The sequence below is a fragment of the Pedobacter alpinus genome (genome assembly GCF_042684645.1).
GTDB classification, from domain to species: domain Bacteria; phylum Bacteroidota; class Bacteroidia; order Sphingobacteriales; family Sphingobacteriaceae; genus Pseudopedobacter; species Pseudopedobacter alpinus.
Genome location: NZ_JBHULV010000052.1, coordinates 66,712 through 124,382, shown reverse-complemented (window position 1 = coordinate 124,382; position 57,671 = coordinate 66,712). Strand labels below are relative to the sequence as shown.

Annotated in this window: 56 protein-coding genes; 26 read left to right on the top strand and 30 right to left on the bottom strand. The window is 32.5% G+C overall.

The window, feature by feature from the left end; all coding sequences use genetic code 11:
* Positions 1 to 343: 343 nt before the first annotated feature.
* From ACFSSE_RS16045 to ACFSSE_RS16000, 10 genes are all read right to left on the bottom strand, one after another.
* Entirely contained in the window at positions 344 to 1,273 is a 930-nt protein-coding gene (locus tag ACFSSE_RS16045) for a helix-turn-helix domain-containing protein (protein WP_379046009.1), read from the bottom strand.
* A complete protein-coding gene (locus ACFSSE_RS16040; RefSeq protein WP_379046007.1) occupies positions 1,242 to 1,601 on the bottom strand; it encodes a DUF4345 family protein in 360 nt (119 codons plus the stop codon). Before ACFSSE_RS16040 ends, ACFSSE_RS16045 begins: the two co-directional genes overlap by 32 nt.
* Positions 1,601 to 2,515 carry an alpha/beta hydrolase gene (locus tag ACFSSE_RS16035; RefSeq protein WP_379046004.1) on the bottom strand — a complete coding sequence of 305 codons (915 nt, stop codon included), beginning with the start codon at positions 2,513 to 2,515 and terminating at the stop codon, positions 1,601 to 1,603. The genes ACFSSE_RS16040 and ACFSSE_RS16035 overlap by 1 nt, the downstream gene beginning before the upstream one ends.
* A 283-nt stretch (positions 2,516 to 2,798) precedes the next feature.
* Positions 2,799 to 3,263, bottom strand: coding sequence for a hypothetical protein (locus ACFSSE_RS16030; protein ID WP_379046001.1), 465 nt, complete (start codon positions 3,261 to 3,263; stop codon positions 2,799 to 2,801).
* A 334-nt stretch (positions 3,264 to 3,597) separates the two neighbouring features.
* Positions 3,598 to 3,768, bottom strand: coding sequence for a hypothetical protein (locus ACFSSE_RS16025; protein WP_379045998.1), 171 nt, complete (start codon positions 3,766 to 3,768; stop codon positions 3,598 to 3,600).
* A 188-nt stretch (positions 3,769 to 3,956) separates the two neighbouring features.
* Positions 3,957 to 5,735 (bottom strand): acyl-CoA dehydrogenase family protein, encoded by a 1,779-nt coding sequence (locus ACFSSE_RS16020; RefSeq protein ID WP_379045995.1) that lies wholly within the window; start codon positions 5,733 to 5,735, stop codon positions 3,957 to 3,959.
* 137 nt (positions 5,736 to 5,872) lie between these two features.
* Positions 5,873 to 7,048: an acetyl-CoA C-acyltransferase gene (locus ACFSSE_RS16015; RefSeq protein ID WP_379045992.1), complete on the bottom strand. Its 1,176-nt coding sequence runs from the start codon at positions 7,046 to 7,048 to the stop codon at positions 5,873 to 5,875.
* A gap of 154 nt (positions 7,049 to 7,202) precedes the next feature.
* Positions 7,203 to 7,556 (bottom strand): four helix bundle protein, encoded by a 354-nt coding sequence (locus ACFSSE_RS16010; protein ID WP_379045989.1) that lies wholly within the window; start codon positions 7,554 to 7,556, stop codon positions 7,203 to 7,205.
* Positions 7,557 to 7,618: 62 nt separating this feature from the next.
* Complete coding sequence (locus ACFSSE_RS16005) at positions 7,619 to 10,024, bottom strand: 3-hydroxyacyl-CoA dehydrogenase/enoyl-CoA hydratase family protein (RefSeq protein WP_379045986.1); 2,406 nt, start codon at positions 10,022 to 10,024, stop codon at positions 7,619 to 7,621.
* A 15-nt stretch (positions 10,025 to 10,039) separates the two neighbouring features.
* On the bottom strand, positions 10,040 to 10,471 hold the full coding sequence (locus ACFSSE_RS16000) for a MarR family winged helix-turn-helix transcriptional regulator (protein ID WP_379045983.1): 432 nt from the start codon (positions 10,469 to 10,471) through the stop codon (positions 10,040 to 10,042).
* A gap of 233 nt (positions 10,472 to 10,704) precedes the next feature.
* Here ACFSSE_RS16000 and ACFSSE_RS15995 point away from each other — a divergent pair, with 233 nt between their 5' ends.
* The 6 genes from ACFSSE_RS15995 to ACFSSE_RS15970 are packed head-to-tail and all read left to right on the top strand — an operon-like array spanning position 10,705 to position 17,868.
* Complete coding sequence (locus ACFSSE_RS15995) at positions 10,705 to 12,168, top strand: hybrid sensor histidine kinase/response regulator (RefSeq protein WP_379045980.1); 1,464 nt, start codon at positions 10,705 to 10,707, stop codon at positions 12,166 to 12,168.
* Positions 12,169 to 12,185: 17 nt separating this feature from the next.
* Positions 12,186 to 15,749, top strand: coding sequence for a response regulator (locus ACFSSE_RS15990; RefSeq protein ID WP_379045978.1), 3,564 nt, complete (start codon positions 12,186 to 12,188; stop codon positions 15,747 to 15,749).
* 6 nt (positions 15,750 to 15,755) lie between these two features.
* The gene (locus ACFSSE_RS15985; RefSeq protein WP_379045975.1) at positions 15,756 to 16,118 is read left to right on the top strand and encodes a response regulator; all 363 of its coding nucleotides are present in this window, start codon (positions 15,756 to 15,758) and stop codon (positions 16,116 to 16,118) included.
* Between the two features lies 1 nt (position 16,119).
* Positions 16,120 to 16,944 carry a CheR family methyltransferase gene (locus ACFSSE_RS15980; RefSeq protein WP_379045972.1) on the top strand — a complete coding sequence of 275 codons (825 nt, stop codon included), beginning with the start codon at positions 16,120 to 16,122 and terminating at the stop codon, positions 16,942 to 16,944.
* Positions 16,926 to 17,531 carry a chemotaxis protein CheB gene (locus tag ACFSSE_RS15975; RefSeq protein ID WP_379045969.1) on the top strand — a complete coding sequence of 202 codons (606 nt, stop codon included), beginning with the start codon at positions 16,926 to 16,928 and terminating at the stop codon, positions 17,529 to 17,531. The genes ACFSSE_RS15980 and ACFSSE_RS15975 overlap by 19 nt, the downstream gene beginning before the upstream one ends.
* Positions 17,506 to 17,868 carry a response regulator gene (locus ACFSSE_RS15970; RefSeq protein WP_379045966.1) on the top strand — a complete coding sequence of 121 codons (363 nt, stop codon included), beginning with the start codon at positions 17,506 to 17,508 and terminating at the stop codon, positions 17,866 to 17,868. The genes ACFSSE_RS15975 and ACFSSE_RS15970 overlap by 26 nt, the downstream gene beginning before the upstream one ends.
* Before the next feature lie 91 nt (positions 17,869 to 17,959).
* On the opposite strand, the gene ACFSSE_RS15965 is transcribed toward ACFSSE_RS15970, so the two are convergent.
* The 3 genes from ACFSSE_RS15965 to ACFSSE_RS15955 form a co-directional block, all read right to left on the bottom strand.
* Positions 17,960 to 19,330, bottom strand: a complete 1,371-nt coding sequence (locus ACFSSE_RS15965; RefSeq protein WP_379045963.1) for a dipeptidase — start codon at positions 19,328 to 19,330, stop codon at positions 17,960 to 17,962.
* Between the two features lie 84 nt (positions 19,331 to 19,414).
* A complete protein-coding gene (locus tag ACFSSE_RS15960; RefSeq protein WP_379045960.1) occupies positions 19,415 to 19,567 on the bottom strand; it encodes a hypothetical protein in 153 nt (50 codons plus the stop codon).
* 18 nt (positions 19,568 to 19,585) lie between these two features.
* Complete coding sequence (locus tag ACFSSE_RS15955) at positions 19,586 to 19,747, bottom strand: hypothetical protein (protein ID WP_379101024.1); 162 nt, start codon at positions 19,745 to 19,747, stop codon at positions 19,586 to 19,588.
* Between the two features lie 213 nt (positions 19,748 to 19,960).
* On the opposite strand from ACFSSE_RS15955, the gene ACFSSE_RS15950 reads away from it, so the two are divergent.
* The 9 genes from ACFSSE_RS15950 (at position 19,961) to ACFSSE_RS15910 (ending at position 32,094) form a co-directional block, all read left to right on the top strand.
* Positions 19,961 to 21,400, top strand: coding sequence for a tetratricopeptide repeat protein (locus ACFSSE_RS15950; RefSeq protein WP_379041349.1), 1,440 nt, complete (start codon positions 19,961 to 19,963; stop codon positions 21,398 to 21,400).
* An 87-nt stretch (positions 21,401 to 21,487) separates the two neighbouring features.
* Positions 21,488 to 23,782 (top strand): ATP-dependent helicase, encoded by a 2,295-nt coding sequence (locus ACFSSE_RS15945; protein ID WP_379041348.1) that lies wholly within the window; start codon positions 21,488 to 21,490, stop codon positions 23,780 to 23,782.
* A 293-nt stretch (positions 23,783 to 24,075) separates the two neighbouring features.
* A complete protein-coding gene (locus ACFSSE_RS15940) occupies positions 24,076 to 24,939 on the top strand; it encodes an outer membrane protein assembly factor BamD (RefSeq protein ID WP_379041347.1) in 864 nt (287 codons plus the stop codon).
* Positions 24,929 to 25,267, top strand: coding sequence for a DNA-directed RNA polymerase subunit omega (locus tag ACFSSE_RS15935; RefSeq protein ID WP_379041346.1), 339 nt, complete (start codon positions 24,929 to 24,931; stop codon positions 25,265 to 25,267). The genes ACFSSE_RS15940 and ACFSSE_RS15935 overlap by 11 nt, the downstream gene beginning before the upstream one ends.
* Positions 25,268 to 25,294: 27 nt before the next feature.
* Entirely contained in the window at positions 25,295 to 26,485 is a 1,191-nt protein-coding gene (gene coaBC, locus ACFSSE_RS15930) for a bifunctional phosphopantothenoylcysteine decarboxylase/phosphopantothenate--cysteine ligase CoaBC (protein ID WP_379041345.1), read from the top strand.
* Positions 26,482 to 27,378 carry a type IX secretion system protein PorD gene (gene porD / locus ACFSSE_RS15925; protein ID WP_379041344.1) on the top strand — a complete coding sequence of 299 codons (897 nt, stop codon included), beginning with the start codon at positions 26,482 to 26,484 and terminating at the stop codon, positions 27,376 to 27,378. Before coaBC ends, porD begins: the two co-directional genes overlap by 4 nt.
* Positions 27,379 to 27,436: 58 nt before the next feature.
* Complete coding sequence (gene recN / locus ACFSSE_RS15920) at positions 27,437 to 29,098, top strand: DNA repair protein RecN (protein ID WP_379041343.1); 1,662 nt, start codon at positions 27,437 to 27,439, stop codon at positions 29,096 to 29,098.
* Between the two features lie 37 nt (positions 29,099 to 29,135).
* Positions 29,136 to 29,948, top strand: a complete 813-nt coding sequence (locus tag ACFSSE_RS15915) for an enoyl-ACP reductase FabI (protein WP_379041342.1) — start codon at positions 29,136 to 29,138, stop codon at positions 29,946 to 29,948.
* 211 nt (positions 29,949 to 30,159) lie between these two features.
* The gene (locus tag ACFSSE_RS15910) at positions 30,160 to 32,094 is read left to right on the top strand and encodes a DEAD/DEAH box helicase (protein WP_379041341.1); all 1,935 of its coding nucleotides are present in this window, start codon (positions 30,160 to 30,162) and stop codon (positions 32,092 to 32,094) included.
* Positions 32,095 to 32,356: 262 nt separating this feature from the next.
* On the opposite strand, the gene ACFSSE_RS15905 is transcribed toward ACFSSE_RS15910, so the two are convergent.
* From ACFSSE_RS15905 to mce, 8 genes are all read right to left on the bottom strand, one after another.
* Positions 32,357 to 32,698, bottom strand: a complete 342-nt coding sequence (locus ACFSSE_RS15905; RefSeq protein WP_379041340.1) for a helix-turn-helix domain-containing protein — start codon at positions 32,696 to 32,698, stop codon at positions 32,357 to 32,359.
* A gap of 70 nt (positions 32,699 to 32,768) precedes the next feature.
* Positions 32,769 to 34,133, bottom strand: a complete 1,365-nt coding sequence (locus ACFSSE_RS15900) for a UDP-N-acetylmuramate--L-alanine ligase (protein ID WP_379041339.1) — start codon at positions 34,131 to 34,133, stop codon at positions 32,769 to 32,771.
* A gap of 3 nt (positions 34,134 to 34,136) precedes the next feature.
* Complete coding sequence (prmA, locus tag ACFSSE_RS15895) at positions 34,137 to 34,976, bottom strand: 50S ribosomal protein L11 methyltransferase (RefSeq protein ID WP_379041338.1); 840 nt, start codon at positions 34,974 to 34,976, stop codon at positions 34,137 to 34,139.
* A 443-nt stretch (positions 34,977 to 35,419) separates the two neighbouring features.
* Positions 35,420 to 36,187, bottom strand: a complete 768-nt coding sequence (tpiA, locus tag ACFSSE_RS15890) for a triose-phosphate isomerase (protein ID WP_379041337.1) — start codon at positions 36,185 to 36,187, stop codon at positions 35,420 to 35,422.
* A gap of 4 nt (positions 36,188 to 36,191) precedes the next feature.
* Complete coding sequence (locus ACFSSE_RS15885; protein WP_379041336.1) at positions 36,192 to 37,367, bottom strand: putative sugar nucleotidyl transferase; 1,176 nt, start codon at positions 37,365 to 37,367, stop codon at positions 36,192 to 36,194.
* A gap of 69 nt (positions 37,368 to 37,436) precedes the next feature.
* Positions 37,437 to 37,685, bottom strand: coding sequence for a type B 50S ribosomal protein L31 (locus ACFSSE_RS15880; RefSeq protein ID WP_017259259.1), 249 nt, complete (start codon positions 37,683 to 37,685; stop codon positions 37,437 to 37,439).
* Between the two features lie 78 nt (positions 37,686 to 37,763).
* A complete protein-coding gene (locus ACFSSE_RS15875) occupies positions 37,764 to 38,450 on the bottom strand; it encodes a GAF domain-containing protein (protein WP_379041335.1) in 687 nt (228 codons plus the stop codon).
* Positions 38,447 to 38,854 (bottom strand): methylmalonyl-CoA epimerase, encoded by a 408-nt coding sequence (mce, locus tag ACFSSE_RS15870; RefSeq protein WP_379041334.1) that lies wholly within the window; start codon positions 38,852 to 38,854, stop codon positions 38,447 to 38,449. Before mce ends, ACFSSE_RS15875 begins: the two co-directional genes overlap by 4 nt.
* A gap of 119 nt (positions 38,855 to 38,973) precedes the next feature.
* Between mce and ACFSSE_RS15865 the strand changes: the two genes are divergently transcribed.
* From ACFSSE_RS15865 to ACFSSE_RS15825, 9 genes are all read left to right on the top strand, one after another.
* Entirely contained in the window at positions 38,974 to 40,188 is a 1,215-nt protein-coding gene (locus ACFSSE_RS15865; RefSeq protein WP_379041333.1) for an IscS subfamily cysteine desulfurase, read from the top strand.
* 152 nt (positions 40,189 to 40,340) lie between these two features.
* Positions 40,341 to 40,754: a Fe-S cluster assembly scaffold IscU gene (iscU, locus tag ACFSSE_RS15860; RefSeq protein WP_379041332.1), complete on the top strand. Its 414-nt coding sequence runs from the start codon at positions 40,341 to 40,343 to the stop codon at positions 40,752 to 40,754.
* 81 nt (positions 40,755 to 40,835) lie between these two features.
* A complete protein-coding gene (locus ACFSSE_RS15855) occupies positions 40,836 to 41,162 on the top strand; it encodes a HesB/IscA family protein (RefSeq protein WP_379041331.1) in 327 nt (108 codons plus the stop codon).
* A gap of 113 nt (positions 41,163 to 41,275) precedes the next feature.
* Positions 41,276 to 43,189: an AMP-dependent synthetase/ligase gene (locus ACFSSE_RS15850; protein WP_379041330.1), complete on the top strand. Its 1,914-nt coding sequence runs from the start codon at positions 41,276 to 41,278 to the stop codon at positions 43,187 to 43,189.
* Positions 43,190 to 43,244: 55 nt separating this feature from the next.
* Entirely contained in the window at positions 43,245 to 44,396 is a 1,152-nt protein-coding gene (locus ACFSSE_RS15845) for an MFS transporter (protein ID WP_379041329.1), read from the top strand.
* A gap of 34 nt (positions 44,397 to 44,430) precedes the next feature.
* On the top strand, positions 44,431 to 45,087 hold the full coding sequence (locus tag ACFSSE_RS15840; RefSeq protein ID WP_379041328.1) for a YceH family protein: 657 nt from the start codon (positions 44,431 to 44,433) through the stop codon (positions 45,085 to 45,087).
* 70 nt (positions 45,088 to 45,157) lie between these two features.
* Positions 45,158 to 45,907: a hypothetical protein gene (locus ACFSSE_RS15835; RefSeq protein ID WP_379041327.1), complete on the top strand. Its 750-nt coding sequence runs from the start codon at positions 45,158 to 45,160 to the stop codon at positions 45,905 to 45,907.
* Positions 45,908 to 46,427: 520 nt separating this feature from the next.
* Positions 46,428 to 48,146 carry a lysine--tRNA ligase gene (lysS, locus tag ACFSSE_RS15830; RefSeq protein ID WP_379041326.1) on the top strand — a complete coding sequence of 573 codons (1,719 nt, stop codon included), beginning with the start codon at positions 46,428 to 46,430 and terminating at the stop codon, positions 48,144 to 48,146.
* Between the two features lie 125 nt (positions 48,147 to 48,271).
* A complete protein-coding gene (locus tag ACFSSE_RS15825) occupies positions 48,272 to 48,478 on the top strand; it encodes a hypothetical protein (RefSeq protein ID WP_379041325.1) in 207 nt (68 codons plus the stop codon).
* Positions 48,479 to 48,535: 57 nt separating this feature from the next.
* Here the strand turns inward: ACFSSE_RS15825 and ACFSSE_RS15820 are convergent, their stop codons facing one another.
* On the bottom strand, positions 48,536 to 49,096 hold the full coding sequence (locus tag ACFSSE_RS15820) for a DUF2892 domain-containing protein (RefSeq protein WP_379041324.1): 561 nt from the start codon (positions 49,094 to 49,096) through the stop codon (positions 48,536 to 48,538).
* A 79-nt stretch (positions 49,097 to 49,175) separates the two neighbouring features.
* On the opposite strand from ACFSSE_RS15820, the gene ung reads away from it, so the two are divergent.
* Entirely contained in the window at positions 49,176 to 49,853 is a 678-nt protein-coding gene (gene ung / locus ACFSSE_RS15815; protein ID WP_379041323.1) for a uracil-DNA glycosylase, read from the top strand.
* A gap of 449 nt (positions 49,854 to 50,302) precedes the next feature.
* On the opposite strand, the gene ACFSSE_RS15810 is transcribed toward ung, so the two are convergent.
* From ACFSSE_RS15810 to ACFSSE_RS15780, 7 genes are all read right to left on the bottom strand, one after another.
* Positions 50,303 to 51,739: a Glu/Leu/Phe/Val family dehydrogenase gene (locus ACFSSE_RS15810; RefSeq protein WP_379041322.1), complete on the bottom strand. Its 1,437-nt coding sequence runs from the start codon at positions 51,737 to 51,739 to the stop codon at positions 50,303 to 50,305.
* Between the two features lie 154 nt (positions 51,740 to 51,893).
* Positions 51,894 to 52,100 carry a CcmD family protein gene (locus tag ACFSSE_RS15805; RefSeq protein ID WP_379041321.1) on the bottom strand — a complete coding sequence of 69 codons (207 nt, stop codon included), beginning with the start codon at positions 52,098 to 52,100 and terminating at the stop codon, positions 51,894 to 51,896.
* 35 nt (positions 52,101 to 52,135) lie between these two features.
* Entirely contained in the window at positions 52,136 to 52,798 is a 663-nt protein-coding gene (ccsA, locus tag ACFSSE_RS15800; protein ID WP_379041320.1) for a cytochrome c biogenesis protein CcsA, read from the bottom strand.
* Positions 52,799 to 52,810: 12 nt separating this feature from the next.
* Complete coding sequence (locus tag ACFSSE_RS15795; RefSeq protein ID WP_379041319.1) at positions 52,811 to 53,470, bottom strand: heme exporter protein CcmB; 660 nt, start codon at positions 53,468 to 53,470, stop codon at positions 52,811 to 52,813.
* 204 nt (positions 53,471 to 53,674) lie between these two features.
* Positions 53,675 to 54,007, bottom strand: a complete 333-nt coding sequence (gene gldC, locus ACFSSE_RS15790; protein WP_379041318.1) for a gliding motility protein GldC — start codon at positions 54,005 to 54,007, stop codon at positions 53,675 to 53,677.
* A 48-nt stretch (positions 54,008 to 54,055) separates the two neighbouring features.
* A complete protein-coding gene (locus tag ACFSSE_RS15785) occupies positions 54,056 to 54,325 on the bottom strand; it encodes a hypothetical protein (protein ID WP_379041317.1) in 270 nt (89 codons plus the stop codon).
* Entirely contained in the window at positions 54,325 to 55,605 is a 1,281-nt protein-coding gene (locus ACFSSE_RS15780; protein ID WP_379101029.1) for a DEAD/DEAH box helicase, read from the bottom strand. The genes ACFSSE_RS15785 and ACFSSE_RS15780 overlap by 1 nt, the downstream gene beginning before the upstream one ends.
* A 1,434-nt stretch (positions 55,606 to 57,039) precedes the next feature.
* On the opposite strand from ACFSSE_RS15780, the gene ACFSSE_RS15775 reads away from it, so the two are divergent.
* Positions 57,040 to 57,453 (top strand): hypothetical protein, encoded by a 414-nt coding sequence (locus tag ACFSSE_RS15775; protein ID WP_379041313.1) that lies wholly within the window; start codon positions 57,040 to 57,042, stop codon positions 57,451 to 57,453.
* Here ACFSSE_RS15775 and ACFSSE_RS15770 read toward each other — a convergent pair.
* Positions 57,444 to 57,671: DEAD/DEAH box helicase (locus ACFSSE_RS15770; RefSeq protein WP_379101022.1), on the bottom strand; the 228-nt coding region annotated here is incomplete at its 5' end. The genes ACFSSE_RS15775 and ACFSSE_RS15770 overlap by 10 nt on opposite strands.

Below are 57,671 nucleotides of genomic sequence, written 5' to 3'. Positions count from 1 at the left end.
GTGGAGACACAGACCAAGTAAAATAAATTTCAATCATTTCATCCCGTGGTCTGTGTCCTCACAGACCACTCATTTATTCTCCCTTCCTTTCCCATATAACATAAACTTCCTTTTATAAAATAATCAAATGTTCGTAATTTCGGTCTGTGAAGACACAAACCGAGGAAAAGAAATTTCAGTCATTGAGTGACACAGACCGATGGAAACAAACCAAACAGGCTATTCAGTCATTTCATCCCGTGGTCTGTGTTCTCACAGACCACTCATAGCGTGTGTTGGCGATATGTGGCTTTCAGTTTTCTGCTGTGTATGAAAAAAAATACAAAAGTCGGTAACGGAAAATTTAATTAAACGAATTTCTATACTTCAAGGGTGACATTTCAGTTTTCTTTTTGAAAAGTCGGTTGAATGATTGTGATTGCTCAAAACCTAATTCGTAGGCAATTTCACTTACGGATAAGTTTGTCGTTAAAAGTTTTTCCTTTGCTTTTTCTATGAGTTTTTCGTGAATGTGTTGTTGAGCATTTTGTCCTGTTAGCAAACGCAACATATCGCTTAAATAATTTGCAGAAAAATGAAGTTGATTGGCTAAATATTCAACTGTTGGCAATCCGTTTTTTACTGTTTTCGAAGTATTAAAATAATCATTCAAAAGATTTTCCATTTTAGAAAGTAAATCATTGTTTACAACTTTTCGGGTAATGAATTGCCGTTCGTAAAAACGATTACAATAGTTCAAAAGCAAATCAATTTGCGACAGAATAATGTCTTGTGTGTGCTTGTCAATATGCTGGTATTCTTTCTCTATTTTTTGAAATATCTCAATGACATTTTTTTCTTCTTGTTCAGAAAGATGTAAAGCTTCATTTATGGAATAGGAAAAGAAACCATAATTTTTTATTGTGCTTTGCAATGGGTGTTTTTTCAGAAAATCAGAATGAAAAAACAATACATATCCAGTACCAAACGTTTCGTTAAAAGAATTGGTTTTATCTAGTTTAACAGATTGGACTTGTTTAGGTGCAGTAAAAATCATTGTTCCCTTGTCAAAATCATAATATTGCTGTCCATATTTCACTTTGGAATGGATATTATTTTTTAGAGATATTGTATAAAAATCAGTAGAAAAATGTTTCCAAAAATCAGAATTTACAGCGTGTATTTCAGAAACTAAAACCACACTTACCAACGGATGTGAAGGTGGTGGAATGGATAGTAAGCGATGAAATTCAGATAAAGAATTAATGGTCTGCATATCTATATAAAATTCCAAAGATAATTAATACAACAACTTCTATGGTTAGCCAAAGTAATTGTTTTGAAAAAAAACCGTCTAAAACAAACCCGAATAATCGGGCTATGATAATTCCCAAAGTTAGGAAAAACAATAATGCACATACCGTTAATTTCCAATCACTCCATTGATTGAAAAAAATGAACAAAATCCCTAATCCAATTAGAAATCCCCATCTTACCCGCATTTCAATCATCTGATATGGGTTTTCGGGCAAAGGAATTTTGCTGATTAGGTTTGGTTTGTACGTTAGAACACAACCTCCAATAAGCAAAATCACTCCGACTATTTTTAGAAAAAAAGTCATTATTTCTGCAAAAGATTTTCCTGAAAGAATGTGACTAATTTATCTAATGCTTCTGTTATTGCTTCGGGTTTGTCGTATAAATCATAATGACCTGCACCATTTACGATATGGATTTTTTTGTTTTTAGAAGCGGCTTTTTTGTATAAGTCAAAGCCATCTCTGTAAGAACCGAAAGAACCAACTTTGTCGCCAACGATAATCAATAAAGGTTGTGTGAGCAAAAAATCAGCGAGATGAAAAGCGTCAAACATTGTTAAGTTCGGCATACTTTCAAAAAGTAATTTATTGTTTGAAGTCGGAAATTCGCCTCTTGGCGTTCTATAATAATTAATAGCCTCTAACATATCCAGGTCGCTTATGCCTGCCTGTTTTGCTTCTTCGGAAGAATTGGGTGTCCAATTGGTTATCATCGGCTCTGCTCCGTTGGCTTCCGCAGTTCGTTGCGTTGCAACTGCTTCTAATGTTTCCAAGAAATTTGCTTCTCTGAATGCTCTGCCTATGTTTACTCCTGAAATTGTTGCCACAGCTTTTATTCGCCTTTCTTTTAATGCTGCATTTGCAGCATAACCACCGCCTGCACAAATGCCCAATAAACCGATGTGGTTTTTATCTACAAAATTTAATGTAGTAAGATAATCTACGGCATAGCCTATGTCTTCTACACGACTGGTAGGGTCTTCAAAATATCTTGGCTCTCCACCGCTTTCGCCTTGAAAAGAAGCATCATAAGCCAAAGCAATAAACCCTTTTTTGGCAAGTTTCCCTGCATACAAACCAGCGGTTTGTTCTTTTACGCTACCTCCCGGATGAACGCAAACAATAGTGGGATAATTTTGTGTTTCATCAAAATTGTCGGGCAAATGAAGATTGGCTACTGTGTCCCAATTTCTGTTTTTGAATTTTACTTTTTGCATTGTTTTATTTTTTAAGTTTTGCAATGCAAAGTTCGTATTCCTTTAAAGAGTAAATGTTTCCTAATCAAGGTTGTTTGTAACAAAATCGGGGTTGTGATGTCGTGTCGTTTGGTTGTCTGAGTGTCGCTTTGCCATTACCGCTAACTATGTAGTATGTGCCCTCACAAGCCATTTTGTTCTTTAAATTTTTATGTAACGAAAAAAGAGTCATTAAGACTCTTTTTTATGAATTAATCCGTAACCACACTAAGCTTAAGACTACAGATAGAAATAATTTTGAAACTTATCTTTTAAAAAACATACGGGTAATAAAAATACCTCCAGAATCGTCTTTTCCAGCATGACTTTCTACACCACTTGTTACATAAACTAATTTAAAACCAAGCGCTTCTAATTCCATAATTCTGGCACCAATCATTGCATCGTTAGAAGCAATATTTTGAAAATTTATGCCCGCCACACTAAAAAAGTTCAATAATTTAGCTTCGTCAAAATTATCGACTTTTAATTCGCTTCTGCTTACGCTATTTTGATCAGATTTTTTGCCATCTGTTCGGCTTGTGCGAAATTGCTCGGTATTTACTTCAGTGGTATTCTCAATCATTCTTGATCTTCCTAAACCCATGGGAATAATTGATTCTACTACAGTTACTATTTTCCATTCGGGTAACTTTTCTGTAGTGGTTTGAGCCATTGCAACTACATTTAATACCATAGCTATGGCAATCATTAAAACTATTTTTTTCATCGTTTTCGAAGTTAATTTTCCTTAAAGGTAAAAATATTTGCGCATATATTTCTTTAAAAGAATATTAAATTCCTGATTATAGTATGTTAAATTTAAACGCTTTGTTAAGTTTACTTTACAAAGCAAAATTTAAGATAATGTCCATCATAAAACATTAAAAAATCAAGTTCCAATACAATGGTTTATCGTTCTTTCGAAATATTATGATATAAATTATATTTCAATTTAGAAGATTGTTAAGGCTATTGATTAACTTGATAGTTTCGACTTTAACAGGAGGATAATTTTAACTAGTTTCTTGAATTGCTTATCAAAATATTCGATGGTGTAAACATCATAAGCCATCTAATAATTCACTTACAGATTTAGTATTCAATTTACCTGAGTCAATCATTTCTGAATGTTTAAAAGCTTGTTTTATTTCCTTTATTTCAGTCAATAAATCAGCTTCTTTATCTGTAATCTTTTCTACCGTAACTTCTGTGAGGGTATTTAGAAAATCCATTATTGACTTATTTTGTCTGATTGAATATCTAATAATAATTTCATAAGCATAAATCGAACTCAAAAATAACGATTTTTTTATTCAATTGTAAATTGAGGTACTGTTCTATAAAAAAACCGTTCAAATTTCTTTGAACGGCTTACTTGTATGATGAGATTTCTCCTTCGTCTACATGACGCAAAAGAAATCTAATAACAATACTTATTCGCTTCAATCAACTGCTTTGCAACACGCTGACGAGCGTCTTTAATATTGAATGGTTTTACTTTTGTAAATCTGCGTAAGCCCATTAACATCATGTTTAAATCATCGCCTTCGGCAAAAGAGTTTAAGGCTTCTTTACCGGCTAAAGCAGTTTTATCTACACATTCTTGCAAATAAATGCGCATCATATCTAACTGCCCAGCACAAGCTTCTTCACCACGCATATCAACTAATTTTTGCACTCTTAGAATTGTGGATTCTGCAACGTAAACCGAGCCAATGATATCGGCAATGTTCATCAAAATCTCTTGTTCTTTAGAAAGCGTCATCATCAATTTTTGCACCGCTGCTCCTGCAATCATCAAACCTGCTTTTTTCAAATTTTTCAAGGTTTTTAATTCCGCTGCAAATAAAGAATCGTCTTCGTCTGCAAAATCTAGTATCGACATTAACTCCCCTGCTACAGCTGTAGCTGGTGTCATTAAATCTAACTCGCCTTTTAAAGCTCGCTTCAAAAGCATATCCACAATTAATAAACGGTTAATCTCATTTGTACCTTCAAAAATACGGTTGATACGGCTATCTCGGTAAGCCCTGTCCATTGGAGCATCAGCACTGTAGCCCATACCACCATAAATCTGCACCCCTTCATCAACTATATAATCCAATACTTCTGATCCCCAAACTTTTATAATCGCACATTCTACAGCAAATTGCTCAGTCGATTTTAGTTTAGCTTTCCCAACATCCATTCCGCCTGCAATTAAAGCATCGTAAGCATCATCAATATTTTGACCAGCCCGGTAAGCAGCACTTTCTACAGCAAAATTACGGGTTGCCATTTCTGCTAATTTATAACGAATTGCTCCAAATTTTGAGATGTTTAAACCAAACTGAACTCGCTCATTAGAGTAATTAATAGCTTGATCTAAAACTTTACGCGAAGAACCAATGGCTGCTGCTCCTAATTTAATTCTTCCAATATTTAAAATATTAACCGCTATTTTAAATCCGTTTTCACGTTCGGAAAGTAAGTTTCCTACTGGTACAGCACAATCATTAAAGAAAACCTGACGGGTAGATGAACCTTTGATACCCATTTTATGTTCTTCTGGATTCATGGTTACACCACCAAAATCTTTCTCTACTATAAACGCCGAAAGATTTTTATCGCTATCTATCTTAGCAAAAACTATAAAAATATCTGCGAAACCACCATTGGTAATCCACATTTTTTGTCCGTTGATGATGTAATGTGTTCCCTCGGCATTTAAAACTGCCTTGGTTTTGCCAGAGTTTGCATCAGAACCTGCATTAGGTTCTGTTAAGCAATAACTAGCTTTCCACTCACCCGAAGCTAGTTTAGGAATATATTTATCTTTTTGTTCTTTGTTTCCATAATATAAAATAGGAAGTGTACCAATACCTGTATGTGCAGAAAGTGCCACCGCAAAAGAGTGACCTGCGCCAATAGCATCAGTAACTAGCATAGAAGTATTGAAGTTTTTACCAAAACCTCCGTACTCTTCTGGAATAGAAACTGCTAATAAGCCTAACTCACCAGCTTTATCCATTAGCGAAGGCATAAGACCTTCTTCTAACTTATCAATTCTGTCGAGATTAGGAAAAACCTCTGCTTCTAAAAAGTCTTCACAGGTTTTTTTAATCATTAACTGTTCTTCGTCAAATTCTTCAGGAATAAATACATCCTTAAAGTCTGTTTCCGTGATGATGAACTCGCCACCTTTTGTTGATTTTTTCATATTGCCTCGTCCTAAATCCTTCTCCAAAGGAGAAGGACTTGCTTATATAGTTTAATATTATGTTTATTAGTTTCTAAATCTAAAAGTCGCCAAATTTCCACGCTAACTCCTCTCCCTTGGAGAGGTTGGGTGAAGCTCTATAGCATTTCAAAAATCCCCGCTGCACCTTGCCCTGTACCTACGCACATGGTTACCATTCCGTATTTCTGGTCTCTTCTTTTTAATTCGTTAAATATTTGTACTGATAGTTTTGCGCCTGTACAACCTAGTGGATGCCCTAAAGCGATAGCGCCACCGTTTACATTTAGCTTATCTGTATTTAATCCTAATTTTCTAGTGATAGCAATAGATTGCGATGCGAAAGCTTCGTTTAACTCGATTAAATCGATATCATCTAACTTCATATTGGCTTGCTTAAGCGCCATTGGAATAGCTTCAATTGGGCCAATTCCCATAATACGTGGAGGAACACCTGCAACCGAATAACTTACCAAACGAGCGATAGGTTGTATATTTAATTGCTTCAACATTTTTTCTGAAACTACCAATACAAATGCTGCCCCGTCTGATGTTTGAGATGAATTACCTGCTGTTACCGAACCGCCTGCTGCAAAAACTGGTTTCAATTTGGCTAAAGCCGAAATAGAAGTATCTCCTCTTGGACCTTCATCTGTATCAACCACGTATTCGCGGGTTTTCTTTTTCATGTTGGCATCCAGATAGTTTTCTTTAACCTTAATAGGTAATATTCCATCTTTTAAATGTCCATTTTCAATTGCTGCTAAAGCTTTTTTGTGAGAGTTGAACGCAAACTCATCTTGGTCTTCTCTGCTTACTTCAAACTCCTTCGCTACCGCTTCGGCAGTTAAGCCCATGCCCCAATACCAATCTGGATTTTTTAATGCTACCTCGGGGTTTGGAACAATTTTCCATCCGCCGAAAGGCATTCCACTCATTACTTCTACCCCACCGGCAATAATACAGTCTGCCATGCCAGCTTTAATTTTTGCAACTGCCGTTGCGATGGTTTCTAAACCTGATGCACAGTATCTATTTACCGTCACTCCCGGAACTTTATCGGTATCTAAACCCATTAGAGAAATCATACGTCCGATGTTTAAACCTTGTTCGGCCTCTGGCGTAGCATTACCTACAATTACATCATCAATTTGCTCTTTATCCAAATTAGGTACCGATTCTACCAGCGCTCTGATCACATCCGCTGCTAAATCATCCGCTCTAGTAAAACGAAAAACTCCTCTAGGTGCTTTACCTACTGCTGTTCTATATCCTGCTATAATGTATGCTTCCATGTTTTATTTAGTATTGAGTAGGGCGTATTGAGTATTGAGATGGCTTGCTTACGTCCTTGTTTAATTTTCTATTTAGTATTGAGTAGGGCGTATTGAGTATTGAGATAATTTGCTTATTTCCATTTTAAAAGTTCCCAATACTCAAATCGCATTACTATTTATTTAATGATAATTGAAGTTTATAATTCATTTTTTGAATCTCATAGATGGTTTCTAAAATCTCATTTGTAGATTTTTCATCAATAAAATTCAATTTATTTGCAATCATGAGTTGAGTTTGTAATTCATAAGCTGAACCATTAGCTATTCCTAAAAACTGCTTGAATTCACCTTTTGTATTTCTTCCAGCACCTTCCGAAATATTAGAAGGAATTGATACTGCACACCTTCTAACTTGAGAAGTTAATCCGAACCTTTCATCTGAAGGAAATTTAGATGACAAATCATAAACCTGAACTGCCAAGTCCATTGCCTTATTCCAGATTTTTAATTCTTTTATGTTGTGCATTTCTTATCTTAATTTTTCTTCCGTTTTATAGGTTCTCAATACTCAATACTCAAATCGCACTACTAATTTCTCAACGGTTTCCCCTTAGTAATTATCGATTGGATTCTTTCCAAAGTCTTTTTCTCTCCACAAAGACTCAAAAATGCTTCTCGTTCTAAATCCAGTAAATATTGCTCTGTTACTAAAGTTGGGGCTGATAAATCACCACCGCACATTACATAAGCCAGTTTTTGAGAGATTTTTTGATCGTGGTCTGAGATATAATTTCCAGAACGCATGGTATTTGCTCCGGCGTACATCATTCCTAATCCGTATTTACCTAGTACCTTAATATCTGTTCTTCTTACGGGTTGCGTGTAACCAGCATCAGCTAATTCTAATGCTTTTTGTTTAGCATCGGCGATAAGCCTACTCCTATTCATAGAGATAGAAAATTTCTCTTTTTGTAAGTAACCTAAATCATAAGCTTCTAAACCTGATGTAGAAACTTTAGCCATTGCAATGGTCAAAAATTTCTCTTTTAACACATTTTGCTCTATTTGGTCTGTACCAAATTCGTCTGATGCTCTTAAGGCAAACTCTTTGGTTCCACCACCTCCTGGGATTAATCCTACTCCAAACTCTACCAAACCCATATAAGTTTCGGCACTTAACTGAACGTGATCTGCATGTAAAGTAAATTCACAACCGCCACCTAGCGCTAAATTATGTGGGGCAACTACTACTGGAATAGATGAATATCTAATCCTCATTGAAGTATTTTGGAACATTTTAATCGCCATGTTAACCTCGTCCCACTCTTGTTCTACTGCCATCATAAAAATCATACCTACGTTTGCGCCAGCAGAGAAGTTTGCACCATCATTTCCAATCACTAAACCTCTGTAATCTTTCTCGGCAATATCTATGGCTTTATTTATTCCAGCTAAAACTTCGCCACCAATGGTATTCATTTTAGTGTGAAACTCTAAGTTTAAAATGCCATCGCCTAAATCTGTAAGGGTTGTTCCTGCATTTTTCCAGATGGTTTTATTTGCTCTGATGTTATCAAGAACGATAAAAGCATCCTGACCTGGAATGGCTTTGTAAGATCTTGAAGGAATATCGTAATAAGATTTATTTCCGTTTTCTATTTTATAGAAAGAGGTATGTCCGGCTGCTATCATTTCGATAACCCAAGCTGCTGGAGTTTTTCCATTAGCTTTCATCATTTCTACACCTTCTTTTACACCTACAGCGTCCCAAACTTCGTAAGGACCTAACTCCCATCCAAAACCTGCTCTCATGGCATCGTCTATACGATAAGTTTCGTCTGATATTTCTGGAATTCGGTTAGAAACGTATTCAAATAATCCTGAAAAGGAAATCCTGAAAAATTCTGCAGCTTTATCTTTTCCAGCTGCAAAAACTTTCATTCTTTCACGAAGATTCTCGATTGGTTTTGTAGCCTCTAGCGTTGCTGATTTTACTTTATTTTGCGAACGATATTCTAATGTCTTAAGGTCTAAGGCTAAAATCTCTGTTTTGCCATTAGCGTCTTTTGTTTTCTTGTAAAAACCTTGACCAGTTTTATCTCCCAGCCATTTGTTCTCTTGCATCTTTTTAACGTAGTCTGGCAAAACAAAAACTTCTTTTTGCTCGTCATTTGGTACGTTTTGGGCTAAGCCGTTAGCTACGTTTATCATGGTATCTAATCCTACCACATCTGTAGTGCGGAAAGTTGCAGACTTTGGTCGGCCTAAAGCGGGACCAGTAAATTTATCTACTTCTTCTACCGTTAAATCCATTTTTTCTACCAAATGCAAAAGCGACATGATAGAGTAAACACCTACTCGGTTTGCAATAAATGCAGGGGTATCTTTACATAAAACCGTGGTTTTACCTAAAAATTTATCCCCATAATGCATTAAGAAATCAATAATTTCTTGATCCGTATCTGGTGTAGGAATAATTTCTAATAATCTTAAATAACGTGGAGGATTGAAAAAGTGCGTTCCGCAGAAGTGCTTTTTAAAATCTTCGGATCGCCCTTCTGCCATCATGTGGATTGGAATTCCTGATGTATTTGAAGTGATTAAAGTACCCAGCTTTCTAAATTGTTCTACTTGGTCGTAAACTATTTTTTTGATCTTGAGATTTTCTACCACTACTTCAATTGTCCAATCGCAATTGGCAATTTCTTTCATGTTATCTTCAAAATTTCCAGTTTTAATTTTACTTAAAACTGCTTTATTATATACAGGCGAAGGATTAGATTTTGCTGCAAATGCTAATGCATCGTTAACTATTCTATTTCTTACAGCTGTGCTTTCTAATGTTAAGCCTTTAGCTTTTTCTTTATCGTTTAACTCTTTTGGAACAATATCCAAAAGCAAAACTTCTATTCCAATGTTTGCAAAGTGACAGGCTATTCTGGAGCCCATAATTCCGGACCCAAGTACTGCTAATTTTTTAATTGATCTTTTCATAAAATTATTAAAATATCAAGGTTTATAATCGGTAGTTAAATCATTAATTAAATTTAAAGAATTAACTAATTGTTCTTTTTCGTCTTCGCCCATATTGGCGTTTAAATAATCATTAAACTTTCTAACAACTACCCTTGCTAAATGTCTTTTTTCTTTTCCTAGCTCGGTTAAATAAAGTTTAACAGATCTTTTATCAGTTTTATGGCTTTCTCTGTAAATTAAACCATCTTTTTGTAGGTTATTTAACATTCTACTTAAACTAGTAGATTTTAAACCTAATAACGCTGCTACTTCAGAAACTGTGGTACCTTCAATTTCATCTATGTTAATTAACAAATAACCAACTGATTGTGTAATTCCAAACTCACCAGCTAACTGGTTGTAGCGGTTAGCAATATTCTGCCAAGTAACTTTTAAAAAATAATCAATGGTATCTTGATGTTTCATTTAATATATTTGGTTTATCAAAAATGGTTTTGAGCTGATAATAATTATACCGCAAACAATGGATGTTTGCAAATTTTATCCTTTTCTCAAATATAGCAATCTTTATTTTACTATGCAAGCATAACAAATTAAAGATTGAAATTATTTAATAATTTATTTTTTGGATTAATTATTGAGGGTATGCGAGTTTAACAATTTTTTGGATTATATAGCAAATACTTATATATTTTTTAATGATATTAATAGTTGATGATAAGGCAGAGAATATTTATTCTTTAAAAAGACTGCTTGAGTCAAAAGGTTTTAGTGTTGATAGTGCATTATCTGGAGAAGAAGCCTTAAAATTGGTGCTCAACAACAACTACGCATTAATTATATTAGATGTACAAATGCCTTTAATGGATGGTTTTGAAGTTGCTGAAACTTTAAACGGTTTTAACAAAACTAAAGGGATACCAATCATTTTTCTTTCTGCAGTTAATACTAACAATGAATTTATAAATAAAGGATACGAATCTGGCGGTATAGATTACGTTGTTAAACCATTTGATCCACAAATACTGTTGTTAAAAGTAAACACCTTTATAAAACTATATCAACAAACTAAAGAACTTCAAGACACACAACTTGCTTTAAAGAAAGAGATTGATGCTAGAAATAGAGTTCAGTTAGAACTAAAGGAACGTGTTGATGAATTACAGAACACACTTGAAGTTTTACCCCTAATAGCTTTCACTGCAAATGAGGAAGGTGAAATAGAATTTGTAAATCATAATTGGTATAACTATGCCATTAACGAAATGCAGTTTCCACAAACACATCCCGATGATGTAAATATTAGAGATGAATGGAAAAAAGCAATTGAAAAAGGTAAAAGTCTAGAGTTAGAGGTAAGAATTAAAGAACACAAACAACAACAATACAAATACCATCTTTTAAGAATTATACCCATTCTTGACCATAAAAAAGTTATTAAATGGATTGGAACTTTTACAGATATTGAAGATCAAAAACAAATAGAAAAGAAAAAAGATGAGTTTTTAAGTATCACCAGCCATGAGTTAAAAACCCCATTAACAAGTATAAAAGCCTACATACAATTACTTTCCAGATCTTTAAAAAATCACGAATCAGAGCAAATTAAAGGTTATATTGAAAAAGCTCAGTTACAAGTTGGTAAATTGAATGAATTAATTGCAGACCTTTTAGATATCTCTAAAATTGAAAATGGGGAGTTAAAACTCAATAAAAAAGAATTTGATTTAAAGCATTTAATAGATGCTGCAATTGAAACCATAACACAAACTAACGATGGTTTTTCTTTGCATATTGAAGGTAACGATGATTCTTTTAATATAGTTGCAGATGAAAACAGGATTGAACAAGTTTTACTAAACTACCTTACAAATGCAATTAAATACTCCCCAGATACAAAACATATTAATATTAGCAGAGAGATAAATGGCAATTTTGTAACCATAAAGGTAAGAGACGTTGGCATCGGAATTCCGATTGATAAGCAGGAAAGAGTTTTTTCTAAATTTTATAGAGTAGAAGAATCATCTCTTAAATTTCAAGGCTTAGGAATTGGTTTATATATCTGTTCAGAAATAATTAAAAAACATAATGGCACTTATGGTGTCAAAAGTAAATCAGGTTTTGGATCTGAATTTCATTTCACATTACCTATTAATTAAAATACTCAGCATAAATTATGGCAAATAATTTTTTACGAAATCTACAAATAGGGTTTGCAGTTTCTTTTTTTCTTTTAATAATAAGTTCTGCAGCTTCTTACATTTCTATTAAAGATTTATTGAATAACCAAAACAGGGTTAAACATACATTAGAAGTTTTAAACACCTTAGATGATATTCATTTAAATATAAAAGATAGGGTGATAGGCATAAGAGGAATTTTGTTAACAAAAGATAAAAAATTTGCAACTCCTTACTACAATAGTTTAAAAACTAAAGATTCACTTCTTAATCATTTAACTCAACTAGTTTATGACAATCCCAAACAGACTGCAAATAGTAAATCATTAAACAAAATATATTTTGATTATGATACACTTTTAACAAAAATTATAACATCAGTTGATAATGGAGAATCAGTTTCTACTCAAAAAATGGAAATGGCCAGGGAGCAAATGTTATTAATTGAAGAAGAGATTTTAAAAATGAAACTTCATGAGCGTAATTTGTTAGAAATAAGAACAAATGCTTCCAATAAATCTGCAGAGCTTACACCTTTACTATTAATTTTATCTGGAGTTATATCGCTTATCATTACCCTTGTTTTTTACTTTAGAATAAAAACTGATTTTACAGAACGTGAACTATTAAAAAATAAATTATTAGAAACAGAAAGAGCTACTGGAGAAAGTATTTTAAAAATTGCAGAAATTGCACAACAAATAGCACTAGGTAATTACAAAACCCGTATTGAAGAACATGATTTAGAATTGCTGAGTAAGCTAAGTGTTTCGTTAAACAATATGGCTGCCTCTTTAGAAACATCATTTAACAAGCTAAATGATAACGAATGGTTACAAAAAGGCTTAGCGGTTTTAAACGAAAGTTTAGTTGGAAATAAAACTGTTGATGTAATTTGTGCGGAAACCTTAAACCACATGGTTGAATATGGGCAATGTAGTAATGGTGCTATCTACTTATATGAAGACGGATTATTAAGATTAAAAAAATCTTACGGTGAAGAAGATTTTATGAAATCTTCATTTAAAACTGGAGAAGGTTTAGTTGGTCAGGTTTTTAACAGTAAAAATTTAAAATTAGTAAAAGACTTAGACAACTCATTTATAAGTACAGCAGCAAATGGTAAAATTCAATTAAAAAATTTATTGCTTTGCCCAATTTTGTTTGATAATACTGTTATTGGTGTTATAGAGTTAGGCTGTAATGATGCTTTTGCAGATATTGATATTATTTTACATAAAACCATTTCAGAAAACATAGGTGTGGCTTTAAGTAGTGCAAAATCTAGAAGATATATTCAAAATCTTTTAGAAGAAACACAAGCCCAAACAGAAGAATTGCAGGCACAACATAGCGAGCTTGAAAACTTAAACACGGAACTGGAGGCACAAACTCAAAAATTGCAAGCCTCAGAAGAAGAATTAAGAGTACAACAAGAAGAGCTTTTAGAAGCTAATAAAGAATTAGAAGAAAGATCAAGTCAGTTAGAAGAAAAAAATCAAGAAATAGTCGAAAGAAACCATGATATACAAAAAAAGGCAGAGGAGTTAGCTTTAAGCACCAAATACAAATCTGAGTTTTTAGCGAACATGTCTCACGAGTTACGCACTCCTTTAAATTCTATTTTATTACTATCACGTTTAACGGCTGATAATCCTGAAGGAAATTTAAACGAAGAGCAAATAGAGTCTGCAAAAGTGATACAAAGTTCTGGTAACGGTTTATTATCTTTAATTGATGAAATTTTAGACCTTTCCAAAATTGAATCTGGTAAAATGGATGTCCAAATTGAGCCCACGTCTATAAGCTCAATTATAACCGAGTTAAATAACTTATTCTCTTTGGTAGCCAAACAAAAAAACATAGACTTTAAAATAAATTTAAATACCGATTTACAATTTATTGATACTGATAATACACGCTTAGGCCAAATACTAAAAAATTTAATATCAAATGCCATTAAGTTTACTGACATTGGAGGCGTTACTTTAGATATTGATGATATTGACCAAAAAATAATTTTTAAAGTAACTGACACTGGTATTGGTATTGCAGAAAATAAACAAAAAATAATTTTTGAAGCTTTTCAACAAGCTGATGGTACCACAAGGCGAAAATTTGGGGGCACTGGCTTAGGTTTATCCATTAGTAGAGAGCTAGTAAAGCTCTTAAATGGAGAAATTACTGTACAAAGTAAACAAGGTGAAGGAAGCGTTTTTACAATATCTTTTCCTATATCAAAATCAGTATTTGTTGAAGAAGCAGAGATGATTTTAGTAGAATCTGAGCGATCGATATCACCAAACTTTAAAGAATACCAACCATTTATAACCGATATCATCCCCGAAGAAATTGACGATGATAGACAAAATATTAAAGAGGGTGATCAGGTTATTTTAATAGTGGAGGATGACACAGTTGTTGCTAAAGCTTTATTAAACTATGCCAAAAAAAGTAATTATAAAGGCGTAGTTATTGTTAGAGGAGATTTAGCTTTAGATGCTGCTTTACAATTTTCTCCAAGAGCCATTCTATTGGATATTCAATTACCAATTATGGATGGTTGGATGGTGATGGATCAGTTAAAAGCGCATCCAAAAACAAAACACATACCGGTGCATATCATGTCATCATTACAAGCCAAAAAAGAAAGTTTGTTAAGAGGAGCTGTTGATTTCATTAATAAACCTTTTGCCATATCGGATATGGGCAAAGTTTTCAAAAAAATTGAAGCCGCTTTAACTAAAGGCTCTAAAAAGGTTTTGATTATTGAGGAAAACAACAAACATGCAAATGCACTTTCCTATTTCTTAGAAGGTTTTAATATTTCTACTGAGATTAAAAACACCATTTCAGACAGTACCAAAGCACTAATAGAAAAAGACGTTGATTGTGTTATTTTAGACATGGGTGTTCCGTATGAAACGGCTTACGAAACATTAGATACCATTAGGCAAAAGCCAGGTTTAGAGAATTTACCAATTATTATTTTTACAGGTAAAAACATATCAAAAATAGAAGAGCTAAAAATTAAAAAATACGCAGACTCTATAATTGTAAAAACTGCTCACTCCTACCAAAGAGTATTAGATGAAGTTGGTTTGTTTTTACACCTTATTGATGAAAATAGCAGTGATAAAAAAGAAAAATCAACACTAAAGTTAGGCACCTTAACAGAAGTTATTACAGGCAAAACAGTGCTAATTGCAGATGATGATGTTAGAAATATCTTTTCCTTATCTAAAGCATTAGAAAAACACGGGATGAATGTAATTAGTGCCATTGATGGAAAACAAGCTTTAGATAGACTAAATGAAAACCCGCAAATAGATATTGTTTTGATGGACATTATGATGCCTGAAATGGATGGTTACGAGACAATTAGTGCAATTAGAGAAAATCCAGCATATAAAAAACTACCAATTTTTGCTGTAACTGCAAAAGCGATGATTGGAGACAGAGAAAAATGTATCAAAGTTGGTGCATCTGATTATATTTCTAAACCCGTAGATGTAGATCAGTTATTATCATTATTAAGAGTATGGCTTTACAAAGGCTAAATTTTCATGAATAAGAAGCAAATATTAATTATAGATGATGACTACAGAAACATTTTTGCATTAAAAATGGTTTTAAAGGCAAAAGGTTTTGTTTGCCAATCGGCATTAAGCTTTAAAGAAGCAGAAGAAATAATAGCTCTAAATAATACCATAAATTTAATTTTAATGGATATGATGATGCCCGAAATTGATGGTTATGAAGCCATTTCAATACTCAAAGGCAAAGGAGTAACAATCCCAATTTTAGCAATTACCGCACAAGCTATGACAGGCGATAGAGAAAAATGCTTAGCTGCAGGTGCAGATGGCTATGTATCAAAACCGGTTGATATTGACCAATTGATGTTGTATATTAACAAGTACCTTTAAAATGCTGGCTTTCAATTTAGTTAAAGATGAAGATTTGGATTTACTATTAAATGATGTTTCTGAGAAATATGGTTATGACTTTAGGGAATATAGTAAAGCATCTATTAAAAGAAGAGTTAACCGTTTATGCTCTTTAGATAAGTTTAGCAGTTTTGCAGAGTTAAGGTATAAGGTAATAAATGACCCAAGTTACTTAGGAAGATTAGTAGAAGAAATTACAGTTAATGTAACCGAAATGTTTAGAGATAAACACTTTTATGAATGCTTACGCAAAGAGATAATTCCTAAATTAGGCGTACATCCACATATAAAAATTTGGTTAGCAGGCTGTTCAACTGGCGAAGAAGCCTATTCTTTAGCTATTTTATTACATGAAGCTAATTTAGCTCATAAATCTATTATATACGCAACAGACATCAACCCTTCTGTATTAGAAACGGCAAAGAAAGGTATTTATCCTATCAGCCTTATGCGTGAATATTCTGAAAATTATATAAACAGTGGAGGTATTGCAAATTTCAGCAACTACTATTCTGCAAATTACGATCATGTAATGTTTGTAGATAAATTAAGAGATAAAATGATATTTGCAACTCATAACTTAGTTTCTGATGGGTCTTTTAATGAATTTCAATTGATACTTTGCAGAAACGTATTAATTTACTTTGATAAAAATTTACAAGAAAAGGTGTTTCATTTATTTGATAATAGTCTTGAAAAACTTGGTTATTTAGCATTAGGTTCTAAAGAAACCATCAAATTTTCTGATTTAAATAATAATTACATACAAGTGGGCAAAGAAAAGATATGGCGGAAAGTAAAATAATTAAACCCATAGAATTACTGGCAATTGGTGGCTCTGCTGGCTCATTTAAGATATTGCTTGATATTATCCCAAAATTAAAAACTCCTATAAATTTTATCATACTCATTGTTATACACAGAAAAAGCGGCGTAAGTTCTAACATTAGCGATGTTTTTAAAAACAAAACAAAAATTAAAGTATTAGAGTGTGAAGATAAAGAGCCAATGGTAGTTGGTAATATTTATTTTGCTCCTGCAGATTACCATTTGCTAATTGAGAAAGATGGCCTATTTTCTTTAGATTATTCTGAAAAAGTAAACTACTCTAGACCATCTATAGATGTTACTTTTGTAAATGCCGCAGATTTATATGGAAATAAATTAGCCGCCTTATTACTTTCAGGGGCGAATTCTGACGGTGCAGAAGGTTTATTTTATATTCATCAAAAAAATGGAACAACAATTGTACAAAGTCCTGATAGTTCTGAAATAGATACAATGCCCAAAGAAGCATTGAAACTTTTTGAACCTGATTACATAGCCAATGTGGCAGAAATTATTACCATAATCAACAATTTTAATCTTGAAAAAAACAGTACTCATTTTTGATGATGATGTAAATATTTTAGAATTATGTTCTATTATTTTAACAGAATGTGGTTACGAAGTAGCCACCTCAGAGACATCACATAATATTATAGAAAAAGTTATAGAAACAAATCCAGACGCAATTTTAATGGATAATTGGATTCCAGATATTGGAGGGATTGAAGCTACAAGAATTTTAAAAAAACATCCGGATTTTAAACATATTCCTGTTATTTATTTTTCGGCAAATAACGACATCAAGTCTTTGGCAGAAAAAGCTGGCGCCGATGTCCATTTAGCAAAACCTTTTGATCTAGAAGATTTAGAAAACTTAATAAAATCTCTATTGGAGAAATAATAACTATTAAAATCTCATTCATAAAAAAGGCTGTCGAAAATAATATTCAGACAGCCTTTCTTATTTTGGTATCATTAACTTATCAAGTTAACTACTTACTTAAATCTGTGAAGTGCTTATAAAACAATGGGATGGTTTCTATGCCTTTGTAATAATTAAATACATCGTATTTCTCATTTGGAGAGTGAAGATTATCACTATCTAAACCAAAACCCATTAATACCGTTTTAATTCCTAATTCTTGTTCAAATAAAGCTACAATAGGAATACTACCTCCTCCTCTAGTTGGTACTGGTTCTTTCCCAAAAGATTCTTCAATTGCTTTGTAAGCTGCTTTAAACGCAACAGAATCAACAGGTGTAACATAAGGAGTACCACCATGATGGGCTGTAACGCTAACCTTCACTGATTTTGGTGCAATACTTTCGAAATGATTTTTAAAAAGTTCAGAAATTTTTCTCCAATCTTGTCCTGGTACCAAACGCATAGATATTTTTGCATTTGCCTTAGCAGGAAGTACTGTTTTAGCTCCAGGACCAGTATAACCTCCCCAAATACCGTTCACTTCTAGGGTTGGTCTAATTCCAGTTCTTTCAATAGTTGAATAGCCAGTTTCTCCCCAAACATCATCAACAGATAAATCTTTTTTATAATATTCCAAATCAAACGGAGCATCATTTAAAGCCTTTCTCTCATCTTCAGAAAGCGTTAAAACATTTTCATAAAAACCTGGTATGGTTATGTGGTTATTTTCATCATGTAAAGAGGCAATCATTTGGCATAAAATAGTTGCCGGGTTTGCAACTGCACCGCCGTAAACACCAGAGTGTAAATCTCTATTTGGCCCTTGCACCTCAACTTCCATATAAGCTAAACCTCTTAAACCCGTTTCTAAAGAAGGGTTTTCCATGCTAATCATAGAAGTATCAGAAATTAAAACAACATCTGCTTTTAAGCGCTCTTTGTTATTTGCTACAAATAAACCAAGATTATCTGAACCTACTTCTTCCTCTCCTTCAATCATAAATTTGATATTACAAGGAAGAGTTTCGGTTTGCATCATCAGTTCAAATGCTTTTACATGCATGTAAAATTGACCTTTATCATCACAAGCACCACGGGCAAATATTTTCCCATCACGTAGGGTAGGTTCAAAAGGTGGGGTGTGCCATAATTCTAACGGATCTGGGGGTTGTACGTCGTAATGGCCATAAACTAATACAGTTGGTAATGAAGCATCAATAATTTTCTCACCGTACACTATCGGATAGCCATCGGTTGCGCAAACCTCTACCTGGTTTGCGCCAGCTTCTTTCAATTTCAGAGCAACAAACTCTGCTGTTTTAAGTACGTCACCTTTATATTTAGGGTCGGCACTAACAGAAGGGAATCTTAATAATTCAAATAATTCGTCGAGAAAACGCTGGCGGTTTTGCTCTACATAATTTTTTATCACTTGCATAAAATACGTGTTTATGCAAATATATCAATTTAAAACTGGGCTACTTTGTAAAAATTCATCTACAAATTGCAGGTAAAAAATGGCTTAGTCCCAAGTTGCTAAAGCATTGCTATTTGGTACTTCTACAGTTTCTGTAGCTACAGGTGTTGTTTTAACTTCTGGATTAGCTTTATTTAAAGTTGCCGCAGCCGCTACAGCTGATATCACTACAAATACTATAATTAATAACTTTTTCATGTTAATGCATTTTAATAATTAATCCCAAGTACTAACATTTGATTTATCTAAATTAGTTTCATCCTCGCTATCGCTAAGTTTTAAAACCTTTGTTTCTTTTGGTTGTACTTCGCTTTCTTTTTTACATGAGCTTGCACCTAAAGCACTAACTAACATGATAACAACTAATATCTTTTTCATTTTCTTGAAACTTTTAAGTGTGTGTAACAGTACAAATATGATAGTGAAATTAACTTAAACAAAACTTTTATGTATAAAAAAATAATATAATCTTTCAGTTAACTGTTTTTTTCTTTCTAATTAATATCATATTTTTATTTCATTCCCTAATTAATATTTTAAGATTTATGAATACATTTACCTATTTCTATGTTTTTTACTAAAATGAGGTGTTTGAATATTTTATTACTCTTTGCAACTTTATCAACAAGTAGCAAAGCATTCCAGAAAACCACGTTTAATTCTGAAACAGAACTTGATTCTAATAAAGTTATTGAACTGAATAAAAATGGATATTCAAATCGACTTACTTCTCCCGACCAATCTATCAATATTGGAAGAAAAGCAATTAGTATAGCGAAAAAGATAAACTATCAAAAAGGAATAGCTGAAGGTTATAGAGTTACAGGAATAGGATATTATTACACTAATAACAGTGACTCTGCTTTGAACAACTACCTCATTTCATTGAACATATTTAAAAAGATTAAAGATGAAATTGGTGAAGCCAAAGTATCTAGTAATATTGGTAATCTATGGGCAGAAATTGATTATGACAAATCCTTAGAGTATTTTAATCAAACTCTAGTAATCGCAAATAAACATTCAATTAAAGATTTAATCGCTGGAACATATTTAAATATTGGAAATGCATATTATAGAAAAAAAAATTATTCATTAGCATTGTCTAATTATACAAGAAGTAATTCACTATTTAAAAAAATAAATAACCCTATTGGGATAACACAAAGTCTTCAAAACATTGGAGTAATTTATTTTTACCTAAATAATTTTGATGTTGCAGAAAAAACACTGTTAGAAGCAAATAAAAAATCTAAAGAAAATGAATTAAATAACACAATAGCAACCATTAATTTAACGCTTTCAACTATCTACATAAATAAAAATAATTTTAAAAAAGCAGAACAATACATTAATGAAGGAATAGGTTTTGCTAAATTAGTTAATAACCAAAAGCTTATATACGATTACACTTATACTAATTATGAATTAGAAAGTAAAAGAAAAAATTATGAAAAAGCTTTAGAATACCTTAAAGAAATAAATGCCTTAGACAGTATAAACTATAAAAAAAACACAGCTTCCAACATCAACCTTATACAACAAACTTTAAAACAACAGCAAACTCAAAAAGAAAATGAGTTAACTATACAAGCGCAAATAAATGCTCAAAAATTAGCTTTCGCAATTGGCGCTGTAACTATAATGGCATTCTTAGTTATTTTTTTATTAATTAAAACAAATAAGCGTTCTAAAAAATCTAATTCAGAATTAACTGCCCTTAATAATGAAGTAATAAAACAAAAAAATAATGTTGATAGAATTAATCATCAATTAGAAGAAATAATTGGAGAAAGAACAAAGGATTTAATTATCAAAAACCAAAAACTATCAGAATATTCTTCTCATTTATCTCATCAAATACGTGGTCCTGTGGCTACACTTAAAGGTTTAATGATGTTAGTGGAAGATAAACTGGTAGATAGCAACGAGATTGCCCCACAAATAAAAAAATGTGTTGATGATATCGACTCAAAAATAATGACTATCAATGAAGATTTACACGACCCTACACGCAAAGGGTTAAGCTAATTATTAAATTATCAAAAAATTAAAATGAGGCGGACTTAAAATCTCCGCCTCATTTTTTTTACTTTTGCATTCTTAAAAAAACACAATTTGGATTATTTAGCAGGATTAAACTCGATACAAAGACAGGCAGTAGAACAAACCGAAGGGCCAGTAATGATAGTTGCAGGAGCTGGCTCTGGAAAAACCAGAGTAATAACCTACAGAGTAGCCCATTTAATACAGAAAAAAATTGATCCGTTTAATATTTTAGTTTTAACATTTACCAATAAAGCTGCAAAAGAAATGCGTAACCGTATTACTACGGTAATTGGTTCAGAAGCTAAAAATATTTGGATGGGTACTTTCCACTCTGTTTTTGCTAAAATTTTAAGGGTTGAAGCTAATAAAATAGGTTACCCAAATAACTTCACCATTTACGATACTGACGATAGTAAAAACCTAATTAAAACGATATTGAAAGAAATGAGTTTAGATGATAAACTCTACCACCATAACTATGTTTATGGTAGAATATCAATGGCTAAAAACAATTTAATTTCTGTTGCCGAGTATCAACAAAATGAACAAATACAGGCTGACGACTTTACATCTGGAAGAGGTTTTTTGGGTAAAATTTACGAAACTTATGCCAACCGTTGTTTTAAAGCTGGCGCAATGGATTTTGACGATTTATTGTTCAAAACAAATGTTTTACTTAAGGAACATATTGATGTTTTAAACAAATACCAGCAAAAGTTTAAATACTTAATGGTTGATGAGTACCAGGATACTAACTTTTCTCAATACCTAATTGTAAAAAAATTAGCAGCAGTTAGAGAGAATTTATGCGTAGTTGGAGACGATGCTCAAAGTATTTATGCTTTTAGGGGCGCAAATATCCAAAACATTCTCAACTTTCAAAAAGATTACCCCGATGTTAAAGTTTATAAGTTAGAGCAAAACTATCGATCAACACAAAATATTGTAAACATTGCAAACAGCATTATTGCAAACAATAAAAATCAGTTAGAAAAAAATGTTTTTTCTGAGAATGAAACTGGAGACAAAATTAAAGTAACACGATCTTTTTCTGATAATGAAGAAGGGAAACAAGTTGCAGAGTCTATTGCGCAAGAAAGAGCCGATAAAAATTTAAATTGGGTTGATTTTGCTATTCTTTACAGAACAAATGCACAATCACGCTCAATGGAAGAAGCCTTAAGAAAATTAGGTGTTCCTTACAAAATATATGGTGGGCAGTCATTTTATCAACGTAAAGAAATAAAAGATTTAATCGCGTACTTTAGGCTAACCTTTAACCCGGCAGATGAAGAAGCTTTTAAAAGGGTGATTAATTACCCAGCCAGAGGTATAGGTAAAACCACTTTAGATAAAATTATTTTAGCAGCAGATAAAGAGAATATGACACTATTCGATATTATTTGCGATGCACCAAATTATTTAGAAAACAGAGCAGCTTTGGCTGTTGCAGGATTTGCAACTGCTGTGCAAAGTTTTGCTGTGGTAGCAAAAAACAGTACTGCTTACGATACCGCTTTACATATTGCGCAACAATCTGGGTTATTAAAAGATTTATACGATGATAAATCTGTTGAGGGAGTAGGACGTTATGAAAATATTCAGGAATTACTAAACGGTATTAAAGAATTTTCTGAAAGAGAAGATATTGAAGACCGCGGCTTGGATGTATTTATGCAAGACATTGCTTTACTAACTAATGATGATAAAGACAAAGCCGAAAATGTAGATACCGTTTCATTAATGACCATTCACTCTTCTAAAGGTTTAGAATACCCACAAATTTACGTAGTTGGATTAGAAGAAAATCTTTTCCCATCGCAAATGGCGCTAAATTCTAGAGCAGATTTAGAAGAAGAGAGACGCCTATTTTATGTTGCAGTAACAAGAGCCGAGAAAAAATTACACTTAAGCTACGCTACTTCTCGCTTTAAATTTGGTACACTTATAAACTGCGAACCATCAAGGTTTTTAGACGAAATTGATCCGAGATTTTTAGAGATTGAAATTCCTAAAAAATCTATGTTAAGTACTGGTAATTTTGATGATGAACGTTCGCAATGGAAAAGTAAAACTAGCGATAGTAAACAAACCCAAGGAGATTTCTTCTCGAAACCCAAACCGGCAACCAAGCCACCTACTACAACTTCTATTTTAGCTAAAGCCCATGTTCCTAGCGAAGGTTTTGCACCAAGTGATACCTCTAAACTACAGGTGGGTCATGAGGTAGAACATGAAAGATTTGGTTACGGTAAAGTTTTAACTCTTGAGGGAAATAAACCTGATATTAAAGCAACTATTTTCTTCAAAGAAATTGGTCAAAAACAATTATTGTTAAAGTTTGCGAAGTTGAGAATTGTTTAATTAGTAAACAGTTAATTTACGAGATGGAGTTTATTAGCAATTGGTTTGTTAGTATTTGTTTTATGGCAAGATTAGTTTCTTTTGATTATCCATCTTTAAGCTTAATCACTACAAACTAATTAACTCAATTATTATTTTCAAAGCCAATTATTAATGAACGAATGAACTGTTCAAAGAACTATCTTAATTACGTTAAATTTTGTTAATTATGTACCAAGCATTTAAAAATACTTTAGTTTAGCATTTCTTATATTTAAAATTGACATTATTATTTATTAACCTATCTTTGCAGGATGTTTAAAAACAAGAGCTTAACCGTACTAAGCTTATTTATATTATTTACAATTGTTTTTACTGGATGTAAAAGCAGATTTGAAAAGCTTAGAGAGAGTACAGATGTTGCTAAAAAGTATCAAGAAGCGATACGTTTATACAACAAAAAAGATTACTCTAAAGCTTTAGTTTTATTTGATGATTTAGTACAACGTTACAGAGGAAGGTCAGAATCTGAAGATTTATATTACTATTATGCTTATACAAATTATCAATTAAAAGATTTTTTATCTGCAAGATACCATTTCAAAACATTTGCAGACACCTACCCTAGTAGCCCAAAAGCAGAAGAATGTAGGTTTTTAGCAGCTTATTGTTTTTATTTAGATTCTCCAAATTTCTCTTTAGATCAGGACAACACTTACAAAGCTATTGAGTCTTTACAATTATTTATAAACTTGTATCCAAAAAGTGAACGAGTGGCTGAAGCTAGCGAGTTGATTTCTGACTTAAGGGGTAAATTAGAACAAAAATCTTACGAAAACGCTAAACTGTTTTTAGATATAGGAGATTATCAAGCGGCTGTTATCGCATTCAGGAATTCTGCAAAAGATTTTCCTGACACTAAATATGCGGAAGAAATGGAATTTTTAACCATACAGTCTCAATATTTATACGCTAAAAATAGTTTAGAAATTAGACAAGAAGATAGGTACAATGAAGCTATTGACGAATATGAAAGATTTGTTGAAAGACACCCAAAAAGTATTTATTTAAAACAAGCAGAAGCATTAAAAGAAGCTTCATTAAAAGGTATAGAAGTAACAAAAGAGATATTAGCGAGCTATTCGGGATATAAAAAAGAGCAAAAAGATGAACAATAAAGAAAATGTTAATAAACCAACTGTTGCAAGTACAACAGTTACAAGAGACTTAAGACTTTTAGACGTTGAAACTCAAAATGTATATGAGTCTTTAGTTGTGATTAGCAAAAGAGCTAATCAGATAGCAGCTAATTTAAAAGAAGAATTACATGGTAAATTAGCAGAATTTGCAAGTTCTAATGACAATTTGGAAGAAGTTTTTGAAAACAGAGAGCAAATTGAAATATCTAAGCATTACGAAAGAATGCCAAAGCCAACATTAGTTGCAATTGATGAGTTTTTACATGGTAAAGTTTACCATAGAAATCCTTCTAAAGAACAAAACTAATTTGTTCTATATTTGAGCATGAGTGAAATGCTTAAAGATAAAAATATAATTCTTGGCGTTTGCGGCAGTATTGCGAGTTACAAAGCAGCAGAACTTGTTAGGTTATTTGTAAAAGCTGGTGCAAACGTTAAGGTTGTGATGACAAAAGATGCTATATCTTTTATCACCCCTCTTACCCTTTCTACCCTTTCTAAAAACCAAGTTTATAGTACTTATTACCATGCCGAAACTGGGGTTTGGAATAACCATGTAGAACTAGCTTTATGGGCAGATTTAATAATCATAGCTCCAGCAACAGCAAATACTTTAGCTAAATTTGCAAACGGTATTTGTGATAATCTTTTAAGTGCAGTTTATTTATCTGCTAAATGCCCTGTTTATCTGGCTCCTGCTATGGATTTAGATATGTGGAAACATCAAAGCACTCAAAATAACATTAGCACCTTAATTAGCCATAACAATACCATTATAAAACCAAATGATGGTGAATTGGCAAGTGGCTTATACGGAGAAGGCCGGCTAGCAGAACCTCAAGAAATTTTGAATTTCATATCTGAAAAAACAAACCAAAAACTCCCATTAATAGGAAAAAAAGCCCTAGTTACAGCAGGCCCAACTTATGAAGCAATAGATCCTGTAAGGTTTATTGGTAATCATTCATCAGGTAAAATGGGTTTTGCGATTGCAAACGAGCTAAAAAATCTTGGTGCCGAAGTGGTTTTAGTTAGTGGCCCAACAAATTTACAAATTCACAACAATATTAAACTTGTTAACGTTACTTCCGCTGATGATATGTTACAAGCATGTTTAGCCGAATTTGATGATGTTGATATTTGTGTAATGAGTGCAGCAGTTGCAGATTACACTCCGCAAGAAGTTGCAAACCAAAAAATTAAGAAAAACACTGATGACTTCTCAATAAATTTAAAGAAAACAACAGACATTCTTTATACTTTAGGACATAGTAAAAAACACCAAATACTAGTTGGTTTTGCTTTAGAAACCAATAATGAAGAGGAAAACGCAATTAAAAAAGTAAAGAAAAAGAATTTAGATTTTATTGTTCTAAATTCTTTGAATGATGAAGGTGCTGGTTTTAAAAATAACACCAACAAAATCACAATAATAGATAAAAATTTAGCTAAAAAAACATTCGATTTAAAGTCTAAAGAAGCAGTTGCTAAAGATATTTGCGAACAAATTATATTCTTAATATGAAAAAAATAATTCTTGTTGTTCTATGTTTTTTTTCTTTGCAAACCTATGCTCAAGATTTGAATGTTAGGGTTCAAATTCTATCTCCTCAAATTCAAAACACTAATAAAAGACCTTTGGAGGCCTTACAAATTGCTATTACAGAATTTATTAATAACAGAAAGTGGACTAATTTTGAATTGAAATCTCAAGAAAGAATTGATTGCAATTTAGTGATTACAGTTAAAAATTGGGACGGTGGAAGCAACTATCAATGTGAAGCGCAATTATTGAGTAGTCGCCCTATTTATGGCACTACATTTAACTCAAGTGTTTTAAGTTTAAATGACAAAAATTTTGATTTTAACTATACCGAAGGGCAACCATTAGATTTTTCTGACCAAAACTATTTGAATAACTTAAGTTCTTTATTGGCATTTTACGCTTACGTAATTGTAGGTTTAGATAGTGATACTTTTAGTAAATTAGGAGGCACAGACTACTACACCAAAGCTCAAACTGTTTTAAATAACGCCCAAAATGCTTCTTTTCCGGGTTGGAAAGCTTTTGAAAATTTAAGAAATAGGTATTGGCTAATTGAAAATTTAAACAATAAAAGCTTTTTACCAATTAGAGAAATTTTATACAGTTACCACCGCCTAGGCTTGGATGTAATGAGTGAAGATTTGAATAAAGGTCGTAAAAACATTGGTGATGCTTTACCAAAACTCGCCGATTTAGATAAACAAAAACAAGGTTCTATGTTAAACCAAGTATTTTTTTCGGCTAAAGCTGATGAAATTATAAACATTTTTAGTAAAGGAAACCCAATGGAGCGGGCTAAAATTTACAATTTAATGGTTGATGCTGACCCCGCAAACACTTCAAAATACGAAGAATTAAAAAAGATTAAATAAGGTTTTTTAAACCTTAATTTTTAATTTTAAACTTCAATTTTTAATCTCTAAAATAAATATGCTAAGCAGATTGCTGATAAAAAACTACGCCTTAATAGATAATTTAGACATTAGTTTTGATAAAGATTTGAATATAATTACAGGAGAAACTGGTGCTGGAAAATCTATAGTATTAGGTGCTTTAGGTTTAATTTTAGGTCAAAGAGCAGAAGGAAAATACTTTTTTAATCAGCAGAAAAAGTGCGTGGTTGAAGGTTTTTTTGATGTTACTTCTTATTCTTTAAAACCTTTTTTTGAAGAAAACGATTTAGATTACGATAACGAAACTGTTTTAAGGAGAGAAATTGCTTTAGATGGTAAATCAAGAGCTTTTATAAATGATACTCCTGTAACTTTAGCCGTATTGAAGGCTTTAGGTCAGCAATTAATTGATGTGCATTCCCAACATGCAACTTTAGAAATTAATAATGCCAATTTCCAATTATTGGTTGTTGATGTAATGGCGCAACATGATGTTTTATTAAATGATTATAAAAAGCAATTTCAATCTTATAAAAAAACTCAGCGACAGTTAAAAGCATTGCAAGAAGAAACTGAAAAAGCAAAAGCAGACCAAGATTATTTCCAGTTTCAGTTTGACGAGTTAGATAGTGCAAACTTAGTTGCTGGCGAACAAAATGATTTGGAAATTGAATTGAACAGTTTAACCCATGCTGAAGAAATAAAAAAGAACTTACTATCAGCAAACTATTTAATTACTGGCGGGGATGATGATGGCTTATCTAAGCTTAAAGAAGCTTTGAATCAAATACAAAGTATCGAGAAATATCTGCCAGAAACTTCATCACTAAGCGAACGCTTAAAAAGTACTATAATTGAAATTAAAGATATTGCTGCTGAATTGGAAAGCTTAGAACAAGCAACATCATTTAATGAAAACAGGCTAAATGAGATTAACGAGAGATTGAGTTTGAGTTATGCTTTGCAAAAGAAACATCGTTTAAATAATAACGAAGAATTAATAGCACTTAAAAATGAATTATCTGATAAATTGAATAAGATTTTATTTGCTGATGAAGATTTAATAAAATTAGAAAAAGATTTATCCATTACAGAAATTGATTTATTAAAAAAAGCTACTGAATTAAGTTTAAATAGAAGTAAAGTTATTCCGGTTATAGAAAAAAACGTTCTTAATACTTTGGCTCAAGTTGGAATGAACAATGCTCAATTAAAAATAGAGCAAATCAATTTACCAAATAAACAATTAGATGTTACCGGAATTGACCAGATTAAATTTTTATTTAATGCAAACAAAGGGCATCAATTAAACGAGCTAAATAAAGTTGCATCTGGTGGAGAGTTATCAAGGCTGATGTTAAGTATAAAATCTTTAATTGCCAAAAAAGCGGCTTTACCAACCATTATTTTTGATGAGATTGACACAGGTGTATCGGGCGAAGTTGCAAACAGCGTTGGAAATATAATGCAAGAATTGGCAAAAGACATGCAAGTAATTACCATTACGCATTTGCCACAAATGGCAAGCAAGGGGCAAGCGCATTATTTTGTACATAAATTAATTAAAAACGATTTTACTTATACTCAGATTAAAAAATTAGATACAGAAGAGCGTGTTTTAGAAATTGCAAAAATGTTGAGTGGCGAAAACCCAAAAGAATCTGCTTTGCAAAATGCGAGAGAGTTGTTGCAGAATTAATTTCTGTAAAAAATAAAATAATGACAAATCAAAAAATATGGCTTACAATTTACTAAAAGGAAAAAGAGGTATCATTACCGGCGCTTTAGATGCAAACTCTATAGCTTGGAAAGTAGCTGAAAAAGCACATGAAGAAGGTGCTACATTTGTGCTAACTAACGCCCCTATTGCTATGCGAATGGGCGAAATCAATAATTTAGCAGAAAAAACTGGCTCAACAATTATACCGGCTGATGCTACCAGTGTTGAAGATTTAACAAATCTATTTACGCAAGCACAAGAAATTTTGGGTGGTAAAATAGATTTTGTTTTACACTCAATTGGTATGAGCGTTAATATCCGTAAAAAAATTCCTTACACAGAATCTAATTACGACTACTTTTCAAAAGGTATAGATGTTTCTGCAATGTCTTTACATAAAATGTTGGCAGTTGCTAAAAAAATGGATGCCATTAGCGAGTGGGGAAGTGTTGTTGCATTAACCTATATGGCGGCACAACGCACCTACCCTTTCTATACAGATATGGCTGATATTAAGGCCATGTTAGAATCTATTGCCAGAAGCTTCGGTTACCACTATGGCGTTGATAAAAAGGTGCGTATCAATACAGTTTCACAGTCTCCTACTCGCACAACTGCAGGTTCAGGAATTAAAGGATTCGATAATTTCTTCGACTTCGCAGATAAAGTAGCTCCTTTAGGAAATGCCGATGCCGAATCTTGTGCTGATTATTGTATCACATTATTTTCTGATTTAACCCGAATGGTTACCATGCAAAATCTTTTTCATGATGGAGGTTACTCATCAACAGGTGTAAGTATGGAAGTAATGGATAAAATGGGCGAATAGTATCAGTTTTAATTAAAGTATAATAAAATAAATTATGCTGCCTCTATTTCCGAGAGACGGCTTTTTTTAATCTTTCCTTTTAAATTAGTTGATTGCATTCACACCGTGTAAACCAATTAAAAATCAATGATTTACCACAACTTGTGATTACCAAATAAATATCATACCTTTGCGCCCGGTTTAGCGATGTTGCTAAACCTTATTAATTATCATGAACCCATTCAATGAATTGGGGATCCGTGAAGATATTGTTAATGCGATAACCGAGTTAGGTTTTGAAAACCCTACTCCGATACAGGAAAGTGCCATTCCAGTATTGTTATCAGGCAGCAACGATTTTGTCGGATTAGCCCAGACAGGAACCGGAAAGACCGCCGCATTTGGTCTTCCACTTTTAGAACTAATAGACTACAAGAAAAATTTCCCTCAAGCTTTAATTCTTTGCCCAACACGTGAACTTTGTTTACAAATAAGCAACGACGTTAAAAATTATGCAAAAAACCTTCCTAATGTAAACGTGGTAGCAGTATATGGCGGTGCCAATATTGTAAACCAATTACGTGACATTAAGAGAGGAGTTCACATTGTTGTAGCTACCCCAGGTAGAATGAAAGACATTTTGAACAGAAAAGCCATCGATTTCTCAGAAGTTAAATACGTTGTTTTAGACGAAGCTGACGAGATGTTAAACATGGGTTTTCAGGAAGATATTGATGAAATTTTATCAACTACTCCAAAAACTAAAAAAACCTGGTTATTTTCAGCTACCATGCCTCGTGAAGTAAGAGCTATTGCTCAAAACTACATGACTGACCCGAAAGAGTTAACAATGGGAACAAAAAACACAGGTAACGTAAATATTGAACATGAGTATTACATTGTTAAAGCTCGTGATAAATATGCTGCGTTTAAACGTATTGTAGATTATAATCCAGATATATTTGGTATTGTTTTCTGTCGTACAAAAATTGAAACTCAAGAAATTGCTGAGTCTTTAGTTAAAGATGGTTACAATGCCGATGCATTACACGGAGATTTATCACAACAACAACGTGATAAAGTAATGAAACGTTACCGTGATAGAAGCTTACAGCTTTTAATTGCTACTGATGTTGCTGCCCGTGGTATTGATGTTAATGAAGTTACTCACGTTATTAATTATTCTTTACCAGATGAGATTGCTAACTATACGCACCGTAGCGGACGTACTGGTAGAGCAGGAAAATCTGGTATTTCTATTGCGATTATCAATTCTAGAGAAACTGGTAAAATTCGTCAGATAGAGAAACAAATTGGTAAATCTTTTACTAAAGCAGAAGTACCAACAGGTTTTGATGTTGTTGAGAAACAATTATTTGGCTTGATACATAAAGTACATAATGTAGAGGTTAATGAAACTCAGATTGAGCAATACTTACCACGTATAATGGCCGAGTTTGTAGATTTGAGCAAAGAAGACATCATTAAACGTTTTGTTTCTTTAGAGTTTAACCGCTTTTTAGATTATTACAAAGGTGCTAGAGACTTAAATGCTGGCGCTGATGATAGAAACAGCGAACGCGGTGAAAGAGGAGAACGAAGTGAAAGAGGCGGACGTGGTACTAGCGAAGGTTTTACTCGTTTATTTATAAACTTGGGTGCTGTTGATGATTTTACAAGAGGTGATTTATTAGGTTACATTTGTAATAACACAGGTATAACTGGCCGTTCTGTAGGTAAAATTGACATGAAAGGTGTTTTCTCTTTCTTTGAAGTAGAAACCGAATTTGTAGAAAAAGTAACTGAAGCTTTTAAACCAATTGATTTTCACGGACGCGATGTAAGAATCGAAGTTTCTGGTGACGCACCAGAAGGCGGAGAAAGACGTAGTAGCAGTGGTGGCGAACGCAGAAGCGGAGGCGGTGGCTACGGTGGTGGCGAACGCAGAAGCGGAGGTGGCGAACGTAGAGAAAGAAGTAGTGGTGGTGGATACGGTGGTGGCGAACGCAAAAGTGGCGGAAGCAGAGAAAGAACTGGTGGTGCAGGTGGAAATAGCGGTGGTGGATTTAGAGATTTTTCTGGCAAACGCAGAGACGATAAAAAAGACGGCGGTAGTAACCGTGGTGGCGGATACGGCGGCGGTGGCGGACGTAGAGGCGATAGATAAGTTTATTCTATTATTATTTTTATATGTAAAGGCTTCGGATTAATTTCTGAAGCCTTTTTTTTTAAATTTTATTTTAAGCTATTTCTATAAGATTTATAATTTTAAAGGTATAAATTTTTAATCCATATAATTTTTAGCAGTTAAGTTAAATTAAATTGATGATATCGTTTTATAAAAAAATAATCTAGCTTAATACTTTCAAAATTAAAGACATAAAAAAAGTCTTGATGTTTTAATCAAGACTTTTTTAGAAAAACATTGTTTATGCAAAGTTCTTAACGCTTCGTATTTCTTCATAAAGTTCAATAACTTTCTTTTGCAAGTCGATAACTTCTAAACCTCTTTCATGCAATTGCTTAGAAACAACCTCTAAATCAGAAGCATTTTTAATCTCCTGCTCAGGGTCATTATAGGTTAATAATTGAACAATGCTCATATCAAACAATGCTGAAATTTGCTCTAACCTTGATAAATTAACATCAGTAATTCCGGTTTCAATTTTCGAGAATGCTGGTATTGAAATATCCAATTGTTTAGCAACATCTTCTTGGCTCCATCCCTTTTGATGTCTTAGTAACCTAATTTTTTTTCCTAATAACTTCATTTTATCCTATCCTTAAATTCACACTCAAACTATATATAAATAATTGAGAACGTTAAAATTATATTTTTATTTACCCGTAAAGAAAAGATTTTGCTAATGTAACTAAATCAATACCTCCAAAGGTGCCAGAACTCATCATTAATAAATTATTGTCTGACGATTTAAACGTTTCAATATATTGCTTTATTTTATCCGTATTGTCAAAAAATTTAAGTCCTTCTTTGTTAAAAGAGTTAAATACGTCATCCTCTGTAAAAGGTTTCATGTTTTTTTGAACAAACGTTTTTTTATCTATAAACACAATAGCAATTTCTGCGCCATTCATTGTTCCATCGTATTCTTTTAAAAAATCTTCATTCAAACTACTAAAAGTGTGCAACTCAATGCAAGCAATCAGTTTCCTATTTACAAACTGTTCTTTAACAGCGTCAATTGTGGCCTTTAATTTAGACGGAGAGTGTGCAAAATCTTTATAAACAACAGATCTATCTGTTTCTCCAAGCTTTTCAAGCCTTTTTGCTGCACCAGTAAAAGAAACTATAGCAGTATAAAAGTCTTCCTCATTTATTCCCGCTTCTTGGCAGGCAAACCTTGCAGCTGTTAAATTCATTAAATTATGTCTCCCAAACACATTTAACGCTATCAGCTTATTTTCAAAATTTAAGGAAGTAATGCCGTTTTCTATTTCAAAAGGAGGAGTATGATAAGCTATGCAATTTAAATTTTGTTTGAATTTATGATTTAAAACTAAATCTTTTAAAACCTCATCTTCCTCACAATAAATTAGCGTTCCTTTGTCTTCAATGGTATCTATAAAAATATCAAACTGTAATTTATAACTATCAAAAGTTGGAAAAACATTGATATGATCCCATGCAACACCACTTATAATTCCAACATGTGCGTAATACAAATGAAATTTTGGCCTTCTATCTATGGGCGAAGCTAAGTACTCGTCTCCTTCAATTACGATTAAAGGAGCATCTGATAACTTAACCATGTTTTCAAAACCAGCTATTTGTGCACCAACTAAATAATCAAAATCTTTTTTGTAATGATTTAACACATGCAAAATCATTGAAGTTATAGTTGTTTTACCATGACTACCACCTACAACAATACGTTTTTTGTTTAATGACTGTTGGTAAATGTATTCGGGATAAGAATAAATTGGTAAACCTAATTCTTGCGCTTTTAAAAGCTCAGGATTATCAATTCTGGCATGCATTCCTAAAATTACGGCATCAATATCTTTGGTAATGTTTTCCGGAATCCAGCCTTCTTGTTTAGGTAAAATACCACTCTTTTGCAACCTTGTTTTAGACGGCTCATAAACAACGTCGTCAGAACCACTCACATTAAATCCTTTTAAATGCAATGCAATAGCTAAATTATGCATGGCTGCACCACCAATAGCAATAAAATGTACCCTCATCTCTTAGTTTTTTATAAATCTAGCGGCAACCCATAAATCTGTTTTTTTATGGCTTACATAATTTAAACCGTATTTATTAGCTTCCTCTTCAATCATTTTTAAATCTGGAGACTCGTAAAAACCACTAAAAAATATTTCACCTTTTGCTGATAATACCTCAGCATACGTTTCAATTTGGTCTAATAATATATTTCTGTTTATGTTAGCCAAGATAATTTCAAATTGTTGTTGAGGAATTACTTCTTTAGAGCCACAAAATGCATTTAAATTATTGATTTGATTCAATTCCGCATTTTCTAAAGTACTTTCATAACAAACTGAGTCATTATCTATGGCAACTAAAGATTGAGCACCTAATTTACTTGCCAAAATTGCTAAGATTGCTGTACCACAACCCATATCTAAAATGGTTTTATCAGCTACATCTGTCTCTAACAAATATTCCATAATCATGGCGGTTGTTTGGTGATGTCCTGTACCAAAAGCCATTTTTGGGTCAATTATAATTTCATGTTTGAAAGCAGGTTTAGGTTGATGAAAAGTTGCTCTAACATAAACCTGATCCTTAATTTCAATAGGTTCAAAATTACTTTCCCAAACCTGGTTCCAATTTTCTTGCTCCACATCGTTAATTATAAAAGAAAAGTTTATACTGCAATTATAAATACCTATTGTGTTTTGTAATTTAATTTCGCTGTAAGCATCTTCTGTAATATATGCTTTAAACCCTTCTTCCGTTTCTTCAAATGTATCGTAATCAATTTCACCAAGGGCAGCTATTAAAATATCTTTTTGATAGCTTTCATCACTTAAAACAGTGAAAACAAGTTCTTTATAATTCATGCTTTTAACTAAAAATTTACACACCAAATTACAACAATTTTATGTGGATTTTAACGGGCTTTCGATGTAAATCTTTTCTTTGGTAATGATTAGATGATGATTTGCGAAAAACTGATTGTTAAAAATTTTTCTCAGATATTTCTGATTAGTTTCTCCCTAAGATTCCGCAAATTACCGTACAATAATATCTTTATAAATCTGTGACCTATACGTACTCAGTGGTAAGCAACTCCCGAAAATTTCAAAAATCACCACAGATTTCTATCAATCTAACTCTTTAACCTCAGTGCGCTCTATGATAAAAAAACAACACCATAAATCCTCGAGAAATTGTTGCACAAAAATATCTATTATATTTAGCTGAATAATACAATTACCTACAAAAAGGCCCAAATCAAAACTTTAAAGCTTCAATTTAGGCCTAAATATAATTTCAAAAAAGCTTAGCTATTAAAAGCTTTAGCTATATCCACAAAATCTCTCGATTTTAAAGAAGCGCCACCAATTAATCCGCCGTCAATATCTGGCTGAGAAAATAATTCATCAGCATTTTTTGGGTTACAGCTACCACCATATAAAATAGAAGTTTCTTGTGCAACTACATCACCATATTTAGCTGCAATTTCTTTACGGATAAAAGCATGAATTTCTTGTGCTTGGTCTGAAGAAGCTGTTACACCTGTACCAATGGCCCAAACTGGCTCGTAAGCAATTACTAATTTGGCAAAATCTGCTGCATCTAAATGGAAAGTCCCTTCTGCTAACTGAGATTTTACAACATCAAAATAAGTTCCACCTTCACGTTCTGTTAAAGTTTCGCCAATACAAAAAATAGGCTTCAAATTACTTTTTAAAGCAGCGTCTGTCTTTTTAGCTAAAAGCGCATTGTCTTCGCCAAAATATTGTCTTCTTTCTGAGTGACCTAAAATCACATATTCTACACCAATAGACGCAAGCATTGAAGTTGAAATTTCACCAGTATATGCTCCAGCAGTTTCTTGATGAGCATTTTGCGCACCAACACTTACTTGCTCATATCCTTTGCCTAAAGCTGTTAAACTATGTAAATGTATGTAAGGAGCACAAACTATCACTTGTTGGTCGCCTCTTACTTCGTCTTTTACCATATTAATTACCTCAGAAAAAAGAGATAATCCATCGGTATAATCTTTATTCATTTTCCAGTTTCCTGCTACAATTTTCTTTCTCATAATTTTAAAATCTTCTATATTGTTCTGTAAATTCAAATATGTTAGTTAGTAAATTTCTTTCAATATCATCAAATATCTTTCCTTTACGTTCAAAAACCTTAGTTACGGTTTCAAACATTTTATTTAGGCTGTAAACTTCAAAACCATGCGCACCACCCCAAGCAAAATCGGCAACAAAATTACGCGGAAAACCTGCACCAAACACATTTGCCCCTACTCCAACCACAGTTCCTGTATTAAACATGGTATTTATACCACATTTGGCATGGTCGGCCATTATTAAACCACAAAATTGTAAACCTGTTTTACGAAACCGTTGGGTTTTATAATCCCAAAGTTTCACTTCTGCATAGTTGTTTTTAAGGTTAGAATTATTGGTATCCGCACCAATATTGCACCATTCACCAAGCACAGAATTACCTAAATAACCCTCGTGTCCTTTTGATGAGTTACCCCAAATAACAGCGTTATTAATTTCACCTCCTACCCTACAATTAGGGCCAATGGTTGTAGCTCCGTATATTTTAGTACCTAATTTAATTTGAGAATTCTCACATAATGCTAAAGCGCCACGTATGTGCGACCCTTCCCAAACCTGACTATTTTTACCTAAATATATAGGTCCATTTTTGGTATTAAAAGTACAACATTCTGCTTCTACACCTTCTTCTACAAAAATGTCATCACCAATAATGGTGTTGGTAGTATTTAATTTAGCAGAAGTTCTTCCTTTGGTTAAAACTTTAAAGTCAGCTCTTAATGCAGTATCATTAAATTTAAAAATATCTTCTGGAAAGGTGATTTTCAAAAAGGGATTTTGGTATTCAATGATATCAAATCCAGTTAAATCATTAAAATAAAACCGATTTTGATTGCTTTTAACAGCAATACAAACATCATCATTAACTAATGCTTGTCCATCGCTTAAACCACTAATAGCAGCTAACAAACTTGCATCTGGGCAAACCGAACCATTTATAAACAGTTTATTTTCTCCTTCAATTAAAGGAAATTTATCTTGTAAGTAAGTTTCTGTAAGATATCCTACTTCTGATGGGAAATGAAAAAGCCACTTCTCAGAAATTTTCATAATCCCGATACGTAAATCGGCAACGGGGCGAGTATATGTTAAAGGAAGTAATGATGTTCTTGATTGGTCATCAAAAAAATTGATTGTCATACTGCAAAAAAACAAAAAAAGTCCCGACTAACAAGACGGGACTTTAAAATAATTATATTTTTTCTTAGATTATTTTTTAGCGTAACGCGTTTTGAATTTATCAATACGTCCTGCTGTATCAACTAACTTCATTTTTCCTGTATAGAAAGGGTGTGAAGTATGTGAAATCTCTAATTTTACTAATGGGTATTCGTTACCGTCTTCCCACTTTACAGTTTCGTTGGTGTTGATACAAGATTTAGTAATAAAAGAATATTCATTAGACATATCTTTAAAAACTACTAATCTATAATTCGATGGATGCAAATCTTTTTTCATGCTATTTCTTAATTCTTTCCCTAATTTTTAGAGGTGCAAATATAGTAAATAAAAAACACTTTCAACAAGAATTTTGTTTTATTTTTTACTAGCCAATGTGATAATCCTATTTAAAACTTCATCTAACTGATTAGCCGCAGTTTCTAAATAATTCAAATACTCTAAATCAAGATCACAGTTGTTAATTTTAATTAAATCTACCAATCCTAAAATAGAACTTAATGGCCCTCTTATTTCATGTGCATGCGTCCAAGCAATTTTCACTAAAGCCTCGTTATTTTTAACAGATAAATTTAATTCTTTATTTAATTCTAAAACATGACTAACTTGTTTACCTAATATTTTTAAATGTTCTATTTCTTCTTCGGTTATTATTCCCGGTTTTAGGTCATAAACACATAAAGTTCCGATATTGTAACCATCATCCGAAACCAAATTAGTGCTTGCATAAAACCTAACTTTAAAATCACCTGTTACAACAGGTAAGTCTTTAAATCGATCATCTTTAGTGGCATCTTCAACCACCATAATTTCATTTTGAGCAATTGCATGTGTGCAAAAAGATGTGGCTCTTGGCATTCTAGTCAACTTAACTCCCTCACTAGCTAAAATAATTTGCTCGTCCTTATCCATTAAAGAAATTAACGCAATTGGCTTTCTAGTTAAAAACGAAGCCAGTTTAGTAATGTCATCAATTTCTTTATCTACATCAAACATCAGGTATTTATTCACAGCTTTTAACCGCTCAATTTCTAAATTACTCATGGAATTACAATTTCTTGACATAGCTCAATTAACACGCCAGTAGTTGTTTTTGGATGCACAAAACATATTAACTTATTATCAGCTCCTTGCTTAGGTTCTTCGTTAAGCAAAACAAAACCTAAATCTTTTAACCTTTGCATTTCGGCATAAATATCAGCTACAGCAAAAGCAATATGATGTATGCCTTCACCTTTTTTATCAATAAATTTCGAAATAGTACTATCCGTGTTTAAAGCGTTAAGCAATTCTATTTTTGATTCTCCAACTTTAAAAAAATGCGTGGTAACGTGTTCACTAATTACTTGCTCTGTTTTATAAGGTTTTACGCCTAAAAGCATTTCGTAAAGTTTAGACGCTTGCTCTAAATCTTTAACCGCAATACCTATGTGATCAATCTTTTCCATATTGCTTCAAAATTGCATTTTAATGACCAATTTACCTATACCTTAATAGACATTATCTATGAGTGCTCCAAAAGTTTTTTCTTACATTTGTACTCATAATTAAGATAAATCTAAATAAGATGTTACAAACCCCTATATACTTAGACAATAATGCAACCACTCCTTTAGATCCTAGAGTATTGGAAGCAATGTTGCCTTACTTTACCGAAAAATTTGGAAACGCTGCAAGTAGAAATCATCCTTTTGGCTGGGCTGCTGAAGAAGGCGTTGATTATGCTCGTGAACAAGTAGCGAAATTAATAGGCGCATCAGAAAAAGAAATTATTTTTACATCTGGTGCTACAGAATCTGACAACCTTGCTATTAAAGGTGTTTACGAAATGTACAAAGAAAAAGGTAATCACATTATTACTTTAACTACAGAACATAAAGCCGTTTTAGATGCTTGTAAGCATTTAGAAAAATTAGGTGCAAACATTACTTATTTGGATGTTGAATCTGATGGTTTAGTTGACTTAAATAAATTAGAAGCTGCTTTTACAGACCAAACCATTTTAGTTGCTATTATGTATGCCAATAATGAAATTGGTGTTATACAACCGGTAAAAGAAATTTCTGCTTTAGCACATAAATATGGGGCTTTATATTTTACTGATGCCGTACAGGCAGTTGGTAAAATACCAGTAAATGTAATTGAAGACGGAATTGATTTATTGGCTCTTTCTGCACATAAAATGTACGGACCAAAAGGCGTTGGTGCTTTATATGTTAGAAGAAAAAACCCAAGAGTCAAAGTTACGTCTCAAATGGATGGCGGTGGACATGAACGTGGAATGCGTTCAGGTACTCTAAACGTACCTGGTATTGTTGGTTTAGGTAAAGCTTGTGAGCTTTGCTATAATGAAATGGAAGAAGAAGCTAAAAGATTATCGGCACTTAGAGATAAATTGGAAAGCAACTTAACTGTTTTAGAAGAATCTTATGTTAATGGTAATGTGGCGCACAGACTGCCACATACTGCAAATATTTCTTTCAAATATGTTGAAGGTGAGGGATTAATGATGGCAATGAAAGATATGGCTGTATCATCAGGCTCTGCTTGTACGTCTGCTTCTTTAGAGCCATCTTATGTGTTAAAAAGCTTAGGTTTATCTGATGATTTAGCCCATTCCTCTATCCGTTTTGGATTAGGAAGATTTAGCACTGAAGAAGAGGTTGACTTTGCAATTGAAAACACTTTAAAAGCGGTTAATCATTTAAGAGAATTATCTCCGCTTTGGGAAATGTTTAAAGAAGGCATTGATCTTGATTCTATTGAGTGGGCAGCACACTAAATAGATTTGAAGATTAATAATTGATTTGAAAATTTGTGGATGCTTTTATATAAGCGCAGATTGAAAATTAATTAATAATTGATGAGGTAAGAAAAATCAATTCATTAAGAATTTGATTAAAATTTAAGATTAAAATAATAAAATATAAAGACATGGCATATTCAGATAAAGTAATAGATCATTATAGTAATCCAAGAAACGTTGGTACGCTAGATAAATCTAAATCAAGTGTTGGTACTGGTTTAGTTGGCGCACCAGAGTGTGGAGACGTTATGCGTTTACAAATTGAGGTTGACGAAAACCACATGATTACTGATGCAAAATTTAAAACATTTGGTTGTGGTTCTGCAATTGCATCTTCTTCTTTAGCTACAGAGTGGTTAAAAGGAAAATCAATTGACGATGCTTTGGCAATTGACAACATGGACATTGTTGAAGAATTGGCTTTACCGCCAGTTAAAATTCACTGTTCTGTATTAGCAGAAGACGCTATTAAATCGGCAATTAACGATTACCGTGTAAAAAACGGAATGGAGCCTATTGAATTGGAGAACTCACATCATTAATTGTATTGCGATATGAGTAAGGCGTATTGCGACTTTGCAAATAACGCTATACTCATATCGCAAATCTCAATACTTTAGAAGATGGTAACAATAACAGATAAAGCGAAAAGCAAGATAGAAGAGCTGATGAAAGACGGGGGATTAGATGAATCTTATTTCCTACGTGTTTCTGTTAAAGGCGGAGGCTGTTCTGGTTTGTCCTACAATATGGATTTTGATAATGAGACCCAAAAGGGAGATCAGGATTTTGAAGATAAGGGAATGAAGATTGTTTTAGACATGAAATCTTTTCTTTATTTAGCTGGCACCGAATTAGATTTTTCTGATGGATTAAATGGTAAAGGATTTAACTTTGTAAATCCAAATGCTTCGCGTACTTGCGGTTGCGGAGAAAGTTTTTCGGTTTAAAAAATATTTTTAAATAATTTACAAAGGGCATCTTAAAAAGATGCCCTTTTTGTTTTTATTGCATAAATAACTAATATTGCTATCTGATTAAGTGCCAAAAACCTCATTTTAAGATGAATAATATCTCAGAATTAACTACTGTTCCGCAATTATTAAGAAACGTAGTACAAACTATACATTCGCCAGAAGACACTTTTTTAATTAGAAAGGTTAAAGAAAATTGGGAGGAAATTTCATTTAAAACAACTTTAGAAAATGCTGATGCCATAAGTGCATACTTTTTAGAAATTGGTATAAATAAAGGAGATAGGATTGCTTTTATTATTGATAATTGCCCAGAGTATGTTTATTACGACCAAGGTTTACAGCAAATTGGTGCAATTAACACGTCAATATACCCTACCCTTTCCGAAGCAGAAATTGAATATATTTTATTAGATGCTGGAGCCAAAACGATTTTGGTTGGAACTCCATTTTTACTAAAAAAGATTTTAAAAATCGCAAACCACTGTCCAGATTTAATTAGGATTATTCCAGCTTTTGAAGATTTTAATAAGATAACTTCAAACTCAAAGATAAATGCAGGAATTATTGGCTTATCAGATCTAATTAAAGAAGGTAACAATGCATTGCCAAAATACGCTGACGAAATTAATAAAAGACGTTCTTTAGTTCATTCGTCTGATATTTCTGGTTTAATTTATACATCAGGCACTACAGGAACTCCAAAAGGGGTAATGTTAACACATGCTAATTTTGTAGAAAACGTTAAAGTTTGCTTACAACAAATTCCTGTTATTGGTAACCATGAAACATTTTTATCATTTTTACCGCTATCGCATGTTTTTGAACGTACCGCAACTTACCATGTTTGTTGCACTATGGGTTGTAAAATTGCATTTGCACAAAGTTTAGAACTTTTGGCAAAAAATATGGGCGAGGTGAAACCAACAGTAATGTCATGCGTTCCTCGGTTATTAGAGAAAATACATGATAAAGCTATTAAAGGAGGAACAGCAGCTGGCGGTACAAAAGCCAAAATTTTCACTTGGGCTTTAGCAATTGGAAAAGAATATCGTGAAATTAAAGAAGCAGGAAAAAAACCAGGTTTTATTATTAGTGCGCAACATAGCATTGCTGAGAAATTAGTATTTAGTAAAATTAAAGAGAAAACGGGTGGAAGGCTAAAGTTTATGATATCTGGTGGGGCAGCTTTACCTAAAAATGTTGGGGAGTTTTTTGGCGATTTAGGTATTAAAATTTTAGAAGGTTTTGGTTTAACAGAAACCTCTCCAGTAATGTCTGTTACAGAATATCACCGCCAAGTTTACGGTACCGTTGGCAGGGTTATACCAGGAATTGAAGTTGGAATTCAGGATGTTGAGACTAAAAAATTCATCAACATACAAACTCATGATACATTTAATGAAGATTTTGTGTGCGAAGAAGGCGAAATTTGTGTGCGTGGACATTGCGTAATGAAGGGTTATTGGAATAAGCCAGAAGAAACTGCGGAAGTTATTGATACCGATGATTGGTTTCATACGGGCGATGTTGGAAGGTTTTACAAAGGAAATTTACAAATTACCGATAGAATTAAAAACATGTTGGTAAATGCATTTGGCAAAAATATTTATCCTACGCCTGTAGAAAATACTTATTTAAAAAGCCCCAAAATTGAAAGTATATTTTTAATTGGTGATAAAAGAGAGTACGTAACTGCTATTATTACCCCAAGTAGAGAAACGCTTCAAGAAACTTTTAGTTTAGAAGATGCATTTTTTGAAATGCCTGATTTATTTATTGAAGATGAAAACATCATCAATTGGCTTGCTGATGATATTAAAAAATTCTCGCCAGAATTAGCCAAATTTGAGCGCATAAAGCATTTTATAGTAAAAAGAAATCCGTTTACTATTGAAGAAGGAGATATTACACCAACAATGAAACCAAAGAGAAAGGTAATAGAGAAAAAATATCTTACCTACATTGATGAAATGTACAATACAGCCGTTGAAGCAGATTAATTAAAATTTAAGCTCTTTTTTTAAGGATAAAAAAAGATATTTGCCAAAAAACAAAATGGCATCTATAAATAAGCAAAGAAGCTTTATTGGATTAATTTTTTTTATTATTGGCGTTAGTTTTGCCAGTTGGGCATCCCGTATCCCAAATATAAAAGCAAATTTTAATTTAAACGATGCAGAATTAGGCTCTTTATTGATTTTAATGCCTATCAGTTCTTTTATCAGCCTACCCTTTTCTGGCTGGTTGGTATCTAAATTTAATAGCCGTAAACCGTTAATCATTTCAGTTATTGTTAATGCTTTTTCTTTAATACTAATTGGGAATTCACATTCTTTACCACTATTGTTATTAGGTATATCTTTATTTGCTTTTACAACCAGAACATTAAACCTTTCATTAAATACCCAAGGTGTAAATCTTCAAAAGCAATTTGATAAAAACATTTTGGGCACATTTCATGGATTATGGAGTGCTGGCGGAATTGTGGGCGCTGCTTTAACCACATTACTGTTAAACTACAATATTCAAATTGAACTGCACTTATTTGCTATTGCTTTATTGGTGATAGCTTGTTGTGGCTTTGCTTATCCGCACTTAATAAAAAATGATAAGCCAGAAAGTGGAAATAAGCTAATTGTAGGAAAACCAGATCCCTATATTTTTAATTTAGGTTTAATAGCATTTTGTGCTGCCGTTTGCGAAGGTGGTATGTTTGATTGGAGTGGAATTTATTTTAAAGAAGTAATTGATACCCCAATTTTCACCTACGGCTACCTTACTTTTATGACTTTCATGGCTGCTTTCAGGTTCCTATCAGGAAGTATAATTGCTAAAATTGGAATGAAAAATAATTATATGCTGAGTGCTTTTTGTATTTTAACAGGTATTAGCTTAGCTGTTGTATTTCCGAATATTTATTGTGGTTTAATTGGCTTTGCACTGATTGGTATTGGCACAGCGTCTGTTGTGCCTATGACTTATGCTTTAGCTGGTAAATCAAAAAAGTATTCATCAGGAATGGCATTATCTATTATTACCACTTACACCATTTCTGGGATGCTAATTGGTCCACCCTTAATTGGCTACATATCTCATGCTTTTAATTTAAGAGTTTCTTTTATTTTATTTGCCGTAGCCGGATTTATGATTTACCCCATATCTCAACTTTTATTTAAACGGTTTATACATCCGCAAGAAAATAATTAGTACTTTTTGACATTCTAAACTTTATCAAATTTAAATGGAACAAAACAAAGCTTTACCCCAACTAACTAGTACAGAAATTAGAGTTTTAGGTGCTTTAATGGAAAAAAGCAAAACTACGCCGGATTATTACCCAATGACTTTAAATGCTTTAACGCTGGCATGTAATCAAAAAAGTTCGAGAAAACCAGTTGTTGAATATGATGAAGAAACTGTTGTGCTGGCTTTAGATAGTTTAAAAAAGAAAGGTTTAACCTCAACTGCAACTGGCGGAAGCAGTAGAGCAACAAAATACAAGCATAACTTTGCCATTGTTTTTCCGGTGGTGCCTTCACAGGTTGCAGTAATGTGTTTGTTTTTTTTAAGAGGTGCACTAACTCCAGGAGAAATTAACAGTAACTCTGGAAGGTTATATGAATTTGAAAGCTTAGATGATGTGCAAGAAGTTTTAGAACAACTTGCAAACTCTGAAACACCATTTATTTTACAACTACCCAAAAGAGCCGGACAAAAAGAAGCTAGATACGCTCATTTATTTTCGGGCGAACCCGACATGAGCTTTGAAGACGATACAGTTGCCGAGCCAGCTAGAAAATCTGTTGGAGAATTAGAGGCTAGAGTTGCTACTTTAGAAGAAAACTACGCTTTATTAAAAGCAGATTTTGATAAACTGATGAAGGAGTTATTAGGTTAAATTTGTTTTTGGCATTAAAATGGTGCGAAGCGAGAAAACAATAATCATTATTTAATACGTTTTAACTTTTATGAATAGTAAATTAAAAACTAAGTATGTTTATTTTTCTGTTTTCATAATCAGTTTAATCCTTACCTCTTGCTCTTCAGTATATATGCCTAATGTGCCCAACAGCCCAATGTTGAGTGCTAAAAATGAGATTCATGCATCTGGTCATATTTCTTTAAGAGGAAAGTTAAGTTTCAATACGGCTTATGCAGTATCAGACCATATAGGTGTTTTATTTAATGGTTCGTTTATTAATCAAAGTCAAAGGAAAAAAGATTTTAACCAAGAATTGGTAGAACTAGGAGGTGGCTACTATACCACTTTTGGTACTGATAACAATAGAATTTTAGAAATATATGGTGGTTTTGGAAGAGGAACAACCAACCGTATTTACAGAACTTATGATAACGATTTATTAGTTTTTACAGATAATCAGAATGTTAGATTTAATAAATCTTTTATTCAAGTGAATTATAGTAGTAAAGAAAAAAAATCTTTAACCCTATTTTCTAAGAAATATCCACTTAATTACGGTACAATTATCAGATTAAGTCATGTAAATATGAGCAATTTTACCAGAAACAACTTAGCCCAACCTTTAGAAGATAATATTTTTATTGAGCCTGTATTTTTTACTCGCTTAAAGCTGAATCAGAATTTTCAACTACAATATACTTCAGGAAGTAATTTTGGTTTAAAAAACAGAGATTTTATGACAGCTGGTAGTTCTGTATTTACATTGGGGCTTATTGTTAATTTGGGAGGGAAATAAGCTTTTTTAATTTTTTTTTAACTTAACCACAGAGGTAACTGCATTTTTTCACATTAGACAAAAAGCTAATTTTTAAGCCTATTAAAAAAACTTAATGCAATATTTACAGATTAATTTTTAACCATAGAGGGCGCTAAGGTTAAAGAGCTAGGTGGTTATTATTAGCTTTAAAATATTAATTATAATTCATTTACGATCATTTTAAATCATTTGCGCTAATCAGCGAAATCTGCGGGAAATTTATTTTTTTAAACCAATCACAATTTACGCTCAATAAAATTTTTCAACTATACCTAAGCCTAAATCTTAACCAAAAGAACACTTGGGTTAACCATGCCGTATATTTAGTCTGCCAACTGACGGCTTAAAGCCTGTGCCTTATCAAGTTTAGCATGTAACCTTACCTAAGGAACATAGAAAACCTTCAAATTATTTTTAATCAACACCAAACATTCTAACCATTTTAACACTTTATTAAGCAGATTAAAAAACGTATTTTTGCCCAAATTTTAAAAAATTTATGAGCGCACTTTCAGAACAGGAAATCCAAAGACGTGAGTCTTTAAACGAACTAAGAAGATTAGGAATTAACCCTTACCCAGCAGAAGCTTACGAAATTAATGCTAATGCAAAGGATATTTTAGCTAATTATGAAAGTGATAAAACTGCTTATAAGACAATTAGTATTGCTGGCCGCATAATGACCCGAAGAATTATGGGGAACGCATCTTTTGTAGAAATACAAGATGCTACAGGCAGACTACAAGTTTATATTAGAAGAGACGATGTATGCCCAGATGAGGACAAAACTTTATACAATATCGTATTTAAAAAGTTATTAGATATTGGCGATTTTATTGGTATAAAAGGTTATGTTTTCACCACCCAAACTGGCGAAATTTCTTTACATGCGAGCGAATTTACTGTGCTTTCTAAATCTTTAAAACCTTTACCCATTGTAAAGCGTGATGACGATGGAAATGTTTATGATGGTTTTACCGACCCAGAAATGCGTTACCGGATGCGTTATGTAGATTTAACGGTTAATCCAGAGTTTAAAGAAATTTTCAAAATCAGATCTAAAGTGATTAACACCATGCGTAATTACTTTACAGATCAAGGTTGGATGGAAGTAGAAACACCAATTTTGCAAGCGGTACATGGTGGCGCTGCGGCTCGTCCGTTTAATACTCACCATAACTCTTTAGATATGCCGTTATTTTTGCGTATCGCTAATGAATTATATTTAAAACGATTAATTGTTGCTGGTTTTGACGGCGTTTTTGAATTTGGAAAAATGTTCAGAAACGAAGGGATGGATAGAACCCATAACCCTGAATTTACAGCAATGGAAATATATGTAGCCTATAAAGATTATATCTGGATGATGGCTATGGTTGAAGAATGTTTAGAGAAAATAACTGTTGCTATTCATGGAAAAACAACCGTACAGGTTGGCGAAAATGTAATTGATTTTGCAGGTCCGTATGAAAAATTATCTATGTATGATTCTATTTTGAAATATACGGGAATTGATGTTTCCGAAATGGATGAAGCTGGTCTAAAAAACACTTGTATTAATTTAGGAATTGCGTTTGACCCAACAATGGGTAAAGGTAAATTGGTAGATGCCATTTTTGGAGAGAAAGTAGAACATGAATTAATTCAGCCAACTTACATTACCGATTACCCTATTGAAATGACGCCATTAGCTAAAAAACATCGTACTAAAGATGGTTTGGTAGAACGTTTTGAGCTTTTTGTTAATGGTAAAGAAATTGCTAATGCTTATACAGAATTAAACGATGCTATCGACCAAAAAGAACGCTTTGAAGAGCAGTTAAAATTAGCCGCCCGCGGCGATGATGAAGCAATGGCAATGGATGATGATTTTATTAGAGCTTTAGAATATGGCATGCCCCCAACATCTGGCTTAGGAATTGGTATTGATAGGTTAGTGATGATGATGACCAACCAAAGCAGCATTCAAGAGGTGTTATTTTTTCCTCAGATGAGAGCCGAGAAAAAAGCTAAGGTTTATACTGATGATGATTTTGTAGCTTTAGGTGTACCGCAAGAATGGGTGCAAGTTTTAAGAAAAATGAATATAAATACGCCAGAGGAATTGAAAGCATCAAACCCTAATAAAGTATTTAATGATTTAGGTGGGATGCGCAAAAAACTGAAATTAGAAATTGCCATACCTACAAAGGATGAGGTGATGCTTTGGTTTAACTAAAAAGACATAAATAATTAATAAAAGCTTAAAGGCTGGTTAACATCAAGTTAACTAGCCTTTTTTAATTTACAGAAATTACATTTGGCATTATTAATGCTGTTTAATTTTAAATTAAAATTTAAAAAATGAGAAATTCAGTCCTAGAAATCACAGACCAAGAGTACTTAATCAAATTAGATAAAACAGAGTTTGACTTAAGTTTTATTCAATCTTTATTGAAAAGAATACAAACAGAGAAAACTTTTTTTTCTAGAATTTGGGAGGAGGAAGACATTATTAGCAGAAGAAGTTTACAAGACGACGCAGGTGAAGATCATTTAAGTGAAAAATAAAGGGAAGTATTAATTACAATACCTCCCTTTATATGCTTCTTTAAGCTTTTAGCTTTATTAAAATTGCCTGTAGCTTCCTTTTCCGCCACGCACTTGCTGCGTTCTATCTAACATTGACATTTGGCCTTTCATCATTTTAATTTGATCAGCTAATAATTTATTCTTATCGGCTTTTTCTGCCTCTTTTAGTAAACGTAAAGCTTCTCTCTTATTTCTTTTAGCCATTTCTACTCCGGCTAAACTTAAATTAGCCAAAGCAATGTTATGATCCATAGTTAAACCCAAAGCTAAAGACTTTTTAAAATATTTTTCGGACTTCATTGGGGATTTGCGAGACTCAATTAATCCGATTAAAAGATTATAATATCCATACTGGCCTTTATATAATTCTTTTTCGTAATCTTTAATACTTAATAAAGTGCTTTCGGCTTTATCCATATTCTCTTTTCTTAAATACCATTGAGCTAGCAACATTCTTTCATTAAAAATAAAGGTTACAAATACTAATATTGCTAAAAAAATTAACAATATTCCCCATCCCCAGTAGGAGAAAACTATTAAAGTAATAGCTGCACCTAATATTAAGCTGGCAATAATTATTCTTATAAAATTTGGCATATCTGCTTCTTAAATGTTATATTTTTGTGGCGCAAATATCTGTTTAATTAAGCTTTAAATCAATAAAAACACAATAAATATGTCGGTAAAATTAGAATCTTCTTGGTTAGCAGTTTTAAAAGATGAATTTGAAAAGGATTATTTTAAAATGCTGAAACAATTTTTACTTGCTGAAAAAGAAAAAGGAGCATTAATTTACCCAAAGAATAGCGATATTTTCAATGCTTTTGAACTTACTACTTTCGATAATATTAAAGTGGTAATTCTTGGGCAAGACCCATATCATGGCGCAAACCAAGCGCATGGTTTGTCTTTTTCTGTTCAAGATGGAATAAAAACGCCACCGTCTTTACAAAATATTTATAAAGAATTACAAACAGATATTGATGGTTTTAAAATTCCATTAAATGGTAATTTAACTAATTGGGCTAAACAGGGTGTTTTATTGCTGAATACAACATTAACTGTTAATGCAGGTAAAGCAGGTTCGCATCAAAAACAAGGTTGGGAACAATTTACTGACATGGTAATTAAAACTATTTCTGAGAAAAGAGATCATATTGTTTTTATTTTATGGGGTGCTTTTGCTCAACAAAAAGAGGTTTTAATAGACCCTTCCAAACATTTTATTATTAAATCTACACATCCTTCTCCGTTTTCTGCCTATAATGGCTTTTTTGGTTCTAAACCGTTTAGTAAAACCAATGAGTATTTAAATAAAAATGGATTGGCGGGTATTGATTGGAAGTTGAATTAAGTTGAAATTGATTTTTTTGTATGAAGAAAAAAAGATTATAGATTTGGGTAAGGATAAAGATCTGCAGGAGTTTTTTTAACCACAAAATGCACAAAGGTTTCCATAGAGTTTGTGGAGATTTTATATTGTTTTAAGCGTATAAACAAACGAAAGTTTTTAACTATAGAGGACTCGGAGATCACAGAGTTGCGTGGAGATAAAAGTCTGTGTAAATCTGAGAGAGCTACGGTAGACTTTTTTTCAACCAAAAAGTGCATAGAGGTTCCAACAGAGTTTATGGAAAGGATGTTTGTTTATATCATTTGCTATTAACTTTGTGTTCTTTATGTTTCTCTTTGTGAACTGTGGTAAAAAATATGGTTAAAAAAACAACATATCCCCAAAAATCATTTAAAACAAAAAAGCCGTTCTAAGAAAAATTAGAACGGCTTAAAAATCTTCAATAACAATTATGGCCAAATACCCATGTTCATATAAGAAATTGCTATTTTATCAATGGCGGCAACAAAAGCGGCTGTACGTAAACTGTCAATATTTTTTTTGTGTTTAAGCTCTCTAATTTCATGGTAAGAACGCACCATTGTATCTTCTAAACCAGAGTTTACTAGTTCTAATTCTGATGCTCCTTTTGACACCAAACTACGTTGCGCTGGAGTTAAAGTAGCACCAGTAGTTGATTCAATCAAGTTCATAATATTGATATTGGAATTTTCATCATATCTACGCCCCATACGTCCAAAAGCTACGTGAGAAAGATTTTTCAACCATTCAAAGTAGGAAACAGTAACTCCACCTGCATTTGCATACATATCCGGAATAATAATTCCTCCGTTTTCAATAAATGTTGCTGCAGCTTGCGGTGTTGTTGGTCCGTTTGCACCTTCAGCAATAATTTTAGCTTTAATTCTACCTACATTTTTTTCGGTGATTTGATTTTCTAAAGCTGCTGGAACTAGTATGTCGCATTCTTGTTCTAAACCCTCGGCAGAATCGGTAAAATCTTTTTGAGATTTACTGAAGCCTAAAATTGAACCAGTTTCTTTACGATGATTAAATACTTCATCTAAATCAAAGCCTTCCTTACTGTAAATAGCACCTTCAAACTCGCAAAAACCAACAATAGTTGCACCAAATTCAATTAAAAATTTAGCGGTATGGTAACCAACGTTTCCTAAGCCTTGTATAATAACTCTTTTACCATCTAAACCTGCGCTTAAACCCAAAGCCTTCATATCTTCTGCTACAGAAACACATTCTCTAACAGCATAAGCTACACCTCTACCGGTTGCTTCTCTTCTTCCTGCAATACCATGAAGTGCAATTGGCTTTCCTGTTACACAACCTAAAGCATCTAAAGAACCTGGGTTCATGGTTAAATAAGTATCAGCAATCCATGCCATTTCTCTTTCACCAGTGCCGTAATCAGGTGCTGGCACATCTATACCTGGCCCAATAAAGTTTTTCTTTATTAATTCTACCGTATAACGGCGAGTAATATTTTCTAACTCGGCAATCGTATAATTTTTGGGATTTATCTTTATACCGCCTTTAGCTCCTCCAAAAGGAACATTTACTATTGCGCACTTATAAGTCATTAATGCAGCTAAAGCCATCACCTCATCTTCATTAACTATTTCGCTATACCTAATTCCGCCTTTAGTTGGCGACATGTGGTGAGAATGTTCTACCCGCCAACCATGAATAATTTCGAAACTATTTCCTCTACGTATTGGAAACTGAAAATGATAAATACTATTACATGCTTTTATTTGATGAAGCAATCCAGCATCATGGTTTGAGTATTTTGCAGCTTGATCTACATACTGGCATACATCATTAAAAAAATGTGGTTCTTCACTAAAAACAACCTCGCTTGCTTTGGTCATAACGTTAAAAATTGGTTAGAATTAATTTATTTTTTCTTACAAATTTGAGTTAAAAAAAATGAAATTTCCAAATTAAAAAACGTTAGTGTATGGCTAACACAAAGGTTTTTTAAGGCTAAATGATTGTTTAAATAATTTAAACAAAGTATTTAGACTAATTTTGTTTTTCGATTTTTTTTAATCTTTTGTCAATTGTGAAAAGATAAATAATGAAAGCAGTAAAAAGAAGTAACATTATAGCTACAACAACATAAATTTTCCCAGATTTTCGTAATTCATCTGCCATTTCAACACCATTATTTTGTGCAAAAACACTTAATGAAGTTATAAATAAGATAAATAGAAGAGTTGTTTTTTTCATTTTATTGATGATAATTGCTCTATTAAAATTAACTTTTAAATTTGATTTCTTTTGTTTTCTAATTTACGAATGCGAAACCTAATATTCATAATCCAAACAGCTATTAAAGCCCACCCAATCATCGCTGGATAAAGCACTAATTTCATTTTACTATCTAAATCATAATTGCCAAAGGCGGGGTTGCCTCCATTCCCTGGATGCAGAGAATCTGTTAACCTTGGTAAAATAAAAATAAGAACAACCATAACTGGAAAAGCAAAAACATTATAAATAGCGGAGATTTTCGCCCGCTTTTGTTCTTCGTCCATTGACCCTCTTAAAACTATATAGGCTAAGTAAATCAAAGTAGCAATTGCCGAACTATTTAGTTTTGGATCATTTGGCCAATAGTCTCCCCAAGTAAAGTTTGCCCAAGTCATACCAGATGCAAAGCCAACCGCTGCAAATATCAGTCCCGTATTAACGGCTTCAACGGCCATTAAATCATGATTGGTTTGATTGGTCTTTAAGTATTTTATGCTATAAATGACGGAGACCAAATACGCAATAAACATTCCAATCCACATTGGAACGTGGAAATAAACTGTTCTAATACTTTCGTGTAAAATTGGAAGTGCAGGTACTTCAATTAAAAGACCGCCAACAACGGAGTATAATATTAGCGTGGCAGCTAATACCTTCCACCATGATTTATACATAATAATCTTTTTTTAATCTCTCCAAAGGTAAGGAAATAGTAACAAAGAAACTGTGATAACAATTAAATTAATAGCTGTTAAAACGCCTATTTCATCTAACGAAACAGATCTGTCTAAGCCATCCATTGCATTTTTAGAAAGCTTTATAATTAACATTAATACTGGAATAATTACAGGAAAACTTAATATGGCCATTAAAGTTCCATTATTATTTGCTTTTGATGCGATAGCAGAAATCATGGTGAAAACGCTAGAAAAACTAATTGCACCTAATATAACAGCCACAAAATAGAGTGGCTTATCCCCTACTTCATTTTGAAATACTATACTGTAAAAAGCCAATGCAATAACTGACATTAATATCATTAACAGTATATTATAAATAATTTTTGCAATAATGATGGCTTGCGGACTTGCTATTTGGTAGTAGTACAATAAACGGCCTTTACTTTCTTGTACAAAGCTTTTACTAATTGCATTAATGGCTGCAAAAAGAAGTATAATCCAAAATAACGCATTCCAAACTAAGGGTGGTGTAGTTCTAAAAGAAAGATAACAAACAAATACTGTTGCTACCACATATAATAAAATACCGTTTAAAGCATATTTTGAACGCCATTCTAATAAAATTTCTTTTTTTAGTAGGTACTTTATTTCTGATACAATTTTCATTATTGGGCTTTATACAAATATTACAAATTCACATTAAACCCTTAAAGAAATAGCAAATCTTAAGAAAATTCATATTTCAAATTTATTTTTCATCAAATGCTAATTATTTTTAAAACGTATTTGCATTATAAAGGTTTCTTGTTTAAAACTAATGCAAAAAAATCCTAAAATATTAGGATTTACTATTTTGAAATAATTCGCACCTTATTTTTCGATAATTTCCATTTTTTCTGCAAAATGAGCGCAGTAGTCTCTTAAATCTTCCACAATTTTGGTTTCTCCTGTTGCTCTTAAAAAGCTATCGCCCATGGTTTGTAGGGTTTCGTAGAAAAATCTTTTCATTTCATCAACAGGCATATCTTTGGTCCATAAATCTATACGCAAACTGTTTTTAAAATTATGATCCCATAAAGCTAACATCATTGATTTTACTGCTAAAGCTTCTTTATTTTCTGCATCTGTAGATTCCCAAGTAATATTTTCTGGAACATTATTATCATCTAACTCAATGGTTAATTTAATCTCTGCTTTTTTCATTTAATTGATTCTTTTTTTTGTTTGTAAACTGGTATTTATGATGGGTTTTCAGTTTTTAAAAATCAACATCATTATTACTATTAATAAAATAAATGAACCTTGTATTAACCAGATCCATTTTTTGCTTTCTATAAATCTTCTAAATAATATATCGGTAAAAAAAAGCACCAAAGCCAATGCTAAAGTATAACCAATTTTAGAGAAATTGCTGATTTCTGGGCTCGATACTTCAAAACCTAATAAACAATATAAAACATAAGTAAAGCAAAATGCAATCACTAATGTTAAAGGAGTAATTTTTAACTTATTCCAATTCATTATTTATACTTTTTCTTTTTAGCAGCACTCATTTTAACACCACCTGCTTTAGATCTTGCTGCTTTAAACTTATTACGTTGTGTTTGCGTTTTTTTCTCATGAAAAGCACCTTTAAACTCTGGATCGTCTTTTCGTTTTTGATCATCTATTTGTTTAGCAATTGCTTGTTTTTCTTCGTAAGGCGTTTCCTCAATAAAAACCTTTTCTGGTATGTTTTGAACAGAAATTTGTTGCCTAATTAGTTTTTCTATTTTATGTATATAATGTAATTCGGCTTCGTTACAAAAAGTAACCGCTTTACCCAAATTATAAGCCCTACCAGTACGGCCAATGCGGTGTACATAATCTTCGTAAATTACTGGTACATCAAAGTTAATCACATGGGTAACGTCAGAAACATCAATACCTCGGGCTGCAACATCAGTGGCAACTAAAATTCTTACTTCGTCATTTTTAAAAGCATTTATAGAATTTATTCTTGTGTTTTGCCCTTTATTTGCGTGTAAAACTTTAACATGAGTTTCATTAAACCTGCGTAATAAAAATTTGTAAACGTTTTCTGCGTTGGCTCTGCTTCGGCAAAAAATAATTAGTTTTTTAACCTCTGGGTCGTCTTCAACAAAAAGTTTTAGTAAGTTAATTTTTGTTTTAAAGTTAGGTACATGAAACAAAACCTGTTCAACCGTAGATGCAGGCGTTGCTTGTGGAGTTACTTCCACTTTTGTTGGCCATAATAAAAAGTTTTCCGCAAGTTTTTCAATTCTTTCGCTCATGGTTGCAGAAAACAACATGTTTTGGCGTTTGCGTGGCACAACCTCTAAAATTTTATTAATTTGAGGCATAAAGCCCATATCCATCATTTTATCGGCTTCATCTAAAACCAAAACTTCTAATTTCTTAGTAGCAATATGTCCTTCCAAATACAAATCCATAAAACGGCCAGGAGTAGTTATTAAAATATCTAAACCCTTTTTAAGCGTTTCAATTTGTGTTTTTGGACCTAAACCTCCGTATAGAACAAAAGAGCGTAAATCTGTATATTTTGAGTAAACTTTAACATTTTCTTCAATTTGCATGGCTAGTTCACGAGTTGGCGCTACAATTAAGCCTCTAATATCGTTGCCTTGTGCATACTTAAGTTTCATAATCATTGGCAAAACATAAGCTGCAGTTTTACCTGTACCTGTTTGTGCAATACCTAAAACATCTTGTCCGTTTAATATAGGAGGAATAGCTTTTTCCTGAATGGGAGTTGGTATGGTATAACCTGCATCATTAATTGCATTTAATACTTGCTTGTTAAAACCAAAATCCTCGAATTTTTTTGANNNNCAATTCTGATGTACCTCATGATTTAATTAGCGAAGCAAAGCAAGCATTTAATAATCAAACCAATATTACTGTTAATAGTCAATTTTCATCTCCTGAAAATGCTAAATCTATAAGACATGGTATTTATAAAAGCCCTGACTGGAAAAATGCTGCTATTAAAAGCCTACACAACGGTAAAGCTGTTTTAGTGCCAATAAAATATAACAAAAACCTATTTTTAAAGGTTAGTGAAGATAAAAATGACTTTATATCATTAAATAGTTTATCTTATTTGTTAATTTCTACAAATAAAAAAAATGATAAAGTTATTGAATGGGTAACTTTTATACCAACTAACAGCAATAATTATCAAAAAAACGGAAACAAGTTTAGAGGTAAGGTAATTATTGAAAACTGGAATGGAAATTTCAAAAAAGCTTACCTTTTTGAAAACGATGGCAAAATTTACCATCTGAAGTTAGAAAATAAAAACAACAATTCCGTAAAAACGCTATCTGATGGGATTAAAGTTGCTGGCACTTACTGCTTTCAACAACCTTGGTATGGTGAAAATATAGCTGATGGAGAAAGTTATTGGTATTTAGGCGGTTATGATACTTATTGTTTTAGCACAGGTAATTCATATAATGAACAAACACACGCAGAAAATGAAGTAGGTGGTGGACACAGTGAAGTTATTCCAGAAGATTATCAACCACCATTTATTTATAGAGATGTAGTTAATAATTTAAACAATGTTGGGGCAGATTGTATTTATAATCGTTTGCAAAGTAATGCTTTATTTCAAGAGCTATTAAGTAGCTTCCAAAGCAACGCCAATTTGAATGTTACTTTCCAAATGGGTTATCCTGTAGATAAAAATGGTAATCCGGTGAATGGGCAAACGAGTCATGATTTAGGTACAACAAACTTTACTATAACAATTGATAATGATTATTTAAGTCTTCGTGGGGGAATTGAAGTTGCCAAAACTTTTCTTCATGAGGCGTTTCATGCAAATCTATATACTCAAGCACAGTTATGGTACCCTACAGATTTACCAAATGACTTTCAGAACTGGAGTTTGGTTGATCAAATTAAATATATTGATAACAGGAGTGGTAGTGTAGCTGGTTTTTCAAATTCTCACCATCATAATTTTATGGCTACCCAAATAGACAAAATTGCTAATGGAATAAAAGATTACACACAAGCTAATTATCCTACAATTTTTAATAACCCAAACGCTACTTTCGACTCTTACCGAGCTATGGCTTACCTTGGTTTAACAGGTACAGAATGTTATTCTACTTACATTAGTAGCTTACCTAATGGGCAAGCTAGTTTTAATGCAGCATATCAAGAACTAATATCAATTATTGGAGAAAATAAATGCCCATAAGATGAAAAATTTATTTTTATTAAGTTTGTTAATTTTTGCATTTAATTCACTTTATGCACAAATTGAAGTTCGTGATTCTGTTTTTGTAAAAATAATTGATTTGGAACCTACAAATTATTCGTTTTCAATGAACGATGGAAGAATAGGTTTAGTTCATATCTATTTAAAAAATAGGTATGAAAACCAATCAGGATATTTAACTGGTTACTTTGGATCAAATTTAACTTTAAAACAAAAACACAAATTAGACCCAAGTAAAGTGATAACTTATGATCAATATGTGAAGTTAATAAATAAAGATTTTTTAGCAGTTTTATATTATTATAAAGTTTACTTTATAATTTCCGAAGCGAAGTACGATTATTTGACCTTACAAGTACGACATATGTCGCCTCCTGAGTTTAATCAAGAATAAAACTTAAATTTTATTTCAAAACTGGAGTTTTGTAGAACCAATAAAATACATTGATATGTAAAGCAGCAGATTTTACCTGTACCTGTTTGCGCAATGCCTAAAACATCTTGTCCGTTTAATATAGGAGGAATAGCTTTTTCCTGAATGGGAGTTGGTATGGTATAACCTGCATCATTAATTGCATTTAATACTTGCTTGTTAAAACCAAAATCCTCGAA

Coding starts and splice junctions, on each gene's coding strand:
- ACFSSE_RS16040 (WP_379046007.1), bottom strand. CDS start 1,601: ATGACTTTTTTTCTAAAAATAGTCGGAGTGATTTTGCTTATTGGAGGT.
- ACFSSE_RS16035 (WP_379046004.1), bottom strand. CDS start 2,515: ATGCAAAAAGTAAAATTCAAAAACAGAAATTGGGACACAGTAGCCAAT.
- ACFSSE_RS16030 (WP_379046001.1), bottom strand. CDS start 3,263: ATGAAAAAAATAGTTTTAATGATTGCCATAGCTATGGTATTAAATGTA.
- ACFSSE_RS16025 (WP_379045998.1), bottom strand. CDS start 3,768: ATGGATTTTCTAAATACCCTCACAGAAGTTACGGTAGAAAAGATTACA.
- ACFSSE_RS16020 (WP_379045995.1), bottom strand. CDS start 5,735: ATGAAAAAATCAACAAAAGGTGGCGAGTTCATCATCACGGAAACAGAC.
- ACFSSE_RS16015 (WP_379045992.1), bottom strand. CDS start 7,048: ATGGAAGCATACATTATAGCAGGATATAGAACAGCAGTAGGTAAAGCA.
- ACFSSE_RS16010 (WP_379045989.1), bottom strand. CDS start 7,556: ATGCACAACATAAAAGAATTAAAAATCTGGAATAAGGCAATGGACTTG.
- ACFSSE_RS16005 (WP_379045986.1), bottom strand. CDS start 10,024: ATGAAAAGATCAATTAAAAAATTAGCAGTACTTGGGTCCGGAATTATG.
- ACFSSE_RS16000 (WP_379045983.1), bottom strand. CDS start 10,471: ATGAAACATCAAGATACCATTGATTATTTTTTAAAAGTTACTTGGCAG.
- ACFSSE_RS15995 (WP_379045980.1), top strand. CDS start 10,705: ATGATATTAATAGTTGATGATAAGGCAGAGAATATTTATTCTTTAAAA.
- ACFSSE_RS15990 (WP_379045978.1), top strand. CDS start 12,186: ATGGCAAATAATTTTTTACGAAATCTACAAATAGGGTTTGCAGTTTCT.
- ACFSSE_RS15985 (WP_379045975.1), top strand. CDS start 15,756: ATGAATAAGAAGCAAATATTAATTATAGATGATGACTACAGAAACATT.
- ACFSSE_RS15980 (WP_379045972.1), top strand. CDS start 16,120: ATGCTGGCTTTCAATTTAGTTAAAGATGAAGATTTGGATTTACTATTA.
- ACFSSE_RS15975 (WP_379045969.1), top strand. CDS start 16,926: ATGGCGGAAAGTAAAATAATTAAACCCATAGAATTACTGGCAATTGGT.
- ACFSSE_RS15965 (WP_379045963.1), bottom strand. CDS start 19,330: ATGCAAGTGATAAAAAATTATGTAGAGCAAAACCGCCAGCGTTTTCTC.
- ACFSSE_RS15960 (WP_379045960.1), bottom strand. CDS start 19,567: ATGAAAAAGTTATTAATTATAGTATTTGTAGTGATATCAGCTGTAGCG.
- ACFSSE_RS15955 (WP_379101024.1), bottom strand. CDS start 19,747: ATGAAAAAGATATTAGTTGTTATCATGTTAGTTAGTGCTTTAGGTGCA.
- ACFSSE_RS15940 (WP_379041347.1), top strand. CDS start 24,076: ATGTTTAAAAACAAGAGCTTAACCGTACTAAGCTTATTTATATTATTT.
- ACFSSE_RS15935 (WP_379041346.1), top strand. CDS start 24,929: ATGAACAATAAAGAAAATGTTAATAAACCAACTGTTGCAAGTACAACA.
- coaBC (WP_379041345.1), top strand. CDS start 25,295: ATGCTTAAAGATAAAAATATAATTCTTGGCGTTTGCGGCAGTATTGCG.
- porD (WP_379041344.1), top strand. CDS start 26,482: ATGAAAAAAATAATTCTTGTTGTTCTATGTTTTTTTTCTTTGCAAACC.
- recN (WP_379041343.1), top strand. CDS start 27,437: ATGCTAAGCAGATTGCTGATAAAAAACTACGCCTTAATAGATAATTTA.
- ACFSSE_RS15915 (WP_379041342.1), top strand. CDS start 29,136: ATGGCTTACAATTTACTAAAAGGAAAAAGAGGTATCATTACCGGCGCT.
- ACFSSE_RS15910 (WP_379041341.1), top strand. CDS start 30,160: ATGAACCCATTCAATGAATTGGGGATCCGTGAAGATATTGTTAATGCG.
- ACFSSE_RS15905 (WP_379041340.1), bottom strand. CDS start 32,698: ATGAAGTTATTAGGAAAAAAAATTAGGTTACTAAGACATCAAAAGGGA.
- ACFSSE_RS15900 (WP_379041339.1), bottom strand. CDS start 34,133: ATGAGGGTACATTTTATTGCTATTGGTGGTGCAGCCATGCATAATTTA.
- prmA (WP_379041338.1), bottom strand. CDS start 34,976: ATGAATTATAAAGAACTTGTTTTCACTGTTTTAAGTGATGAAAGCTAT.
- tpiA (WP_379041337.1), bottom strand. CDS start 36,187: ATGAGAAAGAAAATTGTAGCAGGAAACTGGAAAATGAATAAAGATTAT.
- ACFSSE_RS15885 (WP_379041336.1), bottom strand. CDS start 37,367: ATGACAATCAATTTTTTTGATGACCAATCAAGAACATCATTACTTCCT.
- ACFSSE_RS15880 (WP_017259259.1), bottom strand. CDS start 37,685: ATGAAAAAAGATTTGCATCCATCGAATTATAGATTAGTAGTTTTTAAA.
- ACFSSE_RS15875 (WP_379041335.1), bottom strand. CDS start 38,450: ATGAGTAATTTAGAAATTGAGCGGTTAAAAGCTGTGAATAAATACCTG.
- mce (WP_379041334.1), bottom strand. CDS start 38,854: ATGGAAAAGATTGATCACATAGGTATTGCGGTTAAAGATTTAGAGCAA.
- ACFSSE_RS15865 (WP_379041333.1), top strand. CDS start 38,974: ATGTTACAAACCCCTATATACTTAGACAATAATGCAACCACTCCTTTA.
- iscU (WP_379041332.1), top strand. CDS start 40,341: ATGGCATATTCAGATAAAGTAATAGATCATTATAGTAATCCAAGAAAC.
- ACFSSE_RS15855 (WP_379041331.1), top strand. CDS start 40,836: ATGGTAACAATAACAGATAAAGCGAAAAGCAAGATAGAAGAGCTGATG.
- ACFSSE_RS15850 (WP_379041330.1), top strand. CDS start 41,276: ATGAATAATATCTCAGAATTAACTACTGTTCCGCAATTATTAAGAAAC.
- ACFSSE_RS15845 (WP_379041329.1), top strand. CDS start 43,245: ATGGCATCTATAAATAAGCAAAGAAGCTTTATTGGATTAATTTTTTTT.
- ACFSSE_RS15840 (WP_379041328.1), top strand. CDS start 44,431: ATGGAACAAAACAAAGCTTTACCCCAACTAACTAGTACAGAAATTAGA.
- ACFSSE_RS15835 (WP_379041327.1), top strand. CDS start 45,158: ATGAATAGTAAATTAAAAACTAAGTATGTTTATTTTTCTGTTTTCATA.
- lysS (WP_379041326.1), top strand. CDS start 46,428: ATGAGCGCACTTTCAGAACAGGAAATCCAAAGACGTGAGTCTTTAAAC.
- ACFSSE_RS15825 (WP_379041325.1), top strand. CDS start 48,272: ATGAGAAATTCAGTCCTAGAAATCACAGACCAAGAGTACTTAATCAAA.
- ACFSSE_RS15820 (WP_379041324.1), bottom strand. CDS start 49,096: ATGCCAAATTTTATAAGAATAATTATTGCCAGCTTAATATTAGGTGCA.
- ung (WP_379041323.1), top strand. CDS start 49,176: ATGTCGGTAAAATTAGAATCTTCTTGGTTAGCAGTTTTAAAAGATGAA.
- ACFSSE_RS15810 (WP_379041322.1), bottom strand. CDS start 51,739: ATGACCAAAGCAAGCGAGGTTGTTTTTAGTGAAGAACCACATTTTTTT.
- ACFSSE_RS15805 (WP_379041321.1), bottom strand. CDS start 52,100: ATGAAAAAAACAACTCTTCTATTTATCTTATTTATAACTTCATTAAGT.
- ccsA (WP_379041320.1), bottom strand. CDS start 52,798: ATGTATAAATCATGGTGGAAGGTATTAGCTGCCACGCTAATATTATAC.
- ACFSSE_RS15795 (WP_379041319.1), bottom strand. CDS start 53,470: ATGAAAATTGTATCAGAAATAAAGTACCTACTAAAAAAAGAAATTTTA.
- gldC (WP_379041318.1), bottom strand. CDS start 54,007: ATGAAAAAAGCAGAGATTAAATTAACCATTGAGTTAGATGATAATAAT.
- ACFSSE_RS15785 (WP_379041317.1), bottom strand. CDS start 54,325: ATGAATTGGAATAAGTTAAAAATTACTCCTTTAACATTAGTGATTGCA.
- ACFSSE_RS15775 (WP_379041313.1), top strand. CDS start 57,040: ATGAAAAATTTATTTTTATTAAGTTTGTTAATTTTTGCATTTAATTCA.